Source organism: Rhodovarius sp. (genome assembly GCF_040399605.1).
Taxonomy (GTDB): Bacteria; Pseudomonadota; Alphaproteobacteria; order Acetobacterales; family Acetobacteraceae; genus Rhodovarius; species Rhodovarius crocodyli_A.
Genome location: NZ_JBBARU010000018.1, coordinates 1 through 49,284 on the forward strand (window position 1 = coordinate 1; position 49,284 = coordinate 49,284).

Sequence of the window (49,284 nt, forward strand, 5' to 3'; positions counted from 1 at the left end):
GATGCGGAGCAGCCGAACAGGGTCTATCTCATAGAGGCAATATGGATAAAGGCCGCAATATGTGTGGACCATTAAAGGGGCTGGCCACACCAACGCAAAAAACTGCGCACGACCTAGAAAACTGGCTCCGGCGGCTGGATTCGAACCAGCGACCAACGGATTAACAGTCCGCTGCGCTACCGCTGCGCCACGCCGGATCAGCCTGCCCCCATTGTCTAGCACAATGATTTTGATCTGCCAAACCCACCCCCAAGCCCTTTGTGAACATTGACGTTTTTTTCTCGGGCCGCCTCCGCTCACGCTTTTTCGCTTTGTAGCGCAACGGTTTTTTCATTGGAATGCGTTGCGCTTCCACCTCACTGTGCCGGCTTGTGTGCCGGCCTGTCATTGCGAAGGCCGCACCGTCTAACTTGGTCGCGCCTGCGCCATCCGGCGCGGCATGCCCAACCCCGCCTTAACGCCTAGGCTGAATGGCGCGCGCGCGCGCCGCATGGCGGGAAGATTCTGCTCGAGGAGGGCGCTGCTCCAACAGCGCGAATGAGGTTTTGTTGCTACTATCGATACCCATCATAAGGTATATATTCTCTACGCAAAAATTTCTTCAAACCGCCATCAAAGCGCGCTGTTTCGGCCGCGGGAAGCATATTAATCGCTCAAAACCTAATGCTTTAGAATGTTTATCCTCCCTAATTCAAATGGAGCTTCCCATGGCAACGACCCTCGCGTCAGGCGATATCGCATTCACCGCCTTTCAATCCGATCATGCGAATGCAACCGTCGGCGGCGCCAAGGGTGATATGTTCGAATTCGTACTGCTGAAGGACGTGGAAAAGGGAACAACGATTTATTTCACCGATTGTGGCTTTCGTACTGATAGTTTGAAGTTCAACACGAATGAAGGCCTTATCCGTTGGGTGGCCCAATCAGATCTGACTGCCAATACAAAAATCTCCCTTGCGACCTTGGGCATGACCCAACCGGCAAACACCAATGAATGGCAAGGGATCAATCCTCCCACGGGCAACGCAATTACGATCAATTTACAGCTTAACGTTGGAGGCGATAGTGTAACTGCAATTATCGGTCCTATAAATTTTACAACGGACGGATTTTTAGGCACTGCCATCGCCTCGATATACTGGGGTGGCACAAGCTATACTAGTTCGTTTACTGCTCCGACGGGTGGAGGGCCATGCGGCCTGCCGACCGGTCTTGTTGAAGGCCAGACTGCGGTCGCCGTGGGCAAGACTGATAATGGACGATACAACCCTAACGCTGCGGGAAGCGTAGAGACTGGCGCAGTGTCCGATGTTCGTAACTCGATAAACAACAAGGCCAACTGGACCACCAGCATTGATCCGCTTGCTGGAGATGGCCGCACAACCGCCGGATTCACCGCCCTTTGCTACCTCACCGGCACCCACATCCAAACCCCCAACGGCGAACGCCGCATCGAAACCCTCGCCATCGGCGATGAGGTCACCACCATCGATGGCCGGCAGCGCATCCGCTGGATCGGCCGCCACAGCTACCCCCGCGCCGTCGCCGGCCCCTGGGTCAGCCCCATCCGCATCCGCAGCCATGCCTTCGGCCAAGCCATGCCGCATCGCGACCTGCTGGTCTCGCCCTGGCACGCCATCCTCTTCGGCGATGTCATGCTCCGCGCCGTCGATCTGGTGAATGGCAGCACCATCACCCAGGAATTCCCCGGCATGGTCGCCCATTACCTCAACCTCGAATTCGAAGCCCCCACAATCATCTACGCCGAAGGTGTTGCGGCCGAGAGCTACGCCAACCACGCCAACCGCCATATGTTCGACAATGCGGCCGAATACGCCGCCCTCTGCGGCGATGACGAACGTTTGATGGTCGATGCCATGGGCAACGGCATCCGCCGCTTCCCGATTGTGTTCTCCGGCGCACGGCACCAGGACGTCCTGAGGCGCATTAACAGCCAGCGGCGCACCGCCTGAGACGCCAAGGCGACAAGTTCTTTTCAGTGGCTCAAATTTGGGGGCTGGAGGTCCGAGGCGCAATCGAACAGCCGTAAAGGGGATTTGCAGTCCGCTGCGCTACCGCTACGCCACGCCGGATCAGCCTGTCCTCATTATCTTGCACAATGATTTTGATCTGCCAAACCCACCCCCAAGCGCTTTGTGAGCCTGGAATTTTCTCGCCAGCTGGGGGCCTATTGCATTCGCAAGGGTCACCGCAAAAACTCTAATCGTCTGTTTATCCGCCATCCTCATCCGTTTGATCGGATGACACCCCAAGCCCCAGACTGCATTTCACCAATTGAAGCACTGGATTCGCAGCAAAAATCTCCAGCACCGAGACCCATCCCGCCGGCCCGCCATCATGGCCGCACCCCCGGTGTCTCCACCGCCATCCCCGCCGCGCGCTGGGCAAGCCAGGCTTCAATGGCAATCATCTCCGCCGCGCCATAGGCGAAGGGCTCCGCGCGCACGCCGCTCATGCACCCCCGCAGCCGCCGTTGCAGTGAGCCCAAGCCCTGCCATTCCAGCCGATACAGCGGGTAGGCGGTGGGATGCGCCTGTGGAATCGTGCTGCCGGCCAGGCGCCGTCCGGCATTGTCGTCATGGCACTGCGCGCAGGAGAGATCGAGTTGCCCCCGCCGCTGGCGATACAGCGCCTCGCCCCAGGCGCGGGTGGCTTGCAGGCGGCCATCGGCGGAGGGCGCCAGCGGCATCGCGCGTGACTGCAGCCCAATGAAGGCCGCAAGCGCCAGCAGCCCCTCCGATTCCCGCGCCAGTGCCGGCGCATGCTGGCGCTGCTCGCGGCATTGCGCGATGCGCCCGGCGAGGTCGATGGCCGTGAAGCGGCCCTCATCCCAGGCCGGATAACGCGCCGCAATGCCGGCCATCGAGGCCTCCGCCGCGCCGTGGCAATTGGCACAGGAGAGGCCCTGGGCGCCGGCGGGGCGCGACCATATCGCCGCACCCTCATCCACCCAGAGCATGGCCGGGTTGGCGGCATCCTCGCGCTGCATGGCCTGGGTCTCCCGCGCCATGTCGTCAAAGCCCGAGCGGCGCTCCTGCGCCAATGCCGCGGTCAGGCATTGCAGCGCCAGCAGCAGCGCCAGCACATGCCTCATGTCACGATGATCTGTCTGACCTCGGATTGGTCAAAGCCGCCATCGCCCCGCCAGCGCAGCCGCAGCGTGCCACTGCCCTGCACGCGCATGCTGAAGGTGATGAAGGGATTGGCTGCCACCGCCGGTGAGAGTTCGAGGCCGAAAACCTCTTGCCCCTCAAAGCTGGCGGTAAAGCTGGTGATGATGTCGCGCGCCAGCACGCCCCCCGCGCCATCGGGCCGATAGCCGCTTTCCATGCCATGCTGGATCAGGGTGCGGATGGCGAAGGTCTCGCCCGCGCGGATTTGGCGCGGGATATTGATCAGCACACGCGCCATCTCAACCCTCCAGGCATGCGGCAAGGGTTACAATCACTTGCGCGCTGTCCGACCAGAAGCTGCCATCGGACAAAGCGGCCACCGCCACAATGGTCTGCGAGGTGGCAAGGCGGATATTGGTGGCCAGCATCGCCTGGCCGGAATGCGGCGAGAAACGCGCGCTCACCACATGCGGCTGGGGGTTGCGCTCATTGAAGATGGCAATGGCGCGCACATGCTCGGCCTGGGTCATGGGGCTGGGCATGATGACGGAGAGCGGCACGGTATTGCCGTTTTCCACCAGCGGCGAAATATCAAGCGTGACGCGCCCGTGCGTTACCGCAGCACCGCCGGTGAAGGCGCGCAGCGCTGCCGCCATCGCCTCAGCCGAGGCCCTTGCGGGTTGGGGCGGGGGCAGCAGCAGCAGAGCAGGGCTGGCCAGGATTAGGCGGCGTGGCGTCATGGGCTCTCCTCGCGCAGGGTGAGCAGGAAGGCAAGCACATCCTCAATCTCCTGCGCCTGCAGCAGCATGCGGCCCCGCAGCGCCGGGGCCACGCGGTGCAGCCCTTCGGCGCGGTGATAGGCGGGCATGATGCTCTCAGGGTTCACCCGGCGGGAATCGACCAGGCGCAGGCGCAGCTCAGACGCACTCATCCTCGCACCCACACCAGCCAGGCTGGGGGCGAGGTTGCCCTGAAAGCGCTCCTCGGGAAATGGCCCGGAATGGCAGAGCAGGCAAAGCCCGCGGCTGCGATCGGCGATGATGGCCCGGCCCCGCCCGGCATCACCTTCCATCGCCGTCAGCGGTTCGGCCAGCCCCTCGGCCAGGGCGGGCCCGGCCAGTGCAAGCAGCAGGGCCAGGGGCTTAAGCGAAGGCATCGGCGGTGATGGACGCGAACCAGTCCTCGGCATAGCGCGCCTCCGCCACCCGCACCGCCGCGGGCGCCTCAAGCGGTGAGGTGCCCCCCGCGCCGGGGATATCACTCCATAGCCCATTTGCCGCCCGGTACACGCTGGCGATGGAGATGCCCTCATCCGGTGCCAAAAGGCTGTCGCAGGTGTTCAGCAACCGCAGCGTGGGCAGTGCCGTGCCGCGCAGCGAAGGAATGGCCGGTGCCGCGCGGGTGGCGGAGTGGCAGCCCAGGCAGGTGCTGGCACCGGGCGGCGGCACCTCCGCCAGGGCCGCCACCGCCAGCAGCAGCGGCGGCAGGAAAAGCGCCTGCCTCAAGCCCGACGCAAATCCGCATCACGCAGCGGCAATTGCCGGATGCGCTTGCCGGTGGCTGCGAAGATGGCATTGAGCACCGCCGGTGCCGCGACGGCGATGGTGGGCTCGCCCACGCCCCCCCAGAAGCCGCCAGAGGCGTTGATGATGGTCTCCACCTTGGGCATCGTGTCCATCTTCATCATCGGGTAGCTGTCGAAATTCGTCTGCTCGATGCGGCCATCCTTGACCGTGCATTCGCCATAAAGCGCGGCGGTGAGGCCATAGACAAAGCTGCCCTCAACCTGGGCTGCGATCTGCTGCGGGTTGACCGCGAAGCCGCAATCCGTCGCTGCCACAATGCGATGGATTTTCAATTCGCCCGCATCGCTCACCGAGACCTCGGCGCAGGCCGCCACATAGCTGCCAAAGCCATGCGTCACGCAAAGCCCGCGATGCACCGCCTGGCCGCCAATGGGCGCGGCCGGGCTGCCCCAGCCCACCTTGGCCGCCACCGCATCGAGCACCGCCCGGTGCTTCGGGTAATTCGCCATCAGCGCCCGGCGATACTCCAGCGGGTCTTTCCCGGCGGCATGCGCCAGCTCATCCATGAAGCATTCCAGATAGAAGGCGTTCTGGTTGAGGTTCACACCGCGCCAGAAACCCGGCGGCACATGCGGGTTGCGCATGGCGTGGTCGATCAGCAAATTCGGGAAGCCATAGCCGATATCGGCCTCGCCCCCGGCATTGTTCAGCCCTTGGAAAACCACCGGGTCACGCCCGTCACGGATATTCTGCGGGAAGAGGCCGGCCAGGATGGACTGGCCGGAAATCCGCATATGCAGCCCGGTGATATTGCCCTGCGCATCCAACCCCGCCGTCAGCTTGGCCATGGTGACGGGGTGGTAGCGGCCCTGCACCATATCCTCCTCACGCGTCCAGAGCAGCTTCACCGGCGTGCCGGGCATTTGCTTGGCGATATCGACGACCTGACGGACCCAGTCATGCACCGCACCACGCCGGCCAAAGCCGCCGCCCAGATGCAGCTTATGCACCTCGCAGCGTGCCGGCGGCAGGCCGGCGGCCTCGGCTGTGGCGGCATGCGCGGCCTCGCCATTTTGGGTCGGGGTCCAAACTTCGCAGCGCTCGGCCGTCCAAATTGCGGTGGCGTTCATCACCTCCATGCAGGCATGGTTTTGGTGCGGATAGCCATAAATGGCCTCAACCTTGCGCGGTGCGGCGGCGATGGCGGCGGCAGCGTCGCCATTGCGGTTGCCCACCGCCGCCTGCGGCGCATCCAACCCCGCGCGCATCACCTCGGCAAAGGCGGCCGAGGAGGCATTGGCATGCTCGCCCAAATTCCAGGTGATATTGACCTTCTCGAGCGCGGTCTTCGCCCGCCACCAGGTATCGGCCACCACGGCCACGGCATTGTCGCCCACGCGCAGCACCCGCTTCACCCCGGGCATGCGCTCGGCCGCAGCACTATCCACCGCAGCCACCTTGCCGCCAAAGACCGGGCAGGCCTGGATGGCGGCATTGAGCATGCCCGGCAACTTGAGGTCCATGCCATAGATCAGGCTGCCATTGATTTTCGGCGCGGTGTCGAGCCGGGCGAGGGGGCGGCCGATCAGCTTCCAGGCCGAGGGGGCCTTCAGCGGCACATCGGCGGCGGCGGGCGGCGTGAGGCGGCCCGCGGCCAGCGCCACGCTGCCGAAACTCGCGCTGCGCCCGCTCGGGCCATGGGTGATGACGCTATTCGCCGCCGAGCATTCGCCCACTGGCACGCCCCAGCCTTGCGCCGCAGCCTGCACCAGCATGATGCGCGCCGTGGCGCCGCCCTTGCGGACCAACTCATTGCTCTCACGAATGCCGCGGCTGCCGCCGGTGGACATATTGCCCCAGACCCGGCCGCGGGCGAGGTTCTGGCCGGGCGTTGGGTATTCGGTGGTCACTTTGGACCAGTCGCATTCCAACTCCTCAGCCACCATCTGCGCCAGGCCGGTGAGGGTGCCCTGGCCCATCTCGGAGCGTGCGATGCGGATGATGACGGTGTCATCAGGCTTGACGACGACCCAGGCATTGACCTCGGGCGTGGCGGCGCTTTGGGCGGCAGCCTCGCCAGGGGCGGGGATGCGGAAGCCAAAGGTGAAGGCGCCCATCGCGGCAGTGGCCAGGGCGGCGCGGCGGGTGATGGCGTTCATGGTCTCTCTCCCTCTCAACCGGCCGTGCCGGTGCCGGCGGCGCGCTGAATGCCGGCGATGACCCGGTTATAGGTGCCGCAACGGCAGATATTGTTCACTTCCTCGCGGATCTGCTCCTCAGTCGGGCGCGGGGTGGTGGCCAGCAGGGCGGCGGCGGCCATGATCATGCCGGATTGGCAAAAGCCGCATTGCGGCACATCCAGCGCCAGCCAGGCCTGCTGGATGGGGTGGCTGCTATTGGGCGAGAGCCCCTCGATGGTGACGATCTTCTGGCCCTCATTAAAGGCCGAAACCGGCTGCGAGCAGGAGCGCACGGCAACGCCATCCACATGCACCGTGCAGGCGCCGCATTGGGCGATGCCGCAGCCATATTTGGTGCCGGTGAGGTCCAGATGCTCGCGCAGCGCCCAAAGCAGGGGGGTATCATCCTCCACTGCGAATTCAACCACGCGGCCATTGACGTTGAGTTTCGCCATCACGTCTCTCCTGCTTTGAAATCCGAGGGTTAGAGCGCCCCGGCGCCGGCCACGCGACCGATTATCTCCTCGCGTCTAACAGCAGCGATGAGCAAGATGCAATGACTTCATGCGGTGAGAGGGCCGGGCGGATTGCGGAGGTCAAGCGTGATACCGGGCGAAAACCTGCCGCGACAGCGGAGATGGCCGCCCTGCTGAAATCCCTGGAGCGTGGTATTCGCGACCAGCGCATAGCAGCCCCTATGGAGGCCGCCGTGCCGAGAATTGTGCTGCATGTGCTGCCGAACAGGCTCTACGGATGACTTTCGAAAAGGTGCGGCCCGCCAAGTCTCAATACACTGGCTGTCGCTGAAGCTTCACGCGATTGCAGCTTTGGTGACACGCCGCTGGCCTAACTCGCCGCCTGTCAGGAACGGGTGATTCGACACATGCCAGGGGTTGCGTTGCGCGGCATCCAAAAAAGTTTTGGCGCAACCGCGGTTCTGCGCGACGTCACGCTTGTAGCGGAGGAGGGCGAGTTTCTCGCCATTCTGGGCCCCTCAGGCTGCGGCAAATCTACCCTGCTGCGCATTCTTGCCGGGTTGGAGACCGCCGATGCCGGTGAGGTGCTGATCGGCGATAGGCGGGTCGATTCTCTGCCGCCCAAGGCCCGCGACCTGGCGATGGTGTTCCAAAGCTATGCGCTCTACCCCTACATGACCGTTGGGCAGAATGTGGCGCTGCCGCTGGAAATGCGCCGGCTTTCGGCCTGGCAGCGCGTGCCCGTGCTGGGGCGGATGATCTCGGGTGCTGCGCGCCGGGCGATTGCTGCGGATGTGGCTGCGGTGGCCGCACCTTTGGGGCTGACGCCGTTATTGGCGCGCAAGCCGGCGCAGCTCTCCGGCGGGCAGCGCCAGCGTGTGGCGCTGGCCCGAGCCATGGTGCGCAACCCGGCTGCTTTTCTAATGGATGAGCCGCTGTCGAACCTCGATGCCCGGCTGCGGGGCGAGGCGCGGGCCGAAATCGTCGCCCTCACGCGCCGCCTGGGCGTCACCGCGCTCTACGTTACCCATGACCAGGGTGAGGCGATGGCGATGGCTGACCGGGTGGCGGTGATGCAGGGCGGGCGGGTGCTGCAGCATGCGGCGCCGCAAGAGCTTTATGACGAGCCGGCCAGCCTCGAAGTGGCCCGCTTTGTCGGCTCGCCGCCGATGAATGCCCTGGCGGGGCATATCGGCGAGGATGGTGCCGTGGTGGTCTCGGGTGCGCGGCTGCCCTGGCACAGCACGGCGCGTGGCGCGGTGATGCTGGGGGTGCGGCCGGAGGGCTGGGTGCCGGCGGCGGATGGTATTCCGGTTGTGCTGGAGCGCATCGAGCATCTGGGTGCTGAAACGCTTTGCCACATGGCCGGTGGTGCGGTGCTGCGGCTTTCGCCCGAGGCCTCGCGCGGGTTGGCGGTGGGGCAGGGGCTGCGCCTTGCGGTAAACCGGGCGGTGCTGTTTGGCCCAGATGGTGCGCGGCTGCCCTTGGCGGCGGCGCGGCGGGAGCCGGCCTTTGGCTAATCCGCACCGCGCCGAGGCCATTGCCGGCACGCTGCTGGCGCTGCCTGCCTTTATCCTGATGTGGCTGATGCTGCTGGGGCCGGCGGTGGCGGTGGGTCTGCTCTCGCTCACCGATTGGAATTTTGGCGAGCCGCGGATCGGCTTTGCGGGCTTGGAAAATTACCAGGAATTATGGGATGACCGGGTCTTCTGGATCAGCCTGCGCAACACGGTGATCTATGTCGGCGTCTCGGTGCCGGCCACGGTGTTGCTGGGGCTGCTGGCGGCGATTGCCATTGAGGGTGTGGGGCGGGGGCGAGGGTTTTATCGCGCTGCGTATTTTCTGCCGGTGGCCTCCACCCTGCTGGCGATGGCGCTGGTGTGGGAGTTTATGTTTCACCCCTCGGTGGGGTTCGTGAACCAGGTGTTTCGCGGCCTCGGCCTGCCCACGGCGGATTGGTTGCAGAACCCTGACACGGCGCTCTTCGCCCTGGCCGCCATTGGCGTGTGGCAGAATTTGGGGCTCGCCATGGTGCTCTTCATGGCCGGGTTGAAGGCGATTCCGCCTGACCTTTACGAGGCCCTGGCGATGGATGGCGCGGATGGCGCCTGGGAGCGGTTTCGCCGCGTCACCTGGCCCATGCTTGGGCCGGCCTTGGTGTTTGTGGTGGCGATCACCGCCATTCGCAGCTTTCAGGTCTTCGATACGGTGCAGGTGCTGACCGAGGGCGGGCCTTCGAAATCAACCGAGGTGCTGCTCTTCACCATGGTGCAGCAGGGCTTCACCTTCCTGCGCTCGGCCTATGGCGCGGCCATCACCATGGTGTTTTTGGTGCTGACCCTGGCGATCACCCTGGCGCAGACCACGATTTTGGATCGGCGGGCGCATTATGGTTAAGCGCGTTCTGACCCATCTGGCGCTGCTGACCGGTGCTGCGGTGATGCTGGCGCCGTTCATCCTCATGCTGTCGATTTCGCTCAAGCCGCCGGGTGAGGTGTTTTCGCCGCATTTTGCTCTGTTGCCTACGCAATGGTATGCGGTGGAGAACTACACCGCCGCCTTCACCAAGGTGCCGCTGCTGCGCTTCCTGCTGAACGGGCTTTTCGTCACGCTGTGCATCTTCGCAGCCCAGGCGCTGACTGCGCTGCCCATGGCCTATGCGCTGGCAAAGCTGCGCTGGCGTGGGCGGGAGGCGGCATTCAGCATGGTGGTGCTGGCGCTGCTCATTCCGCCCCAGGTGCCGGCCATCCCGCTCTATATCGGGCTGTGGCAATTGGGACTTTTGAACACCTATGCCGCGATCATTCTGCCCTCGACCATCTCTGTCTTCGGCATATTCCTGATGCGGCAGTTCTTCCGCACCGTGCCCGATGACCTGATTGCCGCGGCGCGGATGGATGGGCTTTCGGAATGGGCCATTGTCTGGCGGATCATGCTGCCCACGGCGGCGCCGGCCATCGCGGCCTTTGCCTGCCTCTCCTTTATCTGGAACTGGAATGAGTTCTTCTGGCCGCTGATTGCGGTGCAGGAGGAGCATTTGATGACGCCCCCACTCGGCATCGCGTTCTTCTCCAATGCCGAGGCTGGCACATCCTTCGGCCCGCTGATGGCGGCGGCCACGGTGGTGACCGCACCGCTCGCACTCGCCTTCCTGCTCGCCCAGCGCGCCTTCATCGAGGGCGTGACGATGACCGGGGTTAAATAATGACGCGCATCGGCCTGCTCTCTGACGTTCATCTCTCCCGCGCCCGGCCGTGGTTTCATGCCAATTGGGAATTGCTGCTGGCCGAACTGGCCCGGGCACCGGCGCCGGATATGTTCATCATCACCGGTGATTGCGCGCTCGATGCCCCGGTGCGCGAGGATGATCTGGCCTTTGCGCGCGAACAATTCGACCGCCTGCCCGCCCCCTGGCATGCCTTGCCTGGCAATCACGATATTGGCGCCTGCCACCCTGAGGGTGCTGGCGAGGCTTTGGTGAGTGAGGCGCTGCTGGCGGCCTGGACGCGGCATTTCGGCGCCGATTTCTGGGTGCTGGATGTGCCGGGCTGGCGGCTGATTGCGCTCAATAGCCTCATCCCCGGCAGCAATTTGCCGGCCGAGCACGCCCAGGCCGCCTTCCTTGAAGACGCCATCTCCACAGCGGGCGCGCAGCAGGTGGCTGTGCTCACCCATAAGCCATTATGCCTGCATGACGTGACGGAGACGGCCAATTCCGCCGCCTGCTGGCGGCCGCAGACGCGCGAATTGCTCCACCGCCATGTCCGCGAGGGAAGGGTGGCGCTGATCATCAGCGGGCATCTGCATGAATCGCGCGACAGGATCATCGCGGGCGCGCGGCATCTCTGGCTGCCCGGGCTCGCCTTCGTCATCGATATGCCCAGCGAATGGCGCATGGTGATGGGCGGCCGCAAGCGGGTGGGCCATGCCACGCTGGAGCTTGGCGCCGGGCCTTCCATCACCTGGCATGAGCCGCCATCGCTGCTGAACATCGATATCGACGGCTGGATGCGCGCCGGCGGTATCGGACTCTACGGGCCTCTTGCTGGCGAGGGCCTACCCTATCCCCATCCCCCAACATCCGGAGAATGACCATGACCATTCAACGTCGCGCGCTTCTGGCCGCAACGCTTGCCATGCCGGCGCTGGCGCAGACTTCACCCGTCGAAATCTCTTTCCAGTATTCCATCCCGGAACTGTTCCGCGGGCTGATGGAAGAGATGACGGCCGCCTTCATGCGGGCCAACCCTAATGTGCGTGTGACCATCCGCGCCCCTGAGCAGGGCTACGAGGAAATCCTCCAGCGCCACCTGCGCGATGCCGTGACCCGGCAACTGCCCGATGTCGCATTCCATGGCCTGAACCGCCAGCGCACCCTGGTCGAGCGCGAAATCCCCGTCGACCTCAAACCCTTCATGGCCGCCGATACCCGCATTGCCGCGCAGGGCTATTCCGAGAGCCTGCTATCGCTGGGCCAGGTGGGTGCGGCGCAGACGGGCATCGGCTTCGCCCTCTCCACCCCCATCCTCTATTATAATGTCGAGCAGCTTCGCCGCGCCGGCGGCAACCCCGAAGCCCTGCCAACGACCTGGGCCGAGGTCGCGGCCCTGGCGCGGGCCATCCACGGCACCGCAGAGAACCTCAACGGCATGTTTTACGACTGGACGATCACCGGGAACTGGGCTTGGCAGGCGCTGGTCTTCAGCCATGGCGGCACCATGCTCTCGGCGGATGAGCGCCAGGTGGCGATGGGCAATGAGCATGGCCAGCGCGCCATCGCCGCCCTGCGCATGCTGGTCGATGAAGGCCGCATGCCCGATATGCGCGCCACCGCCGCCATCGCCGATTTCTTCGCCGGGCGCCTGGGCATCTCCATGCAGTCCACCGCACAACTCGGGCGCTACAACCGTGAGATCGGCGGGCGTTTCCCGCTGGTCTGCGGCCGCTACCCGCTCTCCTCGCCCAATGCCCGCCTGCCTGCGGGCGGCAATGTCGCCATGATGTTCACCCGTGATGCCGCCAAGCAGGCCGCAGCCTGGGAATTCATCAAATTCGCCACCGGCCCGGTGGGTGCCACCATGATGGTCAATGCCACCGGCTATATGCCCGCCAGCACCATTCCCGCTCAGCGCGAGGAAATGCTGGGGCGGTTCTATCGCGAGAACCCCAACCACATGGTCACCTTCCGCCAGCAGGATGTGATCACCGGCTGGTACGCCTTCCCGGGGCAGAACGCGCTGCGCATCACCGACAACATCAATGACCATCTGCAGTCGGTCGTCGCCAAGCGCGCCGAGCCTGCGGCCGCGCTGACCCGCATGGCCGCCGATGTGCAAGCCCTGTTGCCGCGCCGCTGATGTTCGACTTCATTCACATTACTGACCTGCATATCCTGCCCCCGGGCGAGACCAATTATGGTCTCGACCCGGCACTGCGCCTGCGCCATGCGGTGGAGAGCATCGCCGCGCGGCATGGCCCGGGGAGTGCGGCACCGGCGGAATTCGTCATCATCACTGGCGACCTGACCCATCATGGCCAGCCGGCGGCCTATGCCACGCTGCGCGAGATTTTGGAGGGGCTGCCCATGCCCTTCCACCTCATGCTGGGCAATCATGATGAGCGGGCGCATTTCCGCGCTGCCTTCCCCGAGGCCCCTGTTGATGATGCGGGCTTCATCCAGCAGGTGATCGAGACCGAGATGGGCCGCTTCATCCTGCTCGACACCAAGACCGAGGGCACCCATGCCGGGCTGCTCTGCGAGGCGCGGCTGGCTTGGCTGACGGCGCGGCTGGAGGAGAGTGAGGCGCCGGTCTTCCTCTTTCTGCATCACCCGCCCATGCCGCTTGGCATCACCCGGATGGATCGCATCCCGCTGCTGAATTCTGCTGCGCTGGCTGATGCGCTGGCACCGCATCGGGCGAAAATCCGCCATATGTTCCATGGCCATTTGCATCGCCCGCTGGGCGGCTCCTGGCTGGGCATTCCCTTCACCTCGCTGCGCGGCACCTCGCATCAGGTGGCGCTGGACCTCTCCGAGCGGGACAGCACGCCGGGCAGCCATGAACCGCCGGCCTATGCGCTGGTGCGGGTGAGCGAGGATAGCGTCGTGGTGCATGCTCATGACTTTCTTGATCAGACGGGAAATTTCGACCTGTGACCAATAAGACCGCACTGCTGGTGATCATGGATGGGCTACGGCGTGATGCCGTTTCGCCCGAACGCACGCCAAACCTCTGGCGGCTTTGGAGCCGTGGTACGGCGTTTGGGCAATATCGTTCGATGTTTCCATCCGCCACGCGCGTGGTCTCCTCCTCCACCGCCACGGGTTGCGTGCCGGCCACGCATGGGCTGGCGGGCAATTCCATGGCCTTGCTCGATACGGATGGCCAGTTGCATCCGCATGATGCCGGTGCGGCGGGGTTTTTGCCCGCCCGGCGCGCCATGCATGGCAGCGCGCTGGATGCGCCGACCATGGCCGACCGTCTGGCGGTGCATGGTGGCGTGGTGATTTGCTCCAATGTTTCGCCGGGGGCGGCGCTGGCGCATGACCCCAATCAGGCGGGCCATTTGTTCAACCGGGTGGTGAGCCATGAGCCGGGGCGGCCGCTGGCACCGCTGAGCGAGATCACGCTGAGCGTGGCGGGTGACAAGATGATCACCGAGCGGTTTCTGGAGGAGATCACCAGCCGCCGTCCCGCGCTGGGCGTGCTCTGGTTGGGCGAGCCCGATGCCACCCAGCACGCCCATACCCCAGGTTCAGGCCCCTGCTGGGAGGCGATTGCCGCCGCCGATGCGAGGCTGGGCGAGGTGATGGAGATGACTGATCGGCGGCGGGCGCTGGGCGAGGAAATTCTGCTCATGGCCGGCTCTGACCATGGCCATGAGACAGTGGAGGGGGTGATCGATGTCGATGCCGAACTCGCCGAGGCAGGGCTGCAGCCGGGTGCTGAACATGGGCTGGTGACGCTGTCGAATGGCTCCTCGGTGATGGTGCATCTCGCCCCCTGCCGCGACCCGGAACCGGTGATGGCATTCTTCCAGGCCGCCGCCTGGGCGGATGCGGTGCTGCATGGCGAGGCGCTGCGGCGCCTGGGGCAAAGGCCTGGCGCCGATGGGTTGCTTTGTATTGTTGCGATGCGCCGGCGTGATGCACTCAATGCGCATGGCCTGCCCGGGCTGGTTCTGGTGGCCAAGCCTGCTACCGGCAAGCCAGACCGTATGGGTTGCGGCCAGCATGGCGGCCTGGGTGCGGCCGAACAGGCGCCGGTGATGGTGGCGGATGGCCCGGGCTTTGCCCGTGGTGTGAGCATGGCCGATGCCTCGCCGATCGATATTGCGCCCTCGATCCTGCGCTTTCTGGACCGGGGGATGGAGGGGCCGGCGATGGATGGGCGCGCCTTGCAGGGCAGTGCGGTGATGGAGCACGTGGTTTGATCCCGCGCCGCATCCTGCCCTTCCTGGCAGCTCCGCCCGCCATGGCGCAGGCAGGCCCGCGCCGAGGCATCTTGCGCTATGCCACGCTGGGGCTCGACACGGCCGACCCCCATCGTCACACCGGCTCCATCGCCGTGCAGCAGGCCTATGTTGAGGCGCTGACCTCCATTGGCCCCGATGGTGGTGTAGAGCCTTTCCTGGCTGAGCGGTTTTCGCTCTCAGGGGATGGGCTGATCGCCACTTTCCATCTCCGGCCCGGCGTGATGTTCCATGATGGCAGTGTGATGGATGCCGCCGCAGTCAGGGCCAATATCGAACGCGTGCGCGACCGTATTCGTGGCGGTTGGCTGGCCGGTGCCATGCGCCTGATCACCGCGATCGAGACGCCGGATGCCGGCACTGTCACCTTGCGGCTCTCGCAGCCCTATGCACCGCTGCTGACCTCGTTGTCGGAGCTTTGGATCGTCTCGCCGCGCTCGCCCGGCTGGGATGGCACCATCACCCGCCCTGCCGGCACCGGACCCTTCCTATTCGGCCAGTGGCAGCCCAATCTGCGGCTGCAGGCACCAGCCAATCCGCATTATTGGCGGCCGGGCCAGCCGCAACTCGAGGCAGTGCACCTCGATCTGCGCGGCGATGTCGATAAAGGGATCGCCCTGCGTGCGGGCGATTTGCATGTCGCTGATGTGGCGCAGGATGTGGCAACTCAGCTGCGCGCCGATCCACGCTTCGTGGTCCAGGGGCTGCGCGATACCACCTGGTACTTCCTGGCGTTCAATAATCGCCGGCCGCGCCCGCCTTTCGACAACCCGCTGGTGCGCCGGGCGCTCGGCCATGCCTTGGACAAGCCCGGTTTCATGCGCTTCGTGGCGGGCGATGCGGGGGTGGTGACCAATCAGATGGTGGCACCTGGCAATCTTTACTTTGACCAGGCGTTGCACGAGGCCGACCCGTATCGTACGCCCGATCTCGACCAGGCCCGCGCCCTGCTGCGCGAGGCCGGTGTTGATCCTGGCCGCACCGCCATTGAAATGGTGTCCTGGCAGGAACCCTATGCCCAGGCGGCGGTGCAGATGGTCCGGCGTTTGGGCTTTCGGGTCACCCATACGCCGCTTGACGATATCGGCGCCCAACGGCGGCTTGGTCAATATGACTGGGACATCTGCTGCATGGCCTCAGGCCCGCGCGCCGATGTGTTTCTGCGCTGGGTGCGACTGATGTCGGATGGCCCCAACCCGGTGCTGTGGGGTGGCATTCAGGACCCCGAACTGGATGGTATGATCCGCGCTGCGGCGGCCGAGCCGGCACTGGAGCCGCGCCGAGCAAAATACGCCCAGGCCTGGGCAAGGGTGGCGGAAAAGCATTATTTCCTTGTGCTCGGCCATGCCGCCAACCAGATCGCCTGGCGGCGTGAGGTGCGAGGCTTCACGACCGGCTTCACCTGGAGCCCGCACCGGGCGGATGGTGGGATTGCGGCGACATCACTGGGATGATGCGCGGCCTGGCGCTGGCGATGCTGGCACTGGCCTTATTCGGCCCTTATGTCGCGCCATTTGACCCGCTGGACCAGAATCTGCTCGCCCTGAACCAGCCGCCCGGCCCTGAACATCTGCTGGGCACGGATCATTTGGGACGTGATATCTTATCGCGCCTGCTGGCCGGGGCAGGCACCACCTTGGCGGTGGCGGCGATGGCGAGCATCTTGGCGTTTGTCGTGGGGGCCGGAGCAGGGTTGCTGCTGGCAGGATTAGGGCGTGGTGCGGAGGCGCTGGGTTTCGCCCTGATCAACACGCTGCGCGGCCTGCCGCCGCTGCTGCTGGCATTGATAGCGTTAGCGGCCATGGGGCCTGGCCTATCGCCGCTGGTGCTGGCGTTGGCCTTGTCCTTCGCGCCGCTTTTCGCCCATGTCGCCCGCACCGCGCGGCGGCGCGAGCAGGCGGAGGAGTATGTCGCCGCCGCGATTGTCTCCGGCGCCGGGCCTTGGCGGATTGTGTTGCGCCATATCATGCCCAATCTGGCCGGGCCGCTGGTGACGCTGGCCGCTATTATCGTGCCGCGCTGCGTGGTGACGGAGAGTGTACTATCCTTCCTCGGCCTTGGTGCCGCGCCGGATGCGCCCACCTGGGGCCGCATGGCCGCTGATGCGGCCCGGCTGGCCGAGGCGGCGCCGCATGCGCTGCTCGTTCCGGTGGCCGCCATTGCGCTGGCCACGGGGGCCTGTGCTGCCCTGGGTGGTGCGGCGCGCCGGCGCGTGGACCCCAGGCGGGCAGGATGAGACGCGCGCTTACCATTCTGGCAGCCGCCCTGGCGCAGGGGCTCGCGATCACCTTTGGGCTATTTCTGATCTTTGGCGCCATCCCAGGTGATGTGGTGGATGTCTGGGCTTCGGCTGGCGATCTGGATGCTGCCCAGCAGGCGGCATTGCGGGCTGAACTCGGGCTGGATCAGCCGTCATGGCGGCGCTTTTTGGCCTGGGTGGGGGCGGCTCTGGCGGGTGATCTGGGCACGTCACAGCGCTTTGGCCAGCCGGTTGGGCCCATGCTTTGGGATGCCGCTCAGGCCAGTCTGCAACTCGGTGCGCTATCAGGCGGGATGGGGATGCTCTTGGCGTTTGGGCTCTGCCTGGCCCAAGCGGCGGGTTCGCGCACGGCGCGCCTGGCGGTGGAGGCTATCAACCTGTGGTCGATCGCCCTTCCCACCTTTTGCGTGGGCGTGGCGGCGCTGCTCATGTTTTCCGTGTGGTTGGGCTGGCTGCCCGCGATTGGCGGGCTACTGGCGCCGGTGATCATTCTGGGCATCGACAATGCCGGACAACTCGCCAAACCTCTCTCCGAGGAGGTAGCGGAGGTTGCTGCGCTGCCGCATGTGATGGCGGCGCGCGCGCGCGGCCTGTCGCCGCTATGGTTGGCGCGCTGGCATATTCTGCCATTGGCAGCCCCGGTCGCGGTGTCGCTCAGTGGTGTGATGCTGGCGGGGCTCTTGGGGGGCACGCTGACCATGGAGTTGCTGTTTGGCCTGCCAGGCCTGGGCGCGCTGGTGCTCAATGGCATTCAGGGGCGCGACCAACCGGTGGTGCTGGCAGGGTTGGTGGTTGCCGCGCTGGCCATCGTCCTGGTCAATGCCCTGACGTCATTGGCGCTGGCCGCACTCGACCCCCGGCAGAGGTGGCGGGAGTGACGTCAGATCGTCATCCTCTTCGCCACCAAAGCCGGATGAGGCGCTGAGCGGTGACATGGCGGCGGGCCGCTCCAGCCCCTCGCCATACAAGCTTCATACCCCTGTCACGTGGTTGCAATTCAGTGTGGTTAACCGCCCCAGATGCCACTCTGAGGGAACTGCCTGTTGTTCACGCTCGCCCAGATCTCAGATCCGCACCTCGGCGCTCATACCTCCCTGTTCCGGAGGAATTTCGATGCGGTGCTGGAGCATCTTATCGTCGAGCCGCCCGACATGATCATCGCCACCGGGGATGTCTCACTCGATGGCGCTGACAGCGAGGCGGATATGGCCTTTGCCGCCCAATCCCTCGCGCGGCTGCCGCGCCCCGCACATGCCCTGCCGGGCAATCATGATGTCGGCGATCATCCCGAACGCGCCCCGCGGCAGCCCTGCAACGCAGAACGCCTCGCCAGGTTCCGTCGCCATTTCGGCGCGGATCGGTGGGTGATCGACCATGGCGGTTGGCGGCTGCTGGGTCTGAACACCCAGATTTGCGGCACCGATCCGGCCGAAGAGGCCGCGCAGGCGGGTTTGATTGACGATGCGCTCGCCGGGCTGGGCGAGCGCCGGCTGGCCGTCTTCCTCCACAAGCCGATCTTCACCACGACCCCTGAGGATAGCCTGTTCGATTACTGGTCGGTCCCCCCCTTCGCCCGGGGCCCCTTCCTGCCACTGCTGCAGCACCCGGCTCTGCGGTTGGTGGCCTGCGGTCACCTGCATCTTTTTGCCGAGGCCAGCCATGCCAATGCAAGGATGGTCTGGGCACCCTCAATAGGCTTCATCGTGGCCGAGTCTGAGCAGCCGGGCCTCGCGGGCAGCCGCCCCTGCGGGTATCTGCTGCACCGCTTCCATGCGGATCATGTGGAAACCGAGTTGGTGACGCCACCTGGCATGGAGCGGCCCTTCATCCATGAGGTCCGCGCCGAGGCCTATCCGAATTCCTCGCTGCTCAACTCCGCCACCCATGTCGGGTGAGGCCGGCCGGGCAATCCTCATCGAGGGGATTGAGAAGGCATTCGGCAAGACCCGTATCCTGAAGGGCGTCTGCCTCAATTTGCGTGAGGGAGAGTTTCTCTCACTGGTGGGGCCCTCTGGCTGCGGCAAGACCACCTTGCTGCGCATCATCGCCGGCCTGGAGAGCGCCGATGCGGGCAGCGTGCGTATCGGTGGAAAGGATGTGACTCGGCTGCGCGCCGCCGATCGTGACATCGCCATGGTGTTCCAGAACTACGCGCTCTACCCCCATCTCAGCGTCGCGCAGAACCTTGCGGTGCCGCTGGTAATGCGCCGTCTTTCAAGCCTGGAGCGGGTGCCGCTGCTGCGCCACCTGGCGCCCGGCCATGCCCAGCGCCGCAGCGCAATCAACGCTCAAGTGCAACAAGCGGCGGAAATGCTGCGTCTGGGTCACCTCTTGCACCGCCGCCCCGCCGAACTTTCGGGCGGCCAGCGCCAGCGCGTGGCACTGGGCCGCGCCCTGGTCCGCCAGCCAAGTGCCTTTCTGATGGATGAGCCGCTTTCCAACCTCGATGCTGAACTTCGCGCCGGCACAAGGCGGGAGATTGTCGAGTTGCATCGCCGCGCCGGCGTCACGACCATCTATGTCACGCATGATCAGGTCGAAGCGATGACCATGTCAGATCGCGTGGCCGTGATGATGGAGGGGGAGCTGCTGCAACTCGGCACCCCGCGCGAGGTTTATGAGAACCCTGCTGATCTGCGCGTGGCCGGCTTCCTGGGCAGCCCGCGCATCAACACCCTGCCGGTGTGCTCTGCGCCCGACGGTATCCGCCTGGGCGCGCTGCACCTGCCGCTGCAGGCCGAAGTGGCGCCCGGCGCCGAGTTGACACTGGGCCTGCGCCCCGAAGCCCTGCATCTCGCAGCCGAGGGGCTCGCCGTCCAAATCGAGCATCTGGAGTTTCTGGGGGCCGAGGTTTTGCTGCATGCGCGGCTGGCGGCGCCTGATGCGCGGCTGACTGCAAGGCTGCCGATCGCGGTGGCAGCGCAGCTTCAGCGCGGCGATGCGGTTCACCTGCGTGCCGATTGGTCGGCTGCGCTGCTATTCGGCGCCGATGGCGCGCGGATCGCCTCGTCCGCCTCGGAATTGCGCATCAATGCGTGATACCGCAGCTCTGGCCGGCCCCGCGCCAGCCACCTGGGCCTCACGCGCCATTGGCGAGGCTGCGGCGGCTTGGGTGCTTTGTGCGCCCGCCGGCCTGGCGCTGTTTGCCCTGCTGCTGGGCCCCACCGCCGCGCTGCTTGTCCTTTCCTTCAGCGACTGGGAATTGGGCGCGCCGGAACTCGCCTGGATCGGCCTGGGCAATTATGTCGAACTCACCACCGACCCGGTGTTCCGCATCGCGCTGCGCAACACGCTGATCTATGTGGGCGTGGTGATGCCGGCCTCGATAGGGCTGGGCCTTGGCGTGGCATTGCTGGTCGAGGGCGGCAGCCGGCTGCGGGCCACATTTCGCGCAATCTACTTCCTGCCCGTCGTCTCCTTGCTCGTTGCCATGGCGACGGCCTGGCAATATCTGCTGCACCCGACCATCGGCCCGGTGAACCGCGTGCTGGCCTTGTTGGGTATCAGCCCGATCAATTGGCTTGGCTCGTCGGATTGGGTGATGGTCTCGCTTTGCATGATCGGCGTGTGGGAGAATCTCGGCTTCGTCGTGGTGCTCTTCATGGCTGGGCTTACCGCGATCCCGCGTGAGCTTTACGCGGCGGCGGAGCTCGATGGCGCGCGCTCAGCGATGGATCGCTTCCGCCTGGTCACCTGGCCGCTGCTTGGCCCCACCACGCTCTTTGTCGTCACCATCACGGCCATACGCTGCCTGCGGGTCTTTGACACGGTGCAGGCGCTGACGCGTGGCGGGCCGAACAACGCCTCACAGGTGCTGCTGTATGCGATGTATCAGGAAGGCTTCAGCTATTTCCGCATCGGCTATTCTGCGGCGATCACCGTCGTCTTCCTGGCCATCGTGCTGCTGCTGATGCTGGTGCAAACGCGCATTCTCGACCGTCGGGTGCATTACTCATGAGGCCGGGCGAAGAGCGCTCCCTGCTGCATGACTTGCCGCGTCTTGCGCTGCTGGGCCTTGGTGCCTGCTTCATCCTGCTACCCTATGTGTGGATGTTTGCGGCATCGCTGAAGCCGGGCAGCGAGATTTTCCGCGATTCACTGACGCTTTGGCCAGAGCGGTTCTATGCCATCGAGAATTACGGCAAAGCCCTCTCCGAAGTGCCGATGCTGCGCTTTCTGTTCAACGGCGCGCTGGTCTGCGCGCTGATCCTGGTCTTTCAGATGCTCTTTGCGGTGCCGGCCGCCTATGCGCTGGCCAAGCTGCGCTGGCGGGGCAGGGAGTTCCTGTTCGGCCTCATCATGCTGGGCCTGCTGATCCCCTATCACGTGCCGGCGCTGCCGCTTTACGTCGTGTTTGCGCGGGCGGGTTTGCTCGACAGCTTCGCCGCCCTGGTGCTGCCTTTTACCATTTCGGTCTTTGGCATCTTCCTGTTCCGCCAGGCCTTCAAATCCTTGCCTGACGAACTGATCCACGCGGCGCGAATGGATGGCATGAGTGAGCTGTCGATTGTCTGGCGGGTTATCATGCCCAATGCCTGGCCAGCCGCCACGGCCTTTGCCACCTTCTCGATCGTCGCCCATTGGAATGACCTGTTCTGGCCGCTGATCGTCGTGCAGTCGCATGCGATGGCCACGCCGGCCCTGGGCGTTCTCTTCTTTCGCGCCGAGGAGGCCGGCAATGATGTCGGCGCCCTCATGGCGGCGGCAGTGATGGTCACCGCGCCGATGATCATCCTGTTTTTGCTCGCCCAGCGCCGCTTCATCCAGGGCATCGCGACCGCGGGCCTCAAGGGTTGACCCCCATTTACAAGGAGAATGACATGACCAAGCTTTCCCGCCGCATGGCCATTGGCGCCACGCTCTCTGCCTCGCTGGCGACGCCGCGCCTGCTGCGTGCGCAGAGTGCCGAAGTCGTGGTCCATTACCCGATGCCGGCCTTCTTCAAGGATGTGATGGAGAAGATCGCCGAGGAGTTCGCCCGGGCCCATCCGGGCCTCACCGTGCGCTATCTTGCCCCGGCGCCGAATTACGAGGATGCCGTGCAGCAGGTGCTGCGCCAGGGCGTCGCCGGCGGCCTGCCCGATGTCAGCTTCCAGGGCCTCAACCGCCTGCGCATGCTCACTGAGCGCCGCCTGCCGGTCGATCTGCGCCCCTTCCTGAGCCGCGATGGCGACCCCGCCCCGCGCGGCTGGACGCCCAACCTGCTGGGTCTGGGCCAGGTGCGCGATGTGCAGGCCGGCATGGCCTTCGCCTCCTCCAACCCCATCGTCTATTACAACGCGAATTTGGTCCGCCGTGCCGGTGGCAATCCAGACCAACTGCCGACCGACTGGAATGCGCTGATCGCCCTCGCTGGCCGCGTCCACGCCCTGGGTGATGGCAATAGCAGCATGCATTTCCGCTGGGGCGGCGATGATTGGATGTTCTCGGCGCTGCTCTATGGCCATGGCGGCCGGATGTTGAGGGAGGATGAGCGCGACGTCGCCTTCAACGGCGCCGAGGGCCTCGCCTCCCTCACGCTGATCGACCGCATGGTAAAGGAGGGCAAAATGCCAGCCTTTACCGTCGATGCCGCCTTGCAGGCCTTCTATGCCGGCAAGATGGGCATCTTCAGTGGCACCACCGCCTATATCGGCTCCATGCAGCGCAGCATCGGCCAGGGCGTGGATCTGCGCACCGCACGCATGCCGGTGATCAACGCTGAGAAGGGCCGCCTGCCGACGGGCGGCAACGCGGGGGTGATGCTGACCCGCGATGCGGCGCGGCAGGATGCCGCCTGGAAGTTCATCACCTTCGCAACCGGCCCGCGTGGACAAGAGCTGATGACGCGCGGCACCGGCTATGTGCCCTGCAACACCATCGCCGCGGCAGATGACCGTTACCTTGGCGGCTTCTATCGCGAAAATCCGCTGTTCCGCCCGGCCATGGAACAGATGCCGATCGCCCAGGCCTGGTACGCCTTCCCCGGCACCAATGGCGTGCGCATCACCGAGGAATTCGTGAACAACATCGCCCGTATCGTCGAGGGCAATGCCACGCCGGAGGTGGCGCTGGCCGACATGGCCACGGGCGTTCGGCGGCTGCTGCCGCGCTGATCTCCAGCCGCCGGGCGATGTCACGCCAACGCCATGCAACCGTCATCGTGGCGTCGTCGGGCGGCTGTAACGCCCCGCCTCAACAGACTTTGAGGCCTTATGAAAAAGCGACGGAATGTGCTGTTGATCGTGGTCGATCAATGGCGGGCGGATTTCATGACCGAGCTGGGTGCGAATTTCCTGCGCACCCCCAATCTGGACAGGCTTTGCCAGCAGGGCGTCACCTTCAGCAATCATGTGACGACGACGGTGCCCTGCGGCCCGGCGCGCGCCAGCCTGCTCACCGGGCTTTACCTGATGAATCATCGCGCGGTGCAGAACACCGTGCCGCTCGATGCGCGCCACACCAACCTTGCCAAGCAGTTGCGGCGCATCGGCTATGATCCGGCGCTGATCGGCTACACCACCTCGACACCTGACCCCCGCAGCACCGGGCCGCGCGACCCACGCTTTACCTATCTGGGCGACCTGATGGATGGCTTCCGCAGCGTCGGTGCCTTCGAGCCGACGATGGATGGCTATTTCGGCTGGCTCGCCCAAAAGGGCTATACGCTGCCGGAACGGCGTGAGGATATCTGGCTGCCGGAAGGCGAGGACGCCGCCCCAGGTGCCACCAGCCGCCCGAGCCGTATCCCGGCCGAGTTCTCCGATACGGCCTATTTCACCGAGCGCGCCCTGACCTATCTGAAGGGCGTTGGCCGCAAGCCCTGGTTCCTGCATCTGGGCTATTACCGCCCACATCCGCCTTTCATTGCCCCCGCGCCATACCATGTGATGTACAACCCAGCCGACATGCCCCCCCCGGTGCGAGCGGCCGATTGGGCGCATGAGGCGGCACAGCATCCGCTGCTGGATTTCTACCTGCGCGGCATCAGCCAGGGCAGCTTCTTCCATGGCGCGGGCGGCGCGGTGACGGAGCTTGACGAGGCTTCGATCCGCCAGATGCGCGCCACCTATGCCGGTATGATGACCGAGATTGACGATAATCTCGGCAAGGTCTTCGACCATCTCGACGCCACCGGCCAGTGGGATGACACCATGATCATCTTCACCTCCGACCATGGCGAGCAACTCGGCGACCACTGGCTGCTCGGCAAGATCGGCTATTTTGACGAGAGCTTTCGGGTCCCGCTCGTCATCAAGGATGCCGGGCTCTCCCCGCGCGCCGGCGTGGTCGAGACCGCCTTCACCGAGAGCGTTGACGTGATGCCGAGCATTCTCGCCGCGCTGGGCGGAGATATTCCGCGCGCCTGCGATGGTGTCTCACTGCTGCCCTTGCTCGATGCGCCGGCGCCCACGGATTGGCGCGACCTGCTGCATTACGAATATGACTTCCGCGACATCTTCTACTCGCAGCCGGAAACCGCGCTCGGCCTCTCGATGGATGAATGCAGCCTCTGCGTGGTGCAGGACGCCGATTATAAATACGTCCACTTCGCCGCCCTGCCGCCGCTCTTTTTCGACCTGCGGGCCGACCCGCAACAATTCCGCAATCTGGCCGAGGACCCCGCCTATGCATCCCGGGTGAAGGATTATGCCCAGCGCGCGCTGTCCTGGCGGCTGCGCCATGCCGAACGCACGCTCACCGGCTTCCGGGCAGCCCCCGGCGGTCTGCAAGAACGAGGAGTTTCCAAATGATCCCCCGCCGCCCCCTGCTGGCCACGCCTTTTGCCGCCTTGGCCGCCCCTGCCTTTGGGCAGGCCGATAACCGGCCCTCCATCACCATCGCGGTGCAGAAGATCAGCAACACCAACACGCTGGAGCCGCTGCGCGAACAATCCAACGTGGGTGAGCGGATATTCTTCTCTTCCATGTGGGAGGCGCTCATCGGGCGAGACTGGCTGGGCAACCTGGCACCGCAACCCGGCCTCGCCACCACCTGGCGCCGCATCTCCGATTCCGTTGTCGAACTGTCGCTGCGCCCTGGCGTGCGGTTCCACAATGGCGACGAGATGACCGCCGAGGATGTGGTGTTCTCCTTCGGCCGTGAACGCATGTTCGGCGCCACGCTGGCCACGGCGCAGGGCCGCACCATCCCGATCGGTGAGGGCATGCCTACACCGCGCCCTGGCAAGGAATTACCGCCGGAGGTGCCCGCCGTCGCACGCCGTGCCTGGCCGGCGCTCGAGCGCGTCGAGGCGGTGGACCGGATGACGGTGCGCTTCCACAACGCCACCCCCGATGTGACGCTGGAGGGCCGTCTTTCGCGCGCCGGCAGCAATATCGTCAGCAAGCGGGGCTATGAGGAGGCCAACACCTGGCTCGAATGGGCGCGCCGCCCCGTCACCACGGGCCCTTACAAGGTGGCTGAATTCCGCGCCGATCAGTCGCTCACGCTGGTGGCGCATGATGAGTATTGGGGCGGGCGGCCGCCGCTCAAGCAGATCCGCTTCGTCGAGGTGCCGGAGGTGGCGAGCCGCATTAATGGCCTGCTCAGCGGCGATTATCATTTTGCCTGCGACATTCCGCCCGACCAAATCCCCAATATTGAGCGCAACCGCGCCTTTGAAGTGCAGGGTGGCACCATCCTCAACCACCGCATTACGGTGTTCGACAAGAATTTTCCCGTGCTGCGCAACCCCCTCGTGCGCCGCGCCTTCACCCATGCCATCGACCGTCAGGCCATCGTGGATGCGCTTTGGGCCGGGCGCACCGTGGTGCCCAAGGGTTTGCAATGGGACTTCTATGGCGAGATGCTCATCCAAGATTGGAGCGTGCCGCGCTTTGATCAGGCCGAGGCCCGCCGCCTGTTGCGTGAGGCGAATTACCGCGGCGAGCCCATCCCCTATCGCCTTCTGAACAATTACTACACCAACCAAAACGCCACGGCGCAGGTGCTGGTGGAGATGTGGCGCAGCGTGGGCCTCAATGTGCAGATCGAGATGAAGGAAAACTGGTCGCAGATTCTCGAACGCAGCCCCACCCGTGCCGTGCGCGACTGGTCCAACAGCGCCGCCTTCAATGATCCGGTCTCCTCGCTGGTCAACCAACATGGGCCCAATGGGCAGCAGCAGCAGGTTGGCGAATGGACCAATGAGGAGATGAACCGCCTCTCGGTCGAGTTGGAGACAAGCGTTGACCGCGCCCGCCGCCGTGTCGTGTTCCGTCGTCTGCTCGAAATCACCGAGCGTGAGGACCCTGCCTATACGGTGCTGCACCAGAACGCGACCTTCACCGCCAAGCGCAAGGATATCCGCTGGAAGGCGAGCCCGGCCTTTGCGATGGATTTCCGCCCAGGCAATTACGGGAACTGAACCATGCAACGGCGAGACTTTATGACCGCGGCCGGCCTCGGCTTGGCCGCGCCGGCCCTGGCGCAACCCGATACGCGTCCGAGCCTGACCATCGCCGTGCAGAAGATCAGCAATTCAAACACGCTGGAGACGCCGCGCGAGCAATCCAATGTCGGCTTTCGGGTCTCCTCACTCTATGCCGAAAGCCTGATCGGCACGGATTGGCTGGGCAATTTGGGGCAGGTGCCGGGCCTGGCCACCGCCTGGCGCCGCATTGACGAGCGCGTGGTGGAGTTCGATTTGCGTGCGGGTGTGCAGATGCATGACGGGCGGATCATGTCTGCCGAGGATGTGGCCTTCTCGCTCGGTGGTGCGCGGTTATTCGGCGGCGCATCGGCGGGCCGTGAACCGCCGGCTGATGCCCTCGCCGTAGCGCGGCGTACCTTTCCCGGCTTCGAGCGGATGGAAGTGGTCCGGCAGGGCGTCGTGCGCTTCGTCAACCGCGTGCCGGATGTCACGCTGGAAGGGCGGATTGCGCAGAATGTGGGCGTGGTGCTGTCGCGCCAGGGCTTTGAGACGGCCGAGAACTGGCAGGCCTGGGCGCGCCGGCCTATCGGGACCGGCCCCTATCGGGTGGCCGAGTTCCGTCCCGATGTCGCGCTCACCTTCGAGGCCCATGACAGCTATTGGGGCGGCCGACCGCCCGCGCGGCGCATCCGCTTCAATGAGGTGCCGGAGGTGGCGTCGCGCATCAACGCCTTGCTCTCGGGCGAGACGGATTTCGCCACGGATATCCCGCCGGACCAATTGCCCATCATCGAGCGCAATGCGCGCTTTGAAGTGGTGGGCAGCGCGGTCAACAACATTCGCGTGCTGGTCTTTGACAAGGGCCACCCGGTGCTGCGCAATCCGCTGGTGCGCCGTGCGCTCACCCATGCGGTCGATCATCGCATGATCATCGAGTCGCTCTGGTCCGGCCGCACTGAAATAACGCGCGGGCTGCAACTGGGCTTCTTTGGCGATATGTACCTCGCCGACTGGGAAAACCCCCGCTTCGATCCGGCCGAGGCGCGGCGTCTGCTGCGTGAAGCGGGTTATCGCGGCGAGGCGATCCCGTATCGCTGCCTCAACAACTATTACGTGAACCAGACGCCAACAGCCCAGGTGATGGTGGAGATGTGGCGCTCGGTTGGGCTGAACGTCCAACTGCAGATGATGGAGAATTGGAGCCAGGTGGTGGAACCAGGTGCCATGCGCGGCATTCGCGACTGGTCCGTCACCCATGTCTTCAGCGACCCCGTGGGCTCGATGCTGCGCGCCATGGGCCCCTTGGGCGAACTCCAACGCGGGCAGGAGTGGAGCAATGCCGAGTTCAACCAGCTTTGCGCCGCCTTGGAAAGCTCGACCGACCGGGCGCGCCGCCGCGTCGTATTCCGCCGCATGCTGGAGATCATCGAGCGCGAGGACCCCGGCTACATGGTGCTGAATCAGGCGGCCACCTTCATCGCCAAGCGTCGCGATATCCGCTGGCGCCCGGCGCGCGGATGGCCAATGGATTTCAGTGCCGCCAATCTCGGCTTTGGCGGATGAGCCTGGTTCAGATCCGTGGCCTCGCGGTCAGCTTCGCCGGCCAGCCGGCGCTGCGTGGCATTGATCTCGATGTGGCGCCCGGTGAGGCGTTGGGCCTCGTGGGCGAGAGTGGTTGTGGCAAATCCGTCACCTGGCTCGCGGCACTGGGCTTGCTGCCGGGCAAGGCGCGCGTCACCGGCAGCGTGCGGCTGGGGGGCATGGAATTGCTGGGTGCGAAGGCCGCGACGCTGGAGCAGGTGCGTGGTGGTCGCATCGCCATGATCTTCCAGGATCCGGCGAGCAGCCTCAATCCGGTGCATCGCATCGGCCGGCAGATCACCGAGGCGCTGTCGCTGCATCAGGGGTTGAGCGGCGCGCCCGCGCGCGCCGAGGCAAAGCGGCTGCTTGACGCCGTGGGCATGCCCGATGCCCAGCGCCGCCTTGATGCCTTTCCGCATGAATTATCCGGCGGGCAGAACCAGCGGGTGATGATCGCCATCGCCCTGGCAGGACGGCCGGAAGTTTTGGTGGCCGACGAGCCCACCACCGCGCTCGATGTGACCATCCAGGCGCAGATTCTCGACCTGTTGCAGGGGCTGCGTCGTGAGATGGGCATGGCGCTGGTGCTGATCACCCATGACCTCGGTGTCGTCTCAGAAACCTGCGAGCGGGTGGCGGTGATGTATGCCGGGCGCATCGTCGAGGAAGCGGCCTCCGGCCAGATCTTTGCCCATCCGGCCCATCCTTACACGCAGGGCCTGCTGGGCGCGCTGCCGCCATTGGATGGCGAGCGTCGGCCGCTGATGGCCATTCCCGGCGGCGTGCCTGAGCCATGGGCCATGCCGCCCGGCTGCGCCTTCGCGTCGCGCTGCCCGCATGCGCGCGCGGCCTGCCTGCAGGCCGTGCCGGAACTGGCAGATTTGCATATATCGCACCGCGCCGCCTGCATTCTTGCCGCAGAAGCGCCGGTGCTGGCATGAGCGTTCTTCTCCAAGCGCGCGATCTGGTGCGGCTTTACAGGCTGCGCCGCGGGATCTTTGGCCGGGCGGTGGAACTGCGCGCGGTGGATGGGCTGAGCCTGACCCTGCAGCGCGGCCGCACCCTGGGCCTGGTCGGCGAAAGTGGCTGTGGCAAATCCACCACCGGGCGGTTGGTGCTGGGCCTCGAAGCGCCCGATGCCGGGCAGGTGCAGGTTGATGGCGCGCCCATGCCGCCCATCGGCGGGCGGGCGTGGCGGCAGCAGCGTGCCCGAATGCAAATGGTGTTCCAGGACCCGCTCGGCGCGCTGGACCGCCGCCTGAGCATCGGAGCGCAGGTCGAGGAGCCGCTCATCATCCATGGCCTTCCGGCCGGGCCGGCTCGGGTGGCGGAACTGCTGATGGAGGCAGGGCTGCGGCCGGACCACGCCCAGCGCTACCCGCATGAACTCTCCGGCGGGCAGCGCCAACGCGCCGTATTGGCGCGCGCGCTGGCAACCGCCCCGGAACTGCTGGTCTGCGATGAGCCGATCAGCGCGCTGGATGTCTCAATCCAGGCACAGGTGATGAACCTGCTGATGGAACTCCAGGCCCGGCGCGGAATGGCTATGCTCTTCATCAGCCATGATTTGCGCGCTGTGCGCCAGGTCAGCCATCGCATCGCCGTGATGTATCTGGGCCGCATCGTCGAGGAAGGTGAGCCGGACGAGGTGCTCAAAACACCTGCTCACCCTTATGCTCGCGCCCTGGTCTCCGCCATCCCCCATCCGGGGCGGCGCGGCCGGCGCATCCTGCTCACGGGCGACCCGCCCAATCCGGCCGACCGTCCTTCCGGCTGCGCCTTCCACCCGCGCTGCGCCGAGGCGGTGGCGCGCTGCCGCACCGAGGCGCCGGTGCTGCGGCCGCGCCCGGATGGGCGGCTGGTGGCCTGCCATCTGGCGCATGCGCCGCTTCTTTCACAGGTGGCCTGACATGCTGCGTTTCCTCACCGGCCGCCTGCTGCGTGCTGCGCTGACCATCGCCATGGTGGTCACCTTCGCCTTCATCGTGCTGCGCCTCTCCGGCGACCCGGCGCAGATCATCATGGGCGCCGATGCGCCCCCAGAGGCGGTCGAGGCCTTCCGCGCCGCCTGGGGGCTGGATGCACCCCTCTGGCAGCAATATCTGCGTTATTTCGGTGCGATCCTGCATGGCGATCTCGGCCGCTCCATGCGTGATGGGCGCGATGCCATCACCCTTGTCGCAGAGCGCATTCCGGCCACGCTGGCGCTCACCATACCGGCACTGGTCATCAAGCTTTCCATCGGCATCCCGGCCGGCATCCTGGCCGCACTGCATCGCAACTCGCTGCTGGACCGCCTGGTGATGGCTTTGGCCGTGGCAGGCTTCACCGTGCCATCCTTCGTGCTGGGGCTGCTGCTGGTGCTGGTCTTTGCCGTTCAGCTGGGCTGGCTGCCCTCGGGCGGGCAGGAGAGCTGGCGCCATGCCATTCTGCCCATCATCACCATGGGCGTGGGCGGGGCCGCCGTGCTGGCGCGCTTCACGCGATCGGCGATGCTCGAGGTGCTGGGGCAATCCTATATCCGAACGGCCTCCGCCAAGGGCGTGCCCTGGCGTGACGTGGTTTGGGGCCACGCCCTGCCGAACGCAGCGATCCCCACGGTCACCATCGTGGGCTTCATGGTGGGCAGCCTGATCGCGGGTGCGGTGGTGGTTGAGAGCGTCTTCTCCTGGCCCGGCGTCGGCCGCCTGCTGGTGGTGGCGGTGGGCAATCGCGACCTGGCGGTGGTGCAATGCATCCTGCTGCTGGTGGCGGGCACCATGGTGGCATCGAATCTTGTGGTGGACCTGCTCTATGGCGTGCTGGACCCAAGGCTTCGCGCCGGCAAGATGGGAGCGCAGTGAGCATGGCTGACGTCTCTCCCATCACCCCGCCTGCCTTCACCGAGGCGCCAAAGCCGCAACGCAGCCGCCTGCCGCTGCCCATCACCTTTGCGCTGGGCTGGCTGGGGCTAATGCTGGCGGTTGCTGTGCTGGCCGATCTGGTCAGCCCCTACGCCTATACCGCGCTGGATCTGCGCAACCGCCTCTCGCCCCCCATTGGCCTGGGCGGCACCTGGCTGCATCCGCTTGGCACGGATGAACTCGGGCGCGATGTTTTGTCGCGTCTGATCTCCTCGATCCGCACTAGCCTGCTGATTGCCTTTGGCGCCACCCTGATCGGCGCTGTCGTGGGCACCTCCCTTGGGCTGCTGGCGGCACAGTTCCGCGGCCTGGTGGAGCAGGCGGTGATGGCGCTGGTGGATTTCTCGGCCAGCCTGCCTTTCCTGATCCTGGCCCTGGCCGTGCTGGCCTTTTTCGGCAATTCGCTGGTGCTGTTCATCTGCCTGCTTGGGCTGCATGCCTGGGAGCGTTATGCCCGCATCGCCCGCGGCCTGGCCATCAGCGCCAATGCGCAAGGCTATGCGGCGGCGGTGCGGCAATTGGGCGCTTCGGCCTGGCGGGTGCAGGGGCGGCATGTTGTGCCCAATATCGCCTCCACGCTGATCGTCTCGATGACGCTGGCCTTCCCCGAGATCATTCTGCTCGAGAGTGGCCTCTCCTTCCTTGGGCTCGGCGTTCAGCCGCCGGCCACATCGCTTGGTTCGATGGTGGGTTACGGGCGCGAATATCTGACGCGCGCGCCGTGGATTCTGCTCTCGCCCGCCGCGATCATCGTGACGACGACCTTCGCGGTTTCCCTTCTCGGTGATTGGTTGCGGGATAGGTTGGACCCAACCTTGTCATAAACGGCTGGCTGCCCCAGAGCGGCGCCGGGTCAACTGCAGATGTTCAGCGCAGTCGCTGCCGCAATGCGGCGCCCGTGGCATCCACGACCACCACGCAAGCTAGAATGGCCAGCAGGATGGCGGAAACCTGATCATAGGCCATCAATCGCAAGGCCGCGATCAATTCAAAGCCGATGCCGCCCGCGCCGACGATACCCAGCACCGCCGAGGCGCGGAAATGATACTCCCAGCGATAGAGCGTGATGTCGGCCAATTGCGGCAGCACCTGCGGCAGGATGGCGCGCTGGATGATCTGCAACGGCCCAGCGCCGGCGGCCCGTGCCGCCTCGGCTGGGCGGGGGTCGGTATGCTCGATCGCCTCGGCATAGAACTTCCCCACCATGCCCACGCTATGCAGCCCCAAGGCCAGCACCCCCGGCAGCGCGCCAAAACCCACCGCAGCGACGAAGAGGATGCCCATGATGATCTCGGGCACCGAGCGCAGGAAGGAGAGCAGCAGCCGCGCCAATTGCTGCACCACCGCGTTTGGCGCCGTATTCACCGCCGCCAGCAGCGCCAACGGCAGGGAGAAGGCCACCGCCAATGCGGTGCCGGCAATGGACATGGCCAGCGTATCCGCCAGCGGCCGCAGCCAGCTCTGCCAGCGGCTGAAATCAGGCGGTACCATTTCCGAAGAAATCTGCGCCACCGCCGGCCAGGCATCGGCAAAGCGCTCGGCATCGAAAAAGCCGCTCACGCCCAGTGCGCCGAGGGCCACCGCCAGCACCACCGTGGCCAGCGCCGCGTGTCGCCGACCCGCGGCGGCATCCGCGGCCAGGATGGCGGCGTGGCGGCTCATCCGCGCATGCTGCCCAGGTCAAGCTCCAGCACGCGCGCAGTCTCGCGCAGGATGTCATAGGCGGCGTCGTTGGTCGGCGCGAAACCCTCGACGCGAAAGGCGCGCAGCACCTCGGGCTCGCGCAGATCGAGGAAGGCCGCGCGGATGGCGGCCTTCAGAGGCTCTGCAAGGCTGCCCTGCATGACCATGGGGTAGTTCGGGATGGGGGCGGAGAGCGCCACTTCCACCACCCGCGCCGGGTCGATCACTTGGCGGGTGATGAGGGTGCGGAAAATCGCCTCCGACAGCGCGCCCGCCGCAACTTGGCCGGACTGCACCGCGCGCGCCACCGCATCATGCGCGCCCAGATGCACCACGCGGTAATCTGCGCCGCCACGCAGCCCCGCGCGTTGCAGCAGCAGCGCACGTGGCACGAGATGGGAGGAGGTGGAGGCCTGGTCGCCAAAGCCCATGGCCTTGCCACGAATATCCTCCAACCCCCGCACCGGCCCGGAGGCACCGGCGATGATGATGGATTGATAGGTGGGCGCGCCGCGCTCCACGCCCACGGCGAAGGCCTCGATCGCCGGCGCCCGGGTCTTGGCCAGCACATAGGAAAAGGGGCCGAAATACGCCACCTCGATGCGGCCGAACCGCATCGCCTCGATCATCGAGGAATAATCGGTGGTGACGATCAACTCGACGCTGCGCCCCAGCCGCTGTTCCAGGTAATTCTTGAGCGGCTGGGCGTTCTGGATCAGCGTCGAGGCATTCTCATCGGGCAGCAGCGCCACGCGGATGCGGCGCGGGTCGCTCCCCTGGGCGAGGGCCAGGCCCGGAAGCAAAGTGGCAAAGGCGGTGAGTTGGCGGCGGTTCATGCGTATTCCTCTTGCGCGGCTTGGGGGCTGTGGGCGGGGCCGTAGATGCGGGCGATATCGGCTTCGGCCAGAAGGGCAGGGGGGCCATCAAACACCACCGCGCCCGCGGCTAACGCCACGATCCGCTCGGCATAGCGGCGGGCGAATTCCACCTGGTGCAGGCTGACAATGGCGGTGATGCCATCCTCGCGGCAGATGCGGGCGAGGAGGTCGAGTACGCGCTCCGCCGTTACCGGGTCCAGGCTGGCGACGGGTTCATCGGCCAGCATCAGGCGGGGCCGCTGCACCAGGGCGCGGGCAATGCCCACGCGCTGCTGCTGCCCGCCCGAGAGCGCATCGGCCCGCGTGAGCGCGCGCTCGATCAGGCCGACACGTTCCAGCGCATCAAGCGACCGTTCGCGCTCGGCGCGCGATGGCGGCAGCAGGGCTGTCCAGGGGCTGCGCTGGCCCAGCAAGCCGATCAGCACATTGTCCAACACACTCAGCCGGCCGATCAATTGGTGCTGCTGAAACACCATGCCGGTCTGCCGCCGATGCGCCCGCAGGCGGCGATGAATGGGCGCAGCATCGGGCCCCAGCACCCGGCCGGCACTGGGCCGCGCCAGCCCGTTCAGGCAGCGCAACAAAGTGCTTTTACCAGCGCCCGAGGGCCCGAGCAGCACGGTAAAACCACCCGGCGCACAGGCGAGATCAATGCAACCCAGCACGACGACATCGCGGCCATAGCGAACACCCAGCCCTTCCACGGCCATGGCCGGGGGCAGATTCGATGATGATTTGGTGTCAGGTGCCAAACTGCGGTTCGATTGCATGACTGAATGTGGGATCGCCGCTCCCGGACGATAGATGGATGACAGCTGGATGAAACAAGACAGGCCGCTGATCCTGGTGACCAATCAGGCCCACCCCGATGCGCTGGCTGTGCTGGCAGGTTTCGCCCGCATCGACGCCAACCCCGCAGAGGCCCCCTGGCCGCGGGCGGAACTGTTCCGCCGCGCCGCCGGCGCCGATGGCCTTCTGGCCTTCATGACCGATCATGTGGATGACGAATTTCTTGCCCATTGCCCCAATCTGCGCGCCATTGGCTGCGCCCTGAAGGGGGCGGATAATTTTGACCTCGCGGCCTGCCGCGCGCGCAATGTCGCGGTGGCCGTGGTGCCCGACCTGCTGACAGCGCCCACGGCGGAATTGGCGCTGGGGCTTATGATCGGGCTCGGCCGGCATATCCGTGCCGGCGATGCGCTGGTGCGCGGGGGCGGGTTTGCCGGCTGGCGGCCTATCCTCTTCGGCGCAGGGCTGGAGGGGGCCGTGGTCGGCATTATCGGCATGGGCGCGGTGGGGCGGGGCATTGCCGCCCGGCTCGCCGGTTTCGCCTGCCGGCGGATCATCCATCACGACCCTGCTGTGGAAGGTTCCGTGGGCCTTACGGAATTGCTCGCAACCGCAGATTGGGTGGTGCTGGCCGCACCGCTGAACCGGGGCACGCTGCACATGATCGACGGTCCCGCCCTGGCCCGGCTGCAGCCCGGCGCATTGCTGGTCAATATCGCCCGCGGCTCGCTGGTGGATGAGGCCGCGGTGGCGGCGGCGCTGCAGAGCGGCCATTTGGGCGGCTATGCCGCCGATGCCTTCGAATTGGAGGATTGGGCGCGGGCTGACCGCCCATCCGCCATTCCCGCCGCCCTGCTTGAGCATCCGCGCAGTCTCTTCACCCCGCATCTTGGCTCGGCGGTGGTGGAGGTGCGGCGGCAGATCGCCATGCAGGCGGCCACGGCGCTGGCGGAATTCTTCGCCGGGCGGCCTATGCCCGGCCGGCTATAGCGGTTTCTTATCGCCCGTGCCGGCCAGTACCCCCTGGCCGGCGCGCGCTGCCCGGCTCGCTGCCCCGAGCAGGGCGGCGGTATAGGGGTTTTGTGGGTTGCGAAAGATTGCCTCGGTCGCGCCCGCCTCCAGTATCCGCCCCCCCTGCATCACCAACACGCGCGGCGCCATGCGCCAGACCACGGCGAGGTCATGGGTGATGAGCAGCATCGCCGTGCCCTGGCGGCGCTGCATCATCGCCAAATGATCCAGCAGCTGCGCCTGCACCGAGGCATCAAGCGCTGAGGTGATTTCATCGCAGATCAGCAAATCCGGCTCGGCCGCGAAGGCACGGGCGATGGCGACACGCTGCTGCTGCCCGCCCGAGAGTTGCCGCGGGAAGCGCGACAGCAGCGCTGCCTCCAGTCCCAACTCCTCGAACAGGCTCGCAGCGCAGCGGGCTGCTTCGCGCCGCTCCAGCCCCCGGAAAAGCTGTAGCGGCCGCATCACCGCATCGCCCACGCGGCGGCGCGGATTGAGCGAGGAGAGCGGGTCCTGAAACACCATCTGGATGCGCCGGCGTTGTTCGCGCGTGCGCTGTGCGGAGAGGCCCGGAAGCGGGCGGCCATCAAAGCGCACCGCAGCTGCCTCGCCACCCAATAACCCGACAATGATACCCCCCAGCGTCGTCTTGCCCGAGCCCGATTCACCGATGACACCGAGCACCTCGCCCCGCGCCAGGCTCAGGCCGACCCCATCCAATATGGGCGGGCCGAGCGGGTTCCTCCGCAGCAGCGAGGGGCGCGCATAACGAAAGCTGAGGCCTTTGACCTCCAATAGCGTCGGGCCCGGCGCGGCATGGGTGGCGCGGCTTGCCTCCTCCACCCGCAAGGCGGCGCCCAGCAGCCCGCGCGTATAGGCCTCGCGCGGGGCAGAAAACACCGTGCCAACCGCCCCTTGCTCGATGATGCGGCCATGCTGCATCACCAGCACCTGGTCACAGATATCGGCCACCACATTGAGGTCGTGGGTGACGATAACCATGGCGCCCTGGCGTGCCATGCGCAGCCGTCGGATCAGGTCTAGCACCTGCGCCTCGGTGGTCTTGTCCAGCGCCGTGGTGGGTTCATCCAGCACCAGCAAGGCGGGGTCGCAGGCGATGGCACAGGCCAGCACCACGCGCTGGCGCTGCCCGCCCGAGAGTTGATGGGGGTAGCGGCGCACCAGCCGCTCAGGCTCGGGCAGGCCCATCTGGCCGAATAATTCCAGCGCGCGCAGCCCCGCCGCCTTGGCCGAAAGCCCGGCGCGCAGCCGCAGCACCTCCTCCAATTGCCGCCCCACCGGCATATGGAAGGTGAGCGAGGCGAGGGGGTTCTGCGGCACCATCGCCATCACCCGACCGCGCCGGCGGGCAAGTTCCGGCTCGGACAGGCTCGCGAGATTCTCGCCATCGAGGCGGATGCTGCCGCTGGTGATCGCGCTGCCAGGGCGGCAATGGCCCAACAACGCCCGCGCCAGGGTGGATTTGCCGCTGCCGCTCTCGCCGGCAATGCCCAAGGTGGCGCCGGGCGCCAGGTCGAAGGACACGCCATCCACCACCCGGTTGGTGCGCCCATCCGCGCCGCGCCATTCGATGCAAAGCGCGCGGACCTGCAGCACCGGCTCAGCCACCGCCACCCCGCGCCGCATCCAGCCCCAGTGCATCGGCCAGCCCTTCGGCTGCAAGGTTCATGCCCAGCACGAGGGTGGAGATACATAGGGCAGGGGCGAGCACGAGGGCCGGCTCGCTTTCCAATAGCGCCATCCCATCCTCCACCATCAGGCCCCAATCCGGCGTGGGCGGGGAAATGCCCAGGCCCAGAAACGACAGCGCCGAGACCAGCAGCAGCGCGGAGGAGGCACGCAGCGCAAATTCCACCGCCAGCAGATCCGCCACATTGGGCAGCAATTCGCGCAGGATAATGATCAGCCCGCTTTCGCCATTCAGTTGCGCCGCGCGCACATAGCCCTGCTCCATTAGCACAATGCCGGCGGCGCGGCTGGTGCGCACCACGCCCATCATCTGAATGATCCCCACCGCCACAATCAGCACCGGCACGGATTGTCCAAAGCCGGTGACGAAAATAGCGACAAAGAGAATGGTTGGGACGGCGAGTTTCATCTCCACCAGGCGCATCACCACATCATCAAAGCCGCCGCGCCGATATGCCGTGGCCAGCCCCAGCAAAGCGCCCCCCAGCACGGCCACGGCGCCGGCCGCAAAGGCCACCAGCATGGCCACCCGCCCCCCCCAGAGCAGCCGCGAAAAAGCATCCCGCCCTAGATCATCCGTGCCCAGCCAATAGGTCGCACCCGGCGGCTCCAGCGGCGCATCGAGCAAAGAGGTTGGCGCGAAGGGCGCGATCCAGGGCGCGGCAATGGCCACCACCAGATGGACGACCACCAGCAGCCCCCCCAGCAAAGCGGCCGGCCGACGCAGTGCTGCGCGCATCAACGCCGCGTCCGCGGATCAAGCGCGGCGATACCCAGATCCGCCAGCAGGTTGAACAGCACCACGCAAATGGCCGCAGCGAGGGCGATGGCCTGCACCACATGCACCTCCCGCCGCGTCACCGCGCGCACCAATTCGGCACCAATGCCCGGATAGGCAAAGACCATCTCCACCACCACCACCCCTGAGACCAGCGAGGCGGCATAAAGTGCTGCCGCCGAAAGCCCCGGTATCATTGCCGCCGGCAGCGCATGCAGCCAGATAATCCGCCAGCGCGGGATGCCCGAAAGGTGTAGCCGCTCCACAAAATCCGCCGCCATCACCTCAATCAAACCAACCCGCAGAATACGCCCCAGATAGGCGACGGAGCCTATAATGGTGGTGGCAATGGCCAAGGGCGCTGCAGCCAAAAGCACCCCCAGCGGGTCATTCGTGCTGGCGGTGATGGTGGCCGGAAAGAGCGGCCACCACACAGCAAATACCGCAATCAGCAACAGCCCTGTGACAAATTCCGGAACCGAATAGCCAATAATCGCCGCCCCCGACACCGCATTGTCCACCGCCCGCCCCTTCGCCTGTGCTGCCGCCATCGCAATCGCCAAGGCCACCGGCAGGGCCAGCAGCAGCGTCACCCCCGCCAGCGCCACCGAATTGCGCAGCGGCATGGCGACAATATCAGCCACCGGCGCGCGCGTTATGATGGTCCGCCCCAAATCAAACCGCAGCAGCCCGCCCAGAAAACCCCAATACCGCTCGAGAATCGGCCGATCCAACCCCAGCTCCGCCTTGCGCCGCGCCATCACCTCGGCCGGCATATTGGCGATCTCATCGGCCGAGAGCGAGACATCCAGCGCATCGCCCGGCAGCACCTCGGTGGCAAAGAAGATAAAACTCGCCAGCAAAAACAGCGTGACCAGCGAGAGCGCGCCCCGCCGCAGTATCAGCGCGATCACCCGCGCCACACCTCATCAAAGCGCACCGACCAGATTTGCGGATGGAACTCAAAGCCCTGCACGTGGCGGCGGCGCACCGAGAAGGTCATCGTCCCGGCCGGCAGCAGCGCCGGCACCTCCTCATGCAGCAGGCTTTGCATGGCGGCGAACATCGCACGCCGCCGCGTCGCATCACCCTCACGCATCGCCTCAGCATAAAGCGCCATGTAGCGGTCATGCTCCGCCCCGCGCCAATGGCCGGACTCGACAAAATCGCCGCGCATGCGGAACAGCGAAATCCCAGGATTGCGTGGGCCAACCGCAGTCATGGCAAAGCGGTGGAAGCTGCCCTTTGAGAGATCATTATCCCCGGTGCGGAATTGCACATAGCCATCAGCCGGGCGCTGCTCCAGCGCCATGGTCAGCCCTGCCTCGCGCGCCGTTTCTTGCAGCACCTGGAAGTAGCGGCCAACCTCGGGCGATTGCGGCGACCAATAAAGCGTGCCGAGATTAATCCCATTCGGATGCCCGGCCGCCGCCAGCAGCGCCCGGGCCCGGGCCACCGCCTCAGCGCGCGGCAGGCGCGGCATGGCGAGGAAATTCGGGTCGGCAGCGACGAGGTGGCTGTCATTGCCCACCCAACCATTCCCCTCGCCATAGACTAGGCGAATGATCGCCTCGCGGTCCACACCCAGCGCCAGCGCCTGGCGCACCCGCTTATCCTCAAAGGGCGAGCCGGGATGCTTGGGCAATTGAATCACATAATGATGCCCGCCGCCGCCGCTATCCACCACCAGATCAGCATCGCGCTGCAGGTTGCGCACGCTGCGCGGGTCGATGGTCATCACCATGTCGAATTGCCCGGCGCGCAGCCCGGCCAGGGCCGTCTCCTGCTGGCCTTCGCGATTGTGCAGCTCAATCCGGTCAAGATAGGGAAAACCCTCACGCCAATAGGCCGGGTTGCGCTCATACACCGCAACGCGGTTCGGGTCGGTTGAGGCAAAGCGAAACGGCCCGGTGCCAATGCCGGTATTGCCGATGGTCTCAACCGGCGCGGCAGGCATGATCATGTTCTGGTATTCAGCCAGAACATAGGGAAACTCCGAATTGCCGGCATCGAGGCTGAAGCGCACCCGGCCATCGGCCATCGCCTCGATTCTCTGAATTTGGCCCGAGGCAAAATTGCGCTGCCGGTGCAGCTGATAGGAGGCCACGACATCCTCCGCCCGCAAGGGCGAGCCGTCATGAAAGCGCACACCCGGGCGCAGCGTGATGTCCCACACGCTCTGATCGGCGCTGGCCGGCTGCCAGGCTATGGCCAGTTCCGGCTGCAGGCGCATCTGCCGGTCCACCCAGACCAGCGCGTTGTATGGAATGCGCGTGGTGAGATCGACGGTGAAATAGGGGTGCCGGGCGGTCTGGGCCGAAGCAACGAAACGGTTGGCCGAGCATTGCGCCACAGTGATGGCACCACCACGGCGCGGCGCGCCCTGGGCAGCGGCGATACCCGGAAGCAGGCTAAGCGCGCCCAGCGCGCGGCGGGAGAGAGCGGACATCATGGCCTCCTTCAGGCGCTGCGATAAACGTCATCCCAGCGGATCGACCAATGCTGGGGATGGTTGCGGAGATTATGGACCGTGTTGCGCTTGATCAGCACATTATTGCGCCCCGCCGGCAGGATGGCCGGCGCCTCCTCGCGCAGGATTGCCTGCATTTCGGCGTAGATCGCCCGCCGCGCCGCAGCCTCGGCCGTCAGCATGGCGCGGGCATAGAGCGCCATATAGCGATCCGCCGCCGGGCCGGACCAATAGCCGCTCTCATTATTCGCCGGCCGCATCCGAAAGAGGCTGATGCCGGGGTTGCGCGGGCCCACAGCGGTATAGGCGAATTTATGCCAGTTGCCGCGGCTCACATCCAACTCGCCCATGCGAAAGCGCTGATAGCCGTCATTCGGCCGCTCCTCGATCGGCAGGGTGATGCCGGCCTCGCGCACGCTCTCCTGGATGAACTGGAAATACCGCGCCATCTCTGGCCATTGCGGCGCATAATACAGCGTGGGCAGGGTGATGCCGTTGGGATGGCCTGCCTCGGCCAGCAGGCGCCGCGCCAGGGCCAGGTCGCGCGGGCGCTCGGGGGCGACAAACATCGGGTCGGCGGCGGCGAGGTGGCTGTCATTGCCAACCCAGCCCCAGCGGGTCCCACCATAGACAATCCGCACCAGCCCCTCACGGTCGATCGCCGCCGAGAGCGCACGGCGGATGCGCGCATCATTGAAGGCCGAGCCCGGATGCTTGGGCAGGATGATCACCGCCTGATCGCCCGAGGCCGCGGCCACCAGGTCGGTCTGTGGCTCGCGCTCCATCTGGCGGATCAGCCGCGGGTCGATATTCAGCATCGCGTCGAATTGGCGCGCGCGGTAACCCGCCAGCGCCGCCTCGGTCTGGCCCTCGCGATTCACCACCTCCAGCCGGTCCAGATAGGGGAAGCCCTGGCGCCAATAATCCTCGAAACGCTCGAAGCTCATGCGGCGCTGTGGATCATTGCCGGTGATGCGAAAGGGCCCGGTGCCAATGCCCTCCAGCCCGATGCGGTCGATATCGGGGTTGGCCGGCATCACCACGCAATCATATTCGGCGAGCACAAAGGGAAATTCGGAGTTCCCCGCATCGAGGTGGAAGCGGATGGTGGTGGGGTTCACCACCTCGGTCCGCTGGATCTGCGCCGAGGCAAAATTGCGCCGGCGATGCAGTTCGAAAGAGGCGGCGACATCGCGGGCCGTCATCATCCTACCATCATGGAAGCGCACCCCCTCGCGGATCGTCACCTCCCACACCTTGAGCGTGTCATCGGCGGGCGCGATGCGGGTGGCCAACTCCAGTTGGAGCTTCAACTCCTCATCCACCCAGGCCAGGGTGTTATAGGCCGAGCGGGTAATGAGATCGACCATGTAATAGGGATGGCGGGAATTGCTCGCATCGCCGCCGCGCCGATTGCCCGACATCTGCGCATAGACCAAAGCCCCGCCCCGCCGGGGGGATGGCTGCTGCGCCTGCGCCAGGCTCGCATCGAGCGCGCCGAGGAAGGCAGCGCCTGCACCGAGCAGGTGGCGGCGGGCAAGATCAGACATGGGCTTCTCCATAGTATGATGCTATGACGTTAATCTATTGCTTGATCCTAACCTAAGTCATGGAAATGACACTTGAATGACACTCCCAGGCTTTCACGATGACAAATGACCCCCGCCGTGGCCGCCGGGAGGGCGCGATAAGCCTCAACGCACTGCGCTGCTTTGCCGCCATTGTCGAAGGCGGCAGCATATCGCGGGCTGCCGAAATCCTTGGCCTCAGCCAGCCCACCATCTCGGTCACGCTCACCGGGCTGGAGCGCGCCTGCGGCACTCTTTTGCTGCATCGCCGCCCCCGCCTCGCGCTCACCGATGCCGGGCAAGAATTGCTGGCCCGATCCCGGCTGGTGCTGGGGCGCATGGATGAGTTGGAGGAGACGATGCGCCAATCGCGCGATCTGCGCCGCGGCAGCATCGCCATCGGCCTCTCGACGCCAGCCCATGCCATGCCCTGCATCGCGGCCTTGATGGCAGCCTATCCGGAGCTGCGGGTGAGAACCCGGCTCGGCAATACCAACGGGCTGCTTGAGGCCCTCGCGGCCTGCGAGATCGAAGTCGCCATCATGACCCTGACCCAGCCGGTGGAAGGGATGTCCTGCACATTGCTCGTCACGCAGCGGCTGATCGCCTGCGTGCCGGCCTGCGCGACACGCGCGAGCATCAGCCTCGAGCAACTGGCCAAGGGGCCATTGGTGCTGCGCGAGCCAGGTTCGATGACTCGCGCCATGATGGAGGCGGCCTTTGCGCAGCATGGTCTTTCTGGCCAAATCGCCCTTGAAGTGGGGAGCCGAGAGGCCGCCCGAGAGGCGGTGGCCGCCGGTATCGGGATCAGTGTCGTCCTTGATGGCGAGGCTTGGCAGGACCAGCGCCTGCAGGCAGTTCCCATCCTGGGTGAGCCTATCATGGGCGGTGTCTATGCGGTGGCCCTGCCGGAATCGCTCGACCTGCCCGCCATTCGCGCCTTCATCGGATTGAGCCGGGATGCGGTGGACCGCGCGGCGACCTGATGTTGGGTCTCAGCCAGCGTCATGATCAGCTCCCCAAGGCTCTGGCCTCGCGGCGGTGGATCACTCCAAGCGAGGCAAACCGCGCCTTGATGTCTCGCAACAGGGCAGTGGCGGCTGCGTCAGCGGCGCCCATGAGATGTTTTCAACTAGCCTTTGGGCTCAAACTCCCAGGCGGGATGGCAATGTCAGGCATGAAGCCCATTGCGTCGCTTCAACGCCTTGGCTAAGGGCGAAGAATGAAGGCGCGGCAATGCGCCTCGAAGGGAGAAGTTTATGTCCGACAACAAAAGCAGCCCCGCGCCGCGCCGAGGCTTCCTCAAGACAGGCGCAGCCGCCGCGACGGCGACGGCTATACTGGCGACGCCAGGCGTGAGCCGCGCACAGACGCTGACCCTGCGCTTCCAGTCCACCTGGCCGCAGCGCGACATTTTCCATGAATTCGCGCAGGACTATGTCAACCGGGTGAATGCCATGGGCGGGGGGCGCCTCCGGCTCGAACTTCTCGCCGCGGGCGCCGTGGTTGGCGCCTTCCAGGTGATGGACGCCGTGCATGCCGGCACGCTCGATGGCGGCCATGGCGTGTCCGCCTATTGGTTCGGCCGCAATAAGGCGTTCAGCCTATTCGGCACCACCCCACCCTGGTTTGGCAATGCACACCAACTTCTGGGCTGGTTCTACTACGGCGGCGGCGAGGCGCTGTATAAGGAACTAGTCAATGACGTGCTGCGGCTCAATGCCGTGGGCTTCCTCACCGGCCCGATGCCCACCCAGCCGCTGGGCTGGTTCCGCACGCCCATCGAACGCGCCGAGCAGATTCGCGGCCTGCGCTACCGCACCGTGGGCCTCGCCGGCGACCTGATGCAGGAACTGGGTGCCGCCGTTGTGGCCGTGCCGGGCGGCGAGATCGTGCCCGCGCTGGAGCGCGGCGTGATCGACGCGGCCGAGTTCAACAATCCCTCCTCCGACCGTATCCTCGGCTTCCCGGACGTGGCGAAGAACCTCTATATCCAGTCCTACCATCAGGCGGTGGAGTGCTTCGAGGTTCTGTTCAACAAGGGCAAGTTCGATGCCCTGCCGGATGAGCATAAGGCATTGCTGCGCCATTCGGCCGAAGCCAGCAGCGCCGATATGAGCTGGAAGCTGCAGGAGCGCTATTCGGCCGATCTGCTCGGCATGTCGCAGACCCAGCAGGTCAATGTCCGCCCCACACCCACGCCGATCCTGGACGCCCAATTGCAGGCCTGGGACCGGGTGATCGCCCGCATCGAGGGCGACAATTCCAACCCCAATAATGGCCCGCTGTTCAAGAAAATCTGCGACAGCCAGCGTGCCTGGTGCCGCCGCGTCGGCAATTTCTTCCTGCGCTACGAGGTTAGCTCCGTGCGCAGCTTCAACCATTTCTTCGCCCGCGGCTGAGCAGCGTGTCAGGCAGCATCGTTGTCGCGGGGCTTGCGGGGTTGGTGGTGGCGACCATTATGGCCGCCATCGCCTTCGCCGATAGGCCAGCAACGCGGGCGCTGTTGCTTACGGTGGACAAGCTCAGCACCTGGGTGGGCAAGCTGGGCGGGTGGTGCATCGTCTTGCTGACGGCGGTGATCAGCTATGACGTCACGATGCGCTACGTCTTTCGGGCGCCGACGACCTGGGCATTCGATGCCTCCTATATGCTCTATGGTGCCATGTTCATGCTCGCCGGCGCCTATGCCCTGTCACGCAACGGCCATGTACGCGGCGATTTCGTCTATCGTGGTTTTAAGCCCAGCCTGCAGGGCAAGTTCGACCTCACGCTGTATATCCTGTTCTTCTTCCCTGGGATCTTCGCGCTGATGGTGCAGGGGTATTTCTTCTTCGAGCAGTCGTTCCTGACCAACGAGCATTCCTCGCTGAGCCCGAACGGGCCGATACTCTGGCCTTTCAAGGCAATTATCCCCACCGCCGGGCTGCTGCTGCTCTTGCAAGGCTTGGTCGAGGTTGTTCGCTGTGTGCAGTGCATCAAGAACAATGAATGGCCGCAGCGCCTGGTCGATGTCGAGGAACTCGACGTGGTCCTCATCGCCGCCGCCCAAAGCCAGGGCCTGGATGCGCTGACCGCCCGCGTTGCGCAGGGCGGTGCGCAGGCCGCGATTGTGACAACCCAGGGCGAAACCCGCTAACCTCTTCCGACAAGGCCCCGCCCAGTGCTCAGCGACGCAACGATTGGCATTCTCCAGCTCGTCCTCTTTATCTTCTTCATCATGCTGGGCTTTCCAATCGCCTTCACGCTGATGGCGATGGGGATGTTTTTCGGCTATTTCGCGATGCAGGACAGGGTGTTCGACCTGCTGGTCCAGCGTGCCTATGCCGTCATGTCCAATGACGTGCTGATCTCGGTGCCCCTCTTCGTCTTCATGGGTTACATCATCGAGCGCTCAAATATTTTGGACCGCCTGTTCCGTTCGCTGCAATTGGCCTCGGGCTTCCTGCCGGCTTCGCTGGCCATCGCAACCATGGTGACATGCGCATTGTTCGGCATAGCCTCGGGCATTGTCGGCGCGGTGGTGACGCTGATGGGCCTGCTGGCGCTGCCGCCCATGTTGCGCGCGGGATATGATCCGAAGCTGGCCTGTGGCTGTATTGCGGCCGGCGGCACGCTGGGCATCCTCATCCCGCCCTCGGTTATGCTCATCCTCTATGGTGCGACGACCGGCACCTCGGTGGTGCAGCTCTACGCCGCAGCCTTTATCCCCGGCTTCGTGCTGACGGCGGCCTATCTCGTCTATCTCATCGGCGTTGGCATCCTGCAGCCGCACCGCGCACCGAAACTCCCGCCCGAGGAGCGCAATGTGCCCATCGGCACCGTGCTCTGGGAGCTGATGGTGGGCTTTGTGCCGCTCACCCTGCTCACGGTGGTGGTCCTGGCGGTGATTTTGCTCGGCATCATGACGCCTACGGAATCCGCCGCGGCCGGTGTGGTCGGCGCGCTGCTGCTGGCCTTGCTCTATCGCTCCTTCACCTGGGCGTCGCTGCGGGAGAGCGTGTTCCTCACTGCGCGAACCACAGCCATGGTGTGCTGGCTTTTCGTCGGCTCGGCCCTGTTCTCCTCGGTCTTCGGCTATCTCGGCGGCCAGCAGGTGATCGAGAATCTGGTGATGAGCCTGGGGCTGAATGCCACCACCTTCCTGATCCTCACCCAGATCATTATATTCATTCTCGGCTGGCCGCTGGAATGGACAGAGATCATCGTGATCTTCGTGCCCATATTCCTGCCGCTACTGGACAATTTCGGTATCGACCCGATTTTCTTCGGCGTGCTGATCGGCCTGAACCTGCAGACCTCCTTCCTCTCCCCCCCGGTCGCCATGGCGGCCTTCTATCTGAAGGGCGTGGCGCCACCCTCGGTGAAGCTTGAGGATATTTTCGCCGGTTGCATGCCCTATATCTACATCGTGATCATGACGATGGTGCTGATCTATGTCTTCCCTGGCACCGTCACTTGGCTGCCGGAATACCTCTATGGCGGCGATGGCGGGCCTCCAGCCGTCAGCGTGGAAGCCCCGCCGGTTGGTGGCTTCGTCGAGGAGGAAATCCCCGAACTGCCGCCATTGCGATGATAGGCTCCGTCGCCTCGGCGCTGGCAGAGGCCTGGGAATCTGGGCAACCAGTGGCGCCACTCACGGCTGATCTCGCGCTCGCCTGCCTCGAGGCGGCTGAGCAGGTTGCGGGGGATGTGCTGGAGCGCCTGGCGCTGCCGCCTTGCGGCATCCGCGTGAGCGAAACAGGATTGGTGGGTGCGATGTTGCCCGGGCGGATCATGGCCACGGGCCAGACCCTGCCGCTTTCCGTGCTGCCGCATGGGCACGCGGCACCGGCGCTGCTGGCGGTATTGGGCGAGGCTATCACGCCCGATGGCACCGCGCTGCCGGCGTTTGAGCGGCTGCATCCCGCGCTCGACCTCAGCGCCTCGCGTTGGCGCGATGGCCCGGCGAATCTGTTCGAGGCTGCGGCTGACCTCGCCGGGCTCGGCCAGGTCGTCATCGGCAAGGGCAAGCGCACGGGTTTTCCCTCCTCCTGCGCCCTAGCGCCGCAGCGCGCGCTGCGGGTGGATTGTGCGGCGCTGTTGGAAACCGCCGTCAATATTGCGCGGGAGGCGGGGGGGCTGCCGCTGGGCGCCGTGCTCGTGCTGGTCTTCGACCGAAGCGGCCAGGCTCTGGGCGTGCCCGGGCCGATCACCGCGCGCTGGACAGGCTTGGGTAGCGCGACCGCTGCACTGCGCTGATCGCGGCGCGACCACCAGATCGATCGCCACGAGCGCTGCCCATGCCAGCCTGCGTTGAAACTCAAGGTGGTCCGCCTTCGGACGGCACATAGCCCTCGCGCAATCGCTCCACGATCCAGGACCCGATGGCAGCCCCCTCGGCCGCCGCACCCTCACATTGACAGCCGGGGCCGCGCGGCGTTGGCTATCACCGACCCCGGGAGAGGGTGAGGAGGAAAAAACTATGAAGAAGCGCCAAATTCTGCGCGCTGCGCCCGGCCTTGGACTGCTGGCCGCCCCCGCCTTTGCGCAAGCGCCTTTCCCCAGTTCCAGCATCCGAATGGTGGTGGCGTTCCCGCCAGGTGGAAACACGGATATTTTTGGTCGCCTGTTTGCCGAGCCCTTCGGGCGGGCGCTCGGCCAGTCCGTTGTCATCGACAATCGCGGCGGGGCGGGCGGTCTCATCGGCTCGGGCGAGGTGCATCGCGCCCGACCGGACGGGTACACGTTGATCTTTCAAAGCCCGACGGCGGGGATCACCGGCCCACTCACACGTCGGGTGCCGCCCTTCGATCCCGTGACGGGGTTTTCGCATATCTCCATCCTCGGCATCACGCCGCTCGCCCTGGCGGTCAATCCAGGGCTTGGCGTGAACAGCCTGGCTGAGTTGATCGCGATGATCCGCGCCCAGCCGGGCCGGCTCAGCTATGGCAGCTCGGGCATCGGCGGCGCCCCGCACCTCTCGACGGAGTTGCTGCGGATACGGGTAGGCAACCTTGATGTGGTCCACGTGCCCTACCGAGGCTCGGGGCCGCTGACCCAGGATCTTCTCTCCGGTACGATCTCCTTCGCCGTGGACGCCTTCACAACGCTGCTGCCGCAGCACCGCGAGGGAAAGCTGCGGATCATCTCCGTCTTCGGCGAGCAGCGCTCAGCGGTGGTGCCCGAGGTGCCGACCGCGCGCGAAAATGGCTTCGACATCGTGACCCGCATCGCCAATTACCTGGCCGCCCCTCCCGGCACGCCGCCTGACCGGCTGGAGCGCCTGGCCGCTGCCGCTCGCACGGCGATGTCCACGCCCGAGATTGCCCGCGCGCTGGAGGCCATCGCCTTCGTGCCCGTAACCGATTCGACGCCCCAGAGCGCCACCCGTTTCATCGCGGAGGAGGCGGCGCTCTGGGGCCCCGTCATCCGCGCCGCCAATATCGAGATCGAGTGAACGCATGTTCAAGCTGACAGACAAGGTGGTCTTCCTGACCGGCTGCGGCTCGGTCGGCCCCGGCTGGGGCAATGGCAAGTCGATCGCGGTGCTCTTTGCGCGCCAAGGGGCGCGCATCTTCGGCGTGGACATCAACGCGGCGGCGGCGCGCGAGACGCAGGCGATCATCCACGACGAGGGCGGCACCTGCGAGATCGCGACGGGCGACGTCACGGATTCCGCCGAGGTGGCGCGGCTGGTCGAGGCCTGCCTGGCGCGCTTCGGCCGTATCGACGTGCTCGTGAACAATGTCGGCAAGTCCGAACCCGCTACCCCCGGTGAGATGGACGAGGCGCTGTGGGACAGCCAACTCGCCATCAACCTCAAAAGCGCTTTCCTCTGCTGCCAGGCGGTGTTGCCGATCATGCAGAAGCAGGGAAAGGGCGCCGTGGTCAGCATCGCCTCCACGGCGGGCATTCGCTACACGGGCAAGCCCCAGGCGGCCTATTCGGCGGCCAAGGCGGGGCTGATCCATTTCAGCAAGACCACCGCCATCACCTATGCTCCGCGCGGCATCCGCATGAACTGCGTGCTGCCAGGCCTCATGTACACGCCGCTGGTGGCCAAACTCGCCGAGCAATTTGCCGGCGGTGACCTGGAGGGGTTCGTGGCGAAGCGCAACGCCGCCGTTCCCATCGGCCAGATGGGCGAGGGATGGGACGTGGCCCATGCCGCGCTGTTCCTTGCTTCTGACGAGGCGAAATACGTGACCGCAACGGAACTCGTCGTCGATGGTGGGTTGACGGCTTCCACCGGCTGACTGCGCCTTGCTGGCTTATTCTCCCGGGTGAGCGCAAGCGTCCACTATCGGCTACGGTATAGGCTACGAAGCTTGCCATGAACGCAGTCCTTCCCGGCCTGCTCCCACCCGTCATCGCAGCTGCGGAGGCAGCGATGCCAGAGCCAAGCGATGCCAGAGCCAAGCGCGGCAACACTGCGTGCAGCGCTTGCTCGCGCGCGGGCTGGCGAAGGTTCTGGTGACTTCATGAGCCAGCAGGGCTGGGTTCTGATCGCATCCCAAATTGCATTTC

46 protein-coding genes and 1 tRNA gene are annotated in these 49,284 nt (G+C 65.6%); 31 read left to right on the forward strand and 16 right to left on the reverse strand.

The genetic code is table 11. From position 1 onward, the window contains the following. Nucleotides 1-122 precede the first annotated feature (122 nt). Nucleotides 123-197, reverse strand: a tRNA-Asn gene (locus ABWP84_RS07270). Between the two features lie 510 nt (nucleotides 198-707). Between ABWP84_RS07270 and ABWP84_RS07275 the strand changes: the two genes are divergently transcribed. After that, entirely contained in the window at nucleotides 708-1,973 is a 1,266-nt protein-coding gene (locus ABWP84_RS07275; RefSeq protein ID WP_353211348.1) for a Hint domain-containing protein, read from the forward strand. A gap of 383 nt (nucleotides 1,974-2,356) precedes the next feature. Here ABWP84_RS07275 and soxA read toward each other — a convergent pair whose 3' ends face one another. Genes soxA through ABWP84_RS07310 form a run of 7 tightly spaced genes read right to left on the reverse strand, consistent with a single transcriptional unit; the run spans nucleotide 2,357 to nucleotide 7,295 of the window. Beyond that, nucleotides 2,357-3,115, reverse strand: a complete 759-nt coding sequence (soxA, locus tag ABWP84_RS07280) for a sulfur oxidation c-type cytochrome SoxA (RefSeq protein ID WP_353211349.1) — start codon at nucleotides 3,113-3,115, stop codon at nucleotides 2,357-2,359. Next, nucleotides 3,112-3,432, reverse strand: coding sequence for a thiosulfate oxidation carrier complex protein SoxZ (locus ABWP84_RS07285; RefSeq protein WP_353211350.1), 321 nt, complete (start codon nucleotides 3,430-3,432; stop codon nucleotides 3,112-3,114). Before ABWP84_RS07285 ends, soxA begins: the two co-directional genes overlap by 4 nt. A gap of 1 nt (nucleotide 3,433) precedes the next feature. Then, a complete protein-coding gene (locus ABWP84_RS07290; protein WP_353211351.1) occupies nucleotides 3,434-3,874 on the reverse strand; it encodes a SoxY-related AACIE arm protein in 441 nt (146 codons plus the stop codon). Next, nucleotides 3,871-4,290 (reverse strand): sulfur oxidation c-type cytochrome SoxX, encoded by a 420-nt coding sequence (gene soxX, locus ABWP84_RS07295; protein WP_353211352.1) that lies wholly within the window; start codon nucleotides 4,288-4,290, stop codon nucleotides 3,871-3,873. Before soxX ends, ABWP84_RS07290 begins: the two co-directional genes overlap by 4 nt. Continuing rightward, nucleotides 4,277-4,639 (reverse strand): FCSD flavin-binding domain-containing protein, encoded by a 363-nt coding sequence (locus tag ABWP84_RS07300; protein WP_353211353.1) that lies wholly within the window; start codon nucleotides 4,637-4,639, stop codon nucleotides 4,277-4,279. The genes soxX and ABWP84_RS07300 overlap by 14 nt, the downstream gene beginning before the upstream one ends. Then, nucleotides 4,636-6,819: a molybdopterin cofactor-binding domain-containing protein gene (locus ABWP84_RS07305; RefSeq protein WP_353211354.1), complete on the reverse strand. Its 2,184-nt coding sequence runs from the start codon at nucleotides 6,817-6,819 to the stop codon at nucleotides 4,636-4,638. Before ABWP84_RS07305 ends, ABWP84_RS07300 begins: the two co-directional genes overlap by 4 nt. Nucleotides 6,820-6,833: 14 nt before the next feature. Then, on the reverse strand, nucleotides 6,834-7,295 hold the full coding sequence (locus tag ABWP84_RS07310) for a (2Fe-2S)-binding protein (RefSeq protein WP_353211355.1): 462 nt from the start codon (nucleotides 7,293-7,295) through the stop codon (nucleotides 6,834-6,836). A gap of 443 nt (nucleotides 7,296-7,738) precedes the next feature. Here ABWP84_RS07310 and ABWP84_RS07315 point away from each other — a divergent pair, with 443 nt between their 5' ends. The 22 genes from ABWP84_RS07315 (at nucleotide 7,739) to ABWP84_RS07420 (ending at nucleotide 31,712) form a co-directional block, all read left to right on the forward strand. Next, nucleotides 7,739-8,836 (forward strand): ABC transporter ATP-binding protein, encoded by a 1,098-nt coding sequence (locus tag ABWP84_RS07315; protein ID WP_353211356.1) that lies wholly within the window; start codon nucleotides 7,739-7,741, stop codon nucleotides 8,834-8,836. Continuing rightward, nucleotides 8,829-9,713 carry a sugar ABC transporter permease gene (locus ABWP84_RS07320; RefSeq protein WP_353211357.1) on the forward strand — a complete coding sequence of 295 codons (885 nt, stop codon included), beginning with the start codon at nucleotides 8,829-8,831 and terminating at the stop codon, nucleotides 9,711-9,713. The genes ABWP84_RS07315 and ABWP84_RS07320 overlap by 8 nt, the downstream gene beginning before the upstream one ends. Then, nucleotides 9,706-10,521 (forward strand): carbohydrate ABC transporter permease, encoded by an 816-nt coding sequence (locus ABWP84_RS07325; RefSeq protein ID WP_353211358.1) that lies wholly within the window; start codon nucleotides 9,706-9,708, stop codon nucleotides 10,519-10,521. The genes ABWP84_RS07320 and ABWP84_RS07325 overlap by 8 nt, the downstream gene beginning before the upstream one ends. Then, on the forward strand, nucleotides 10,521-11,408 hold the full coding sequence (locus ABWP84_RS07330; RefSeq protein WP_353211359.1) for a metallophosphoesterase: 888 nt from the start codon (nucleotides 10,521-10,523) through the stop codon (nucleotides 11,406-11,408). Before ABWP84_RS07325 ends, ABWP84_RS07330 begins: the two co-directional genes overlap by 1 nt. A 2-nt stretch (nucleotides 11,409-11,410) precedes the next feature. Then, nucleotides 11,411-12,673 carry an extracellular solute-binding protein gene (locus ABWP84_RS07335; protein ID WP_353211360.1) on the forward strand — a complete coding sequence of 421 codons (1,263 nt, stop codon included), beginning with the start codon at nucleotides 11,411-11,413 and terminating at the stop codon, nucleotides 12,671-12,673. Further along, nucleotides 12,673-13,473 (forward strand): phosphodiesterase, encoded by an 801-nt coding sequence (locus ABWP84_RS07340; RefSeq protein ID WP_353211361.1) that lies wholly within the window; start codon nucleotides 12,673-12,675, stop codon nucleotides 13,471-13,473. The genes ABWP84_RS07335 and ABWP84_RS07340 overlap by 1 nt, the downstream gene beginning before the upstream one ends. Further along, entirely contained in the window at nucleotides 13,470-14,750 is a 1,281-nt protein-coding gene (locus tag ABWP84_RS07345; protein ID WP_353211362.1) for an alkaline phosphatase family protein, read from the forward strand. The genes ABWP84_RS07340 and ABWP84_RS07345 overlap by 4 nt, the downstream gene beginning before the upstream one ends. Continuing rightward, nucleotides 14,747-16,243, forward strand: coding sequence for an ABC transporter substrate-binding protein (locus ABWP84_RS07350; RefSeq protein WP_353211363.1), 1,497 nt, complete (start codon nucleotides 14,747-14,749; stop codon nucleotides 16,241-16,243). The genes ABWP84_RS07345 and ABWP84_RS07350 overlap by 4 nt, the downstream gene beginning before the upstream one ends. Continuing rightward, the gene (locus tag ABWP84_RS07355; protein WP_353211364.1) at nucleotides 16,240-17,025 is read left to right on the forward strand and encodes an ABC transporter permease; all 786 of its coding nucleotides are present in this window, start codon (nucleotides 16,240-16,242) and stop codon (nucleotides 17,023-17,025) included. The genes ABWP84_RS07350 and ABWP84_RS07355 overlap by 4 nt, the downstream gene beginning before the upstream one ends. Further along, nucleotides 17,022-17,927, forward strand: coding sequence for an ABC transporter permease (locus ABWP84_RS07360; protein WP_353211365.1), 906 nt, complete (start codon nucleotides 17,022-17,024; stop codon nucleotides 17,925-17,927). The genes ABWP84_RS07355 and ABWP84_RS07360 overlap by 4 nt, the downstream gene beginning before the upstream one ends. 165 nt (nucleotides 17,928-18,092) lie before the next feature. Continuing rightward, nucleotides 18,093-18,944, forward strand: a complete 852-nt coding sequence (locus ABWP84_RS07365; protein ID WP_353211366.1) for a metallophosphoesterase — start codon at nucleotides 18,093-18,095, stop codon at nucleotides 18,942-18,944. Then, the gene (locus ABWP84_RS07370; protein WP_353211367.1) at nucleotides 18,934-20,088 is read left to right on the forward strand and encodes an ABC transporter ATP-binding protein; all 1,155 of its coding nucleotides are present in this window, start codon (nucleotides 18,934-18,936) and stop codon (nucleotides 20,086-20,088) included. The genes ABWP84_RS07365 and ABWP84_RS07370 overlap by 11 nt, the downstream gene beginning before the upstream one ends. Continuing rightward, complete coding sequence (locus tag ABWP84_RS07375; protein WP_353211368.1) at nucleotides 20,081-21,007, forward strand: sugar ABC transporter permease; 927 nt, start codon at nucleotides 20,081-20,083, stop codon at nucleotides 21,005-21,007. Before ABWP84_RS07370 ends, ABWP84_RS07375 begins: the two co-directional genes overlap by 8 nt. Next, the gene (locus tag ABWP84_RS07380; protein WP_353211369.1) at nucleotides 21,004-21,846 is read left to right on the forward strand and encodes a carbohydrate ABC transporter permease; all 843 of its coding nucleotides are present in this window, start codon (nucleotides 21,004-21,006) and stop codon (nucleotides 21,844-21,846) included. The genes ABWP84_RS07375 and ABWP84_RS07380 overlap by 4 nt, the downstream gene beginning before the upstream one ends. A gap of 23 nt (nucleotides 21,847-21,869) precedes the next feature. Continuing rightward, nucleotides 21,870-23,144, forward strand: a complete 1,275-nt coding sequence (locus ABWP84_RS07385; RefSeq protein WP_353211370.1) for an ABC transporter substrate-binding protein — start codon at nucleotides 21,870-21,872, stop codon at nucleotides 23,142-23,144. Between the two features lie 99 nt (nucleotides 23,145-23,243). Next, complete coding sequence (gene pehA, locus ABWP84_RS07390) at nucleotides 23,244-24,782, forward strand: phosphoric/sulfuric ester hydrolase PehA (protein ID WP_353211371.1); 1,539 nt, start codon at nucleotides 23,244-23,246, stop codon at nucleotides 24,780-24,782. After that, nucleotides 24,779-26,398 (forward strand): ABC transporter substrate-binding protein, encoded by a 1,620-nt coding sequence (locus ABWP84_RS07395; RefSeq protein ID WP_353211372.1) that lies wholly within the window; start codon nucleotides 24,779-24,781, stop codon nucleotides 26,396-26,398. The genes pehA and ABWP84_RS07395 overlap by 4 nt, the downstream gene beginning before the upstream one ends. Before the next feature lie 21 nt (nucleotides 26,399-26,419). Continuing rightward, nucleotides 26,420-27,967 carry an ABC transporter substrate-binding protein gene (locus ABWP84_RS07400; RefSeq protein WP_353211373.1) on the forward strand — a complete coding sequence of 516 codons (1,548 nt, stop codon included), beginning with the start codon at nucleotides 26,420-26,422 and terminating at the stop codon, nucleotides 27,965-27,967. Beyond that, nucleotides 27,964-28,926 (forward strand): ABC transporter ATP-binding protein, encoded by a 963-nt coding sequence (locus ABWP84_RS07405; RefSeq protein WP_353211374.1) that lies wholly within the window; start codon nucleotides 27,964-27,966, stop codon nucleotides 28,924-28,926. The genes ABWP84_RS07400 and ABWP84_RS07405 overlap by 4 nt, the downstream gene beginning before the upstream one ends. Next, on the forward strand, nucleotides 28,923-29,894 hold the full coding sequence (locus tag ABWP84_RS07410) for an oligopeptide/dipeptide ABC transporter ATP-binding protein (RefSeq protein WP_353211375.1): 972 nt from the start codon (nucleotides 28,923-28,925) through the stop codon (nucleotides 29,892-29,894). Before ABWP84_RS07405 ends, ABWP84_RS07410 begins: the two co-directional genes overlap by 4 nt. A 1-nt stretch (nucleotide 29,895) precedes the next feature. Further along, entirely contained in the window at nucleotides 29,896-30,828 is a 933-nt protein-coding gene (locus ABWP84_RS07415) for an ABC transporter permease (RefSeq protein WP_353211376.1), read from the forward strand. 2 nt (nucleotides 30,829-30,830) lie between these two features. Continuing rightward, nucleotides 30,831-31,712 (forward strand): ABC transporter permease, encoded by an 882-nt coding sequence (locus ABWP84_RS07420; RefSeq protein WP_353211377.1) that lies wholly within the window; start codon nucleotides 30,831-30,833, stop codon nucleotides 31,710-31,712. Between the two features lie 43 nt (nucleotides 31,713-31,755). Here ABWP84_RS07420 and phnE read toward each other — a convergent pair whose 3' ends face one another. From phnE to phnC, 3 genes are read right to left on the reverse strand one after another with little or no spacing between them, the layout of a single operon-like run. Then, entirely contained in the window at nucleotides 31,756-32,550 is a 795-nt protein-coding gene (gene phnE / locus ABWP84_RS07425) for a phosphonate ABC transporter, permease protein PhnE (RefSeq protein ID WP_353211378.1), read from the reverse strand. Then, nucleotides 32,547-33,407, reverse strand: coding sequence for a phosphate/phosphite/phosphonate ABC transporter substrate-binding protein (gene phnD, locus ABWP84_RS07430; protein ID WP_353211379.1), 861 nt, complete (start codon nucleotides 33,405-33,407; stop codon nucleotides 32,547-32,549). Before phnD ends, phnE begins: the two co-directional genes overlap by 4 nt. Next, nucleotides 33,404-34,159, reverse strand: coding sequence for a phosphonate ABC transporter ATP-binding protein (gene phnC / locus ABWP84_RS07435; protein ID WP_353211380.1), 756 nt, complete (start codon nucleotides 34,157-34,159; stop codon nucleotides 33,404-33,406). Before phnC ends, phnD begins: the two co-directional genes overlap by 4 nt. Before the next feature lie 109 nt (nucleotides 34,160-34,268). Between phnC and ABWP84_RS07440 the strand changes: the two genes are divergently transcribed. Next, nucleotides 34,269-35,228 carry an NAD(P)-dependent oxidoreductase gene (locus tag ABWP84_RS07440; protein WP_353211381.1) on the forward strand — a complete coding sequence of 320 codons (960 nt, stop codon included), beginning with the start codon at nucleotides 34,269-34,271 and terminating at the stop codon, nucleotides 35,226-35,228. Here the strand turns inward: ABWP84_RS07440 and ABWP84_RS07445 are convergent. Genes ABWP84_RS07445 through ABWP84_RS07465 form a run of 5 tightly spaced genes read right to left on the reverse strand, consistent with a single transcriptional unit; the run spans nucleotide 35,223 to nucleotide 41,757 of the window. After that, the gene (locus ABWP84_RS07445) at nucleotides 35,223-36,911 is read right to left on the reverse strand and encodes an ABC transporter ATP-binding protein (RefSeq protein WP_353211382.1); all 1,689 of its coding nucleotides are present in this window, start codon (nucleotides 36,909-36,911) and stop codon (nucleotides 35,223-35,225) included. The two genes, ABWP84_RS07440 and ABWP84_RS07445, sit on opposite strands and share 6 nt — an antisense overlap. Further along, nucleotides 36,871-37,698 carry an ABC transporter permease gene (locus tag ABWP84_RS07450; RefSeq protein WP_353211383.1) on the reverse strand — a complete coding sequence of 276 codons (828 nt, stop codon included), beginning with the start codon at nucleotides 37,696-37,698 and terminating at the stop codon, nucleotides 36,871-36,873. Before ABWP84_RS07450 ends, ABWP84_RS07445 begins: the two co-directional genes overlap by 41 nt. Further along, on the reverse strand, nucleotides 37,698-38,651 hold the full coding sequence (locus ABWP84_RS07455) for an ABC transporter permease (RefSeq protein WP_353211384.1): 954 nt from the start codon (nucleotides 38,649-38,651) through the stop codon (nucleotides 37,698-37,700). The genes ABWP84_RS07450 and ABWP84_RS07455 overlap by 1 nt, the downstream gene beginning before the upstream one ends. After that, on the reverse strand, nucleotides 38,648-40,189 hold the full coding sequence (locus ABWP84_RS07460; RefSeq protein WP_353211385.1) for an ABC transporter substrate-binding protein: 1,542 nt from the start codon (nucleotides 40,187-40,189) through the stop codon (nucleotides 38,648-38,650). Before ABWP84_RS07460 ends, ABWP84_RS07455 begins: the two co-directional genes overlap by 4 nt. 8 nt (nucleotides 40,190-40,197) lie before the next feature. After that, nucleotides 40,198-41,757, reverse strand: coding sequence for an ABC transporter substrate-binding protein (locus tag ABWP84_RS07465; RefSeq protein ID WP_353211386.1), 1,560 nt, complete (start codon nucleotides 41,755-41,757; stop codon nucleotides 40,198-40,200). A 98-nt stretch (nucleotides 41,758-41,855) separates the two neighbouring features. Here ABWP84_RS07465 and ABWP84_RS07470 point away from each other — a divergent pair, with 98 nt between their 5' ends. The 7 genes from ABWP84_RS07470 (at nucleotide 41,856) to ABWP84_RS07500 (ending at nucleotide 49,013) form a co-directional block, all read left to right on the forward strand. Beyond that, entirely contained in the window at nucleotides 41,856-42,761 is a 906-nt protein-coding gene (locus ABWP84_RS07470; RefSeq protein WP_353211387.1) for a LysR substrate-binding domain-containing protein, read from the forward strand. A 273-nt stretch (nucleotides 42,762-43,034) separates the two neighbouring features. Continuing rightward, on the forward strand, nucleotides 43,035-44,177 hold the full coding sequence (locus ABWP84_RS07475) for a TRAP transporter substrate-binding protein (RefSeq protein ID WP_353211388.1): 1,143 nt from the start codon (nucleotides 43,035-43,037) through the stop codon (nucleotides 44,175-44,177). A gap of 5 nt (nucleotides 44,178-44,182) precedes the next feature. After that, complete coding sequence (locus ABWP84_RS07480) at nucleotides 44,183-44,914, forward strand: TRAP transporter small permease subunit (protein WP_353211389.1); 732 nt, start codon at nucleotides 44,183-44,185, stop codon at nucleotides 44,912-44,914. A gap of 24 nt (nucleotides 44,915-44,938) precedes the next feature. Then, entirely contained in the window at nucleotides 44,939-46,351 is a 1,413-nt protein-coding gene (locus ABWP84_RS07485) for a TRAP transporter large permease subunit (protein ID WP_353211390.1), read from the forward strand. Nucleotides 46,352-46,401: 50 nt separating this feature from the next. Continuing rightward, nucleotides 46,402-47,016, forward strand: a complete 615-nt coding sequence (locus ABWP84_RS07490) for a hypothetical protein (protein WP_353211391.1) — start codon at nucleotides 46,402-46,404, stop codon at nucleotides 47,014-47,016. 223 nt (nucleotides 47,017-47,239) lie between these two features. Continuing rightward, nucleotides 47,240-48,214, forward strand: a complete 975-nt coding sequence (locus ABWP84_RS07495; protein ID WP_353211392.1) for a tripartite tricarboxylate transporter substrate binding protein — start codon at nucleotides 47,240-47,242, stop codon at nucleotides 48,212-48,214. A 4-nt stretch (nucleotides 48,215-48,218) separates the two neighbouring features. After that, nucleotides 48,219-49,013 carry an SDR family NAD(P)-dependent oxidoreductase gene (locus ABWP84_RS07500; protein ID WP_353211393.1) on the forward strand — a complete coding sequence of 265 codons (795 nt, stop codon included), beginning with the start codon at nucleotides 48,219-48,221 and terminating at the stop codon, nucleotides 49,011-49,013. Nucleotides 49,014-49,284: the final 271 nt, after the last annotated feature.

What these genes read in the sequence shown, in the direction of transcription:
- phnD (WP_353211379.1), bottom strand. Translation starts at nt 33,407, where the DNA reads ATGAACCGCCGCCAACTCACCGCCTTTGCCACTTTGCTTCCGGGCCTG.
- ABWP84_RS07290 (WP_353211351.1), bottom strand. Translation starts at nt 3,874, where the DNA reads ATGACGCCACGCCGCCTAATCCTGGCCAGCCCTGCTCTGCTGCTGCTG.
- ABWP84_RS07335 (WP_353211360.1), top strand. Translation starts at nt 11,411, where the DNA reads ATGACCATTCAACGTCGCGCGCTTCTGGCCGCAACGCTTGCCATGCCG.
- ABWP84_RS07340 (WP_353211361.1), top strand. Translation starts at nt 12,673, where the DNA reads ATGTTCGACTTCATTCACATTACTGACCTGCATATCCTGCCCCCGGGC.
- ABWP84_RS07445 (WP_353211382.1), bottom strand. Translation starts at nt 36,911, where the DNA reads ATGCACTGGGGCTGGATGCGGCGCGGGGTGGCGGTGGCTGAGCCGGTG.
- ABWP84_RS07475 (WP_353211388.1), top strand. Translation starts at nt 43,035, where the DNA reads ATGTCCGACAACAAAAGCAGCCCCGCGCCGCGCCGAGGCTTCCTCAAG.
- ABWP84_RS07500 (WP_353211393.1), top strand. Translation starts at nt 48,219, where the DNA reads ATGTTCAAGCTGACAGACAAGGTGGTCTTCCTGACCGGCTGCGGCTCG.
- ABWP84_RS07400 (WP_353211373.1), top strand. Translation starts at nt 26,420, where the DNA reads ATGACCGCGGCCGGCCTCGGCTTGGCCGCGCCGGCCCTGGCGCAACCC.
- ABWP84_RS07330 (WP_353211359.1), top strand. Translation starts at nt 10,521, where the DNA reads ATGACGCGCATCGGCCTGCTCTCTGACGTTCATCTCTCCCGCGCCCGG.
- ABWP84_RS07310 (WP_353211355.1), bottom strand. Translation starts at nt 7,295, where the DNA reads ATGGCGAAACTCAACGTCAATGGCCGCGTGGTTGAATTCGCAGTGGAG.
- ABWP84_RS07385 (WP_353211370.1), top strand. Translation starts at nt 21,870, where the DNA reads ATGACCAAGCTTTCCCGCCGCATGGCCATTGGCGCCACGCTCTCTGCC.
- ABWP84_RS07415 (WP_353211376.1), top strand. Translation starts at nt 29,896, where the DNA reads ATGCTGCGTTTCCTCACCGGCCGCCTGCTGCGTGCTGCGCTGACCATC.
- ABWP84_RS07275 (WP_353211348.1), top strand. Translation starts at nt 708, where the DNA reads ATGGCAACGACCCTCGCGTCAGGCGATATCGCATTCACCGCCTTTCAA.
- ABWP84_RS07360 (WP_353211365.1), top strand. Translation starts at nt 17,022, where the DNA reads ATGAGACGCGCGCTTACCATTCTGGCAGCCGCCCTGGCGCAGGGGCTC.
- ABWP84_RS07405 (WP_353211374.1), top strand. Translation starts at nt 27,964, where the DNA reads ATGAGCCTGGTTCAGATCCGTGGCCTCGCGGTCAGCTTCGCCGGCCAG.
- ABWP84_RS07380 (WP_353211369.1), top strand. Translation starts at nt 21,004, where the DNA reads ATGAGGCCGGGCGAAGAGCGCTCCCTGCTGCATGACTTGCCGCGTCTT.
- ABWP84_RS07370 (WP_353211367.1), top strand. Translation starts at nt 18,934, where the DNA reads ATGTCGGGTGAGGCCGGCCGGGCAATCCTCATCGAGGGGATTGAGAAG.
- ABWP84_RS07440 (WP_353211381.1), top strand. Translation starts at nt 34,269, where the DNA reads ATGAAACAAGACAGGCCGCTGATCCTGGTGACCAATCAGGCCCACCCC.
- pehA (WP_353211371.1), top strand. Translation starts at nt 23,244, where the DNA reads ATGAAAAAGCGACGGAATGTGCTGTTGATCGTGGTCGATCAATGGCGG.
- ABWP84_RS07420 (WP_353211377.1), top strand. Translation starts at nt 30,831, where the DNA reads ATGGCTGACGTCTCTCCCATCACCCCGCCTGCCTTCACCGAGGCGCCA.
- phnC (WP_353211380.1), bottom strand. Translation starts at nt 34,159, where the DNA reads ATGGCCGTGGAAGGGCTGGGTGTTCGCTATGGCCGCGATGTCGTCGTG.
- ABWP84_RS07460 (WP_353211385.1), bottom strand. Translation starts at nt 40,189, where the DNA reads ATGATGTCCGCTCTCTCCCGCCGCGCGCTGGGCGCGCTTAGCCTGCTT.
- soxX (WP_353211352.1), bottom strand. Translation starts at nt 4,290, where the DNA reads ATGCCTTCGCTTAAGCCCCTGGCCCTGCTGCTTGCACTGGCCGGGCCC.
- ABWP84_RS07410 (WP_353211375.1), top strand. Translation starts at nt 28,923, where the DNA reads ATGAGCGTTCTTCTCCAAGCGCGCGATCTGGTGCGGCTTTACAGGCTG.
- ABWP84_RS07375 (WP_353211368.1), top strand. Translation starts at nt 20,081, where the DNA reads ATGCGTGATACCGCAGCTCTGGCCGGCCCCGCGCCAGCCACCTGGGCC.
- ABWP84_RS07285 (WP_353211350.1), bottom strand. Translation starts at nt 3,432, where the DNA reads ATGGCGCGTGTGCTGATCAATATCCCGCGCCAAATCCGCGCGGGCGAG.
- ABWP84_RS07395 (WP_353211372.1), top strand. Translation starts at nt 24,779, where the DNA reads ATGATCCCCCGCCGCCCCCTGCTGGCCACGCCTTTTGCCGCCTTGGCC.
- soxA (WP_353211349.1), bottom strand. Translation starts at nt 3,115, where the DNA reads ATGAGGCATGTGCTGGCGCTGCTGCTGGCGCTGCAATGCCTGACCGCG.
- ABWP84_RS07355 (WP_353211364.1), top strand. Translation starts at nt 16,240, where the DNA reads ATGATGCGCGGCCTGGCGCTGGCGATGCTGGCACTGGCCTTATTCGGC.
- ABWP84_RS07325 (WP_353211358.1), top strand. Translation starts at nt 9,706, where the DNA reads ATGGTTAAGCGCGTTCTGACCCATCTGGCGCTGCTGACCGGTGCTGCG.
- ABWP84_RS07450 (WP_353211383.1), bottom strand. Translation starts at nt 37,698, where the DNA reads ATGCGCGCAGCACTGCGTCGGCCGGCCGCTTTGCTGGGGGGGCTGCTG.
- ABWP84_RS07305 (WP_353211354.1), bottom strand. Translation starts at nt 6,819, where the DNA reads ATGAACGCCATCACCCGCCGCGCCGCCCTGGCCACTGCCGCGATGGGC.
- ABWP84_RS07465 (WP_353211386.1), bottom strand. Translation starts at nt 41,757, where the DNA reads ATGTCTGATCTTGCCCGCCGCCACCTGCTCGGTGCAGGCGCTGCCTTC.
- ABWP84_RS07495 (WP_353211392.1), top strand. Translation starts at nt 47,240, where the DNA reads ATGAAGAAGCGCCAAATTCTGCGCGCTGCGCCCGGCCTTGGACTGCTG.
- ABWP84_RS07470 (WP_353211387.1), top strand. Translation starts at nt 41,856, where the DNA reads ATGACAAATGACCCCCGCCGTGGCCGCCGGGAGGGCGCGATAAGCCTC.
- phnE (WP_353211378.1), bottom strand. Translation starts at nt 32,550, where the DNA reads ATGAGCCGCCACGCCGCCATCCTGGCCGCGGATGCCGCCGCGGGTCGG.